Genomic DNA, 57671 nt, shown 5'->3' on the forward strand with positions numbered 1-57671 from the left:
AGGTGATAGCCAATGATTAAAAGTGTTCATTCCAAATACCATTAAAGCTATAGTAAGGAAATGACAAGCACTTTGTTGTAGGAAAGACCATTTCTCAATATCGTAATAAAGACTAGCAAGTCCCATAAAGCCACTGAAAGCTAGGCAGGAAACAATATTAGATAGTGTCTGTGTTTCAACCCCACCAACAAGTAAAGTGAAACTGTAAATGATGCCTCCAATCCCAATTCCATATATGTACATATTAATCATTTTTTTCATTATCTTTACCTCACAATCCTAGTTTTTCTTCTAAATTTTTTAAATAACGACGGCTGATAATAATCTTTGTCTTATTGGTTAAAATGGCTAACATATTACCTGAGAAAGAAGCTTCCATCATTTGCAAGTGGTCCAGATTAATCAAACTTTGTTTGGATACTTGAACAAAATGATCACTTGGTAAACGGTCTTTCATTTTATACAGGCGTTCTCGCATGCGAAACGTTTTTTCTTTAGTCATCACAAGCAAATAATCCCCATCAACCTCTAAAGCGATGATCTCATCCATCTTCAGCAAGTAAATATGGTCATCAGATTTAACGGCAACCACATCTGTTTTCATGCTTTGAAAAGCTTCTAAATAGTCCACTAATTCCGAAACCTGCTTATCATAGTGTGCTTTCTCGATAGTCAACATTAAATCGTTCTGATTTTTATTTTCTTTAAATTGCCATTTCATCATTAAACCCCTTCGCTTATTTCTTAACCATATGATACCAAAAAATGGATGCTCTGAGTTCAAGAGGCCGCTAAGAGGTCCAAATGAGGTGGTAAGTGGTAATCCATTAGACCTGGTCTCTAGTAGCATTTATTTTTTCCACGACTTTTTATCTCAATAATTTGTGCTAACTTCACCTCCTCCGTACTTTTATCTTAGCAAAGGAGGAACAAAAAAAGACCACTTTCCCACCAAGTGGTCAATTTCAAGTTCCAAGTGGTTCTATGCTATACTTAAGCTATGGAAAAATATTTAGAAAAATTAGACGGTCACTACCTGTTACAGCTAACTTACACGATTTCTTCAGGTCCAGATCAGCTTTGGCAGCTCCTGACTAGCTCTAAAGGCTTGGCCCTTTGGTTCCCGCAACTGTCTCGGCAAGAGCATGAACTTGTTTTTAGTATGCCTGGCTTTAAGGAATGCTTGGCTATTCAACAAGAAATCAAAAACCAGCTCTTTAGTTTTGACTGGTTCGGTGCGGTCATAAGCTTCGCTTTTAGGGAAGAAAAGGGTAAAACCCTGGTTACTTTCACTGAAAAATCCCCAAACCACTTCCCCAACCTGGAAAGAGACCTGGCCGGTTGGGTCAACCAAAACCGACGACTAGAAAGTTATTTCAAGACCGGGAAGATGCCCGAGATTATGGACTCTTTAATGGACTGTCAGGAATGGGTAAGACAAGAAATTCAAAAAAACTGCTAAAGCATTAGGCTTAGCAGTTTTTCTTATTTATTAAGCTTGTAAACTTACGACAACATAACGGTTAGGGTCGTTTCCTTCTGAATAAGATTCAACGCCTTCGATGCCCGCAATGGTTTTATGGACGATCTTACGTTCACTATTGCTCATTGGATCCATGGTATAGTTGTCACCACTATCAAGAACGCGGTTAGCGACTTTTTGAGTGAAATCAATCAAGGTTTCCGTACGGTGCTCAACGTAATCATGAACATTAAGAGTTACAGAAAAGTTTTTTGAATAACGATCGTGTAAGAAGTTTTGAGCTAACAGCTGCAAGGATTTAAGAACCTTACCATGGTAGCCGATAACACGTCCAGCTTCCTGGGTATCAATCTGTAGGTTAATTTGGCGACGATTATGGCTCTTGTCAATTGTCGCTTCAATATCCATTTCATAGATGATTTTTGTGACATAATCAGCCACTTCATCGGCTGCTTTTTCAATATCTTTGCTGATGGCAGCTTCTGGAAATTCGCTGGCAATGAAAGCTTCAAAAGAATTATCTTCAGCTTTTTTATCTGAGATTTCAGACGGGGCAACTTGATTTTCTGCTTGGGCTTGGTTATCACTAGCTTCTTGGTCCGCCACTTGCACATCTGAAGTTTCTTGGCTAAAATCTTCGTGAAGCTCTTCTTCTTGAAGAGCTTCTTCTACTGAATCTGTTATTTCAGCCTTAGCTTTATCAACTGGAATGTCTTGCTCGTCTGTAGTTACTGTTTCGATCTCAGAACTGCCTGAGTCTGAGGCTTCCGGTTGATTCTCCGGACTCACAAATCCTTGTGGTTTGACAAGGGGTGCATTTTGACGGTTAATGTCGTCGGGAATCCCTTTGACAGCTTCTTGGTCTGCTTGATAGACGGTACCTTCATTAATACCTTCGATATCTACTTGCGCTAGCTTTTTCCCAAAGCCTAGAAAACCTTTTTTCTCTTTTGAAATAACACGAATATGGGCTTTTAAGCGCGAAATGTGTAAGTCTTGCAATCCTGCTTCAATTGCTTCTTCTACTGTTTTACCTGTATATAAGGCCATAAGATTACTCCTACTTTACTTTCTTTGTTTTAATGCTTTTTTACGGGCACGTCTTTCTCTGGCACGACGCTCTCTTTCTTCTTGTGCTTGACGATTTCTTTCAGCTACTATTTTGAATGGGTTATTCAATAACAACAACTGGAAGACTTGGAAAGCATTTGAGACAACCCAGTATAAAACTACCCCACTTGCCAGTCTGAATCCCATAAAAAAGATCATTAGTGGCATGGTGTAGGTCATAATGGTCATTACCATATTTTTTTCTTTTGCAGCCATATTGGTTAACCATGACGATAAGAAGGTAAAAATAGCTGCTAAAATTGGCAAAATAAAGAGTTGATCATGTTGAGCCAACTCCGTCCACAAGAAGGTTCCTGTTTTTAAGAAGGGTACGCGGGTAAGGGCTTGGAAGAGGGCAATCATGATTGGCATCTGAATAAACAATGGCAACATGCTAGCGTATGGGTTGACGCCATTTTCCTTATAGAGTGCCTGAGTCTCATCTGCTAAAGCCATACGGCTAACGGAATCTTTTTCTGGGTATTTAGCCTGAATTTTCTTTAATTCAGGTTGTAGATCTTGCATTTTTTGACTTGATTTAATTTGAATATTAAATAATGGCATTAACAAGATACGGATTAAGAGGGTAAAAAGGATAATCCCGACCCCAATTGATCCATTAAAGGACAACCACTGAATAGACTTGGCAAAAAAATAAACCAATTGATCCCATCCATTTGCAGAATTTGCGGATACTTGACCTCTTCCACAAGCAGCAAGAAGGATGACTATTGGTAGTAATCCTACAATTTTAATTTTCTTTTTCACTTTCAAAACCTTCCTCGAGCAATTTTGCCAGCTTTAAGACATGTTTTAAGTTCTGTCTCACTTGTTGGTAATCCAATTCTTCGACACCTTTTCTGGCAATGACGACAAAATCATCACTTTTGAGATGTTCTCCAAATTCCATTAGGACGTGTCTGATTTTTCGTTTGACTGCGTTTCTTGTCACGGCATTGCCAAGGCGTTTGCTTACAGAGATGCCAACTCTAAAATGATCTTGGTCTTTTTCTAAAAAATGTATGACAAATTTTCGATTAGCTGCACTTTTTCCAGCATCAAAAATGGCTTGAAAATCTTTTTCACGTTTTACCCGATAGGATTTCTTCAAAATCTAACTCCATTAATCTAAATTAGTTACATTATACCACAAGCCCTAAACCTATTCAAATCTTGGTTTCTAGCACTTTTTCTGCTTACAAGTTATGATCTAATCGCTCCTTGTTAAGTCAAGGAAAGGACATGTATCGATAAAATCCTGGAGAATACAAAAAAAACGGTGAGAGACCGGTTTTTTTAATATATCATATCCAAACAAAGACATTTGTTTTTGGACCTGTTTCCTAGAAGTTCTTCAAAATTTGTTATTTAGGTGAGAGAGAGAGAAACAATATTTTGATAAAATTGGGGAACGAACTCTAGTACTTGTCTCAAGTTTCCGTCTTTATTTTACAAATATAATTATAGCTGATAAAAACAGAATTTTTTGTCATCGCTTTTAGTCAAGTTAAATCAAAAATACTATTTGTGTTTTTTATGGAGAGAGAGAGAAAACAATATTTTGATATATTGGGGAATAACTTGTTTTAAGAGATAACTTAAGTCTTTATCTATAAACTTATTATAAATAAAAATACAAATAATGGTGATATTTTTCCTAAAATGTCAAAAAAACATCCTAAAATGTCAAAACTCTCATCAATTATGAATGGCTTCCCACTTTTCAATTAATGACTTCATTTTTAAGCGAGATACGAGACAAGAATCACCATTCTCGAAATAAAGAAGTTGATTCGGTTTATCGATACGAACCACATTATTTAAATTTACTAGAAAAGAGCGATGACAAAGAAATAATGAGGGGGCAATTTCTTGAATCTCAGCTAAATTTCCATAAAACTCTAACCGTTCTGTTTGGGTCCATAGACAGACTTTATGAGGAGTTGTAGAAGTTGCAAAGTAGAGGATATCTTTAAATGGCATTCTCAATCGTGTTTGAGGGGTTTCAAATAAAAACATTTCTTCTGTGACATAACTAGACATCATCTTAACAGTATAAAGAATACATTCCTGTATCTGTTCTTTAAATTGTTGATTATCAACAGCTTTATCAATAAAATCCAATGCTGACACTTTGTATTTGAAAGAAATCGGAGCAAATTCTGAATGAGTTGTTACAAAAACAATGACAGCATTTGGATCCATTTTGCGAATTTCTGAAGCAACTTCCAATCCCCGCTTTGTGGCATTCTTTATTTCAATATCTAGGAAAAAGAGTTGATGATTTCCTCTTTCAGGTATACTATCCAACAGTTTTTCTGGACTAGAAAAAGCTTCCATATATTTATAAGAAATCTTTCTCTCTTCCAATACTTCTTCAATGATTGACTCAATCCGATTCTGTTGAATAAAGTCATCTTCGAGGATAAAAATGTTCATTTTACTTTTCCATTTCTATAATTTGTCGCATTCTATAATAATCACTTTTGGTAGAGAAAATTACTTTGGGATGTGACTCTAGTATATCATTAAAACGCTTAGACATCCTTAATTGACATTGTGATTCCAGAGTATTGGATTTTTCAAACAAAGTCAATATGTTTACTCGCTTCACCTTAGTACTATTTTCAATAATAAAGTATTGCTTGTCATCTTCACTAAAAAAAGCAATTGATAAAAAAGCATTTCGACTATCTTTGGCCGTTTTAATGGCATTGTCCATCAAATAGGTTAATAATGTAATCAAATCCATTAACTTCAATCTACCTTCTTCAATGTCATCTGGAATTTCAATATAAACACGAATTCCTTGATGTTGGGCTTCAATCAATTTTGAATTTATGAGACTTCTAATAACTGATTCTTTGATATTCTCCAGTGACCCAAAAGTTCCTCCAACGCTTCGAATAGAATTCCCTGATTCTTTGACAACAGCTGTATAAACAGAATGAATAGTATCTATATCACCACTATCAATACTATCTTTTAAAGATATTAAAATATTTTCAGAATCGTGTTTGACCATTCGAATCTCACGATAGAGTTGTTCGATATAATCGTTATAACGCTTAAGGTTTTCAATTCTTTCTGTTTGAGCTTGGTAAAGTTTTTCCTGCAATTGATCTTTAGCGTAGCGATTCAAACGTAAAAAAAGCCAGGTTAGAAATAGTAAGTAGACAATAATCAACCCTAAGCGGTACTTATGGACATAAAACAACAGGGGAGACTCAAGGGGCATTATGTAATGGAAAAGAATATAGTAACACGCCATCATGGTATTTGTGAAATAGAGCCATTTCTTTAGGTGAACAACATTGATCAAACGAAAAATGGATAAATCAACTGAAAACATATAGAAGAGTAAATAAGTTGCTGGCAAGACCAAAGCATAGGCCATTTCAAGCGTTTGATAACTACTATTAAGTTGTTCAATACTAATCCCTAAAAAAATTGGGATAAAGAGGGATCCTAATAGACGGAAAATCATTTCAACAAGAACTGTTGAAAAGAAACCGTGAAAAATATGTTCTGACCACTTTCTTCCACGAGAGAAAAGAAAACTCATTAATATAAAGAAAAGTGGGTCAAACATGATGTTAACACTTATCAAAAAATTCAAAGCTGTAAATAATAAAAATAGAATAATACATCTATTCAGCGAAATTTTTATTCCTGAAGTATTTGAGAAGATAACCCAATAATCAATAAAAATGATAAGGGAAAGTATCAGACCATTTACGATGGACTCCATGACGACTCCTCTGTATCTAAAATTGTTAAAGTTTGAGTAAAACGATGTGAAACACTTTGGGTTTGTAAGGTAATATTATTATATTTTTGAAGAATTCGATTGACATTAGCTAAACCCAAGCCTCTACCCAAACCTTTTGATGTATATCCCTCTTCAAAAATAGGTTTTATGTCTACCTTTTCAGTATCAGTGGAATTAGCAATGATAAAAACAGTCTGTTTTTGGTGTGTGAAGCATGCGATAGTTAAAATTTTTTCATCAGAGAATAGCGCTGCTTCAATAGCATTATCGCAAAACACTGATAATAGTAAAATTAAATCATAACGAAACATCGGCACCTCATCAATAATATCGGGTATCTCTAAAGTTACTGAAATACCTTGTTTTTCTGCCTCTATAATTTTAGCAGATAACAAGCTTTTTACTGATGACATTGTAACATTACTTAGCTTCGAAATATTGTAATGATTCTTATCCCAAAATTCATTTGAATTCGATACTATACGATTATAAACTTGATGAACGTGGGCAACATCGCCTTGTTCAATACTATCTCCAATTTGATCCAGACGGTCAAGATAATCTTTTTGGAATAACTTAACTTTTCGGTAAAGGCCTTCTAAATTTTGACCATAATTTTCGAGATTATCAATATAGCTTTCTTGTTCTGCTTTAATCTTTTTCTCAAGGTAACCAGTTGAACGGCGATTAAAGTAGGATAACAGACAAATTAAGAAAACTGTAAAGATTAAAAAAATAATTTTATATGACTTAGGTATAATAAGATTCTTCTGATAACTTAAAAAAGGATCTGTAAAGCCCATAACAACAAAAATATCTAAATAATAAGCTAAAATAAATGCTAAAAAAATGCTAAAAAATTGATTTGACTTCAATGCTTTTTCATCATTAATGAAGAGCTTATATTCCTTACCAACAAGGTAATTAAGGAGATCTAAACTTAAAAATACCATACAATATGACAATAAATTCATCCAAACACTATTATAAGACTCACTCTGAATGGAAAATAAATAGGGAAGTATAGAAGTTGCAAAAAAACGGGAAATTAAGTCTACAAAGACAGTTGGTGCCAGCGCTAAAAAGAAAAGTTTTGTATCCCATTTTCTCTGTCCATGCAACCATAACACTACCAGCAGAATAACTGGATCAATTAACATTGGAGAGAGAAGTTTGAATTGATTCATAAAAAGGAAAAGTGAGATAATAAAAGCTCGCTCCCAGATAAATAACTTAATACTTGATAAAAAGGAAAAAATACTTAATTCTACCAAATAATAAACAATAATGGACAAGGCAAGTCCAATTAAAATGGTTACTGACATTTCACTCCTTTTAGTTTGTAATTGGTAACTGTTCAAGTTTACCATTTCAGACGATGTTTAAATCAATTTTCTCTATAAATCCTAATTTTTCCTATCTATTTTAGGAACACTAATTGTCAAAAAGTTTAGGATTTCATTTAGTCATTTGCCTGGTTCAAAATTGTTAATTGTTGGGTAACAACAAACTCTCTGCTTTTTGTTGATAGGGTACAAAATGGATAACGATTGAGAATTTTCATAACGTTTGCCAATCCTAATCCACGGCCACTACCTTTAGTAGAGAAACCATCTAAATATATTTTATTGAGATTTATCTTTTCTTCCTTACTCGTATTCTCTACAAGTAAGACCAAATCATCTCCATTAAAGAACAGAGCAACTTTTATCTGCTTATTGAGAGAATCTATTGCTGCTTCAATAGCGTTATCAATAAAAATTGATAGAATGATGACAAAATCAAGTTCTTTAATTGGTATTGACGTGATAATATCAGGAATTTCAATTTCAGTCGTTAAGCCTAATTTTTGTGCTTGAAATATTTTGGCGGATAATAAACTCTTAACTGTTGCCACCTTAATATTGACCAATTTATCCATATTATATTTTTGGTCGTTGAAAGGACTTCCGTTCGCTAATATATAGTCTTGATAGTCTTTCTTAATGCGTTTTTGATCACCACTTTTCACGCTATCTTCTAGTGCTAATAAACCTTCCTTGTCTTGTCTCTAAAGTCACTCGTCTCATGATAAAGTGACTCCAAGTAATGGTTATAATTTGCCAAATTATAATAATGTTTTTTTCGTTCATCATCAATTTCAAGTGCAACCATCCTTGAAGAAACTTGATTAAGATTTAATATTCCCCATAAGAAGATTAAAATATAGACATATATAATCAGGTATCGATGATAATCAGGTAAGAAAGTATACTGTGGAAAATTATATTCTAAAAAGGTCGATAGTTGTACCACACCATAAAATATAATCATTGAAATATTCATCAAACGATAAGTCTTGGAAACAATCTCTCTATTTGCTCGCTGTATAATTTGGTAATCAATATGAAGAACATAATGGATAAAGGCGTAAGTGGGAAGAACTAACGAATAGGCTAATAAAAGGTACCAAAAATGTGTACTTAAATAAGCTGAAGTTTGATGAAATAAAGTTGGAAGAATCACATATCCAATGATACGAGATATAAAATCAGAAATCGTACAAGCTGCAAAACTATAAAATAGGTGATTAGCAATTGGCAATTCCCGATTCAAAAAATAGCTAAATATCACAAAATATAAGGGATCTAGAATTAATGAAAAATGATCCAATCCGTAGGTAACAACAATTGAACTTAAAAAAAAATAGTATAAGTTTCCAGAATCTTAGGTGATGCTTCGAAATTAGAAAGAAAAGAACAAGATTATTACTAAAAATAACCAGATAAAATAATACATCTAACAATAGTTCCAAATATTTCTCATCTACCTTTCTTTTTGATTATTGTCGAAATGCAAGGATTGCGAATATTTATTGTCTATAATTTTAGAACGATAAGTCATTTGAGGATATTTCTCCAAGTAGGCATCCAAAATGAGGTTAGACCGCTCAATTAAATCCAAAAGTGCCATATTCTTTAGCTCACTCCGCAAATCTGTATTTGATATCACTTGAAAACTCTGATGCTTATCAATTGTTCGGTAACTAAAACTTAAATAAGGATCATTTGTTCTCTCTGATCTCTCAATTGCTAATTTCACAATGGTTGAAATAATAACAATCATATTTGAGGGATCTGTAATCTCAGATTTTAGTGGCTGATCAATTTTGACAGCAGTATCAATACCCTTTTGATTTGCTTCATAAAAACGCAGTGCTAAAAGAGTTTTTAAATCAAAAGCTTGAACTTTATCAAAGCGTTCCAAATTAATTGAAAGGGGTCTCTCAACACTTGTCTCCATCTGATCAACAATACTGTAGAAAGCTTTTTCTATCGTTTCCATATCTTGACTATCAATACTCGCAGTTAAAGTAATCAGCATATTATCATAATCATGCTTGAAGGATTTTATGGATTTATAAAGTTCTTCAATGTAGTCATTGTACTTTTCCAATAATTCAATGTGCTGTACTTTTTCTTCTTCAATTTGTGATACGGCTAATTGTCTTGCATAGGTAGAGAGATGGGACATGACAAATAAGAAAATACAGAAAAAGAGCAAGACGATCATTCGTTTCAGCCAATTCCCTTCATTACTACTCCCGTTGAGGAAGGGAATTAATAATAGATATGAGATAGTACCAATATCACTGAATATTAAAAAACGGTTGATCTTTTTCGAATAATGGCGAATAAAGGAAAAAGTTTGTATATTAAAAACTTTCAATAGGAAAATAAAACTCGGTAACGATAGTACTACCGATATAAAAATGTATATCAGATTCGACGTTACGCTCTTATCAGGAAGATTTAATAAAAACGGAAGGATAAACAACAATATCAACCTCGAAAGGAGATTCAAGATGGCAAAAGGAAAAAAGGAATAGAGGACATGATGTTTGAGTTGGTAATTCTTATGATAATAATAATGATAAAAAAACATTGTACACATTGCAACAAGATGAAATGGTACTGGGAGTACTGTCACTATAATCATTCCCAGAATAATCATTCCTACATTCGTCTCCATTGTATTTTTTCATTACATAACATAAAGAAAATAATCCATCCAATTATAAATCTCATGAAATGAATAGCTAGCATCATATTGAAATCTGTCATCATTACCTCCGATTAAACTATTTTACCATACTATCAAATGATTTTGATTGTAATTTTGTTAAGTGTTTTCATCTAATCTTATAGTTAGTAGACTATTTTAATTCATAAAAAGCATTGATAAAGCAGTCCTCTAACCAGGTCTTTGTTATTTTACTTTAGATTTCAGAATGACTAGCAGTCTCTAATAAAAGACATCAAGTAATTTAATTGGGAAAGGTTTTAATAAACAAGTATCGATAATTTTTGAGATAATTTATAATTAGCACTCTTTGTCGTTAAACTACAAAATGGATAGTCATCTAATATTTTAAGAACATTTGATAAACCTATGCCTCTATTAGAACCCTTGCTTGAAAAACCTTCTTGGAAAATTTGGTTAATATTGATTTGCACATCCCTTGTACTATTCTCGATATAAAAATTTAACTGTTTATCTTCCGTGAAAAAGACCACCGAAATTTTTTTCTCATGTGATTCTTTCGCTTCTTCAATCGCATTATCAAAGAAAATTGAGAGGAGGATAATAAAATCTAACAAATTCATTTTTATCTCAGAAATAACATCTGGAATTTCAACAGCAACTTCTATTCCTTGATTTTGAGCTTCAAATAATTTTGCAGCTAGGAAACTCTTAACAGTAGCCACTTCCAAATTGGTTAAAAGATCCAAGTCATATTTCTGATTACGGAAAGGATTATCTTCATTAGCAAAAAGCTCCTGGTAGGACTTTTCGATTTCCTTAAAGTCCCCTTTTTTAAGATTTTTCCAAATCGATGCATGGCAGAATTGGTTTCATTTTTAAAAAAATTTACTTCTGTAAATAAGGATTCTAAATAGTTATTATATTGTTTAAGGTTGTTATATTGTTGTAATCGCTCACGATTCATTTTTTGCGTCAAGAGCTCAAGTGAATGTTGGTTCAAACGATAAAGGCCATAGAAGAAAATGAGTACGTAAATAGCAATTAAGATATAGCGAAATTGTTCAGTATATCTTGGAAATCCATTAATATTGTATTGACAAAAAACGAAGGTTTGTAAAACAATGAAAAAGGCAACCATACTAATGTTCAACGGCTTAAACATCTTTGTTGGCTGACTGCCACCGGCAGCTGGTTCTTGAAAATTACGATAATCAATATGTAAAATAGATTTAAAAAAGAGATGAAAAGGTATGACCAAAGCATAAGTTAAGAGAATTAAGAGAGCACTGTTATTAATATGATCAATACTGGTATTAAGGAGCGTGGGTAAGATTAAATAACCAATTAATCTTGAAAAGAGGTCCTGATTAGTAAATGTATAAAAGCTATAGAATATGTGATAGGTTAAGGGCTGTTCTCTTTTTGCTAAATAAGAAAAGGGTAACAAATAGAGAGAGTCCAAGGTTAGGGAATAGTGATCCATCCAAAAAGATAGGGCCATATTAACAAGAGCAAAGATTAGAATCTCATACCATCTATTCTTTCGACCACTTACCATAACAAATAAACAGTATGTATTGAGAAAAATAATAAGGTAGAAGATAAATAAGAACAGACTATTCATTTTTCTCCTCCTCTAAGTTCATAGGTCCTCGATAATCCATTGATTGTAGTAATAGAAATTCGGTTTTATCACGGTTATATGCCAAACCTGGCAATTGTCTTAAGTAATAGTCTAGAATCAAAGTCGTTTTTTCAATGGCATCCTGATTCAGATTAGTGGTCTGTCCATCCTGATTTTGATAAGACGATTCAATTAAAAGCGATAGATTTTGAACCTCATCTTTTTTCAAGAAGAGTCTAATAAAGCTGTTTTGAGTATCTGCTAAATTGGCCTCAGCTAAGTCTAAACTGGTTGATAAGATTATCAAAAAATCGAAAACATCCATTGGTAATTCTGTCATAGTCGAAGTGCAAACAACTTCAAAAGCTGTCCCTTTTTCTACCAATTCCTGTTTTTTTAAAGTTAAAAAAGATTTCTAAATCAGCATTTTTTATTGATAAAAAACTCTGTCTATCGAAAACACTAGTATTTTTACTGGTAGCTGTCATCCGCTCAAGCGTTTCCTCATAGACCAAACCAACAGCCTCCAAATTTCCTTGAGCAATGCTCCCTCCGAGACTTATAAGGATATTGTCATAATCATGACGAAAAGACCTTACGCCTTTATACAAGTTTTCGATGTAAGAGTTGTATTGTTCTAACATGCTCAAATGACGCTTTTCACTCTCGAAAATCTGCTCCTGAACAATTGTTCTGGAATATTGATTGAGATAGGATGACAGATAAAAAAAGATAAAGAGGAAAATTAAGATCAAGATTTTTGATACCCAAAACAATTGGTCCCCATTGGCGTTCTTGGTTTCAAAAACGTAAAAACCTAAAAAGTAAATGACTAAGGCAATATCCGTTATCCATAAATATCTTTTGAAAACTTTAAGGTGATGGTAAGTAAATTTAAAGTTCTCGATGGCAAATATCCGTTCTATAAAAGTCAGTATAGGAGTGACACAAAGATAAGAAATGATTTCATATTCCGAACTCTGCCAAATTGTTTCTAGACTGATTCGGGTAACAAAGGGAAAAATAAAAAAGATGAGAAAACTTGAAATTAAACTGGTTAGTACAATTGGAAAAAGAGTGTAATAGGTCCGTAAAAGGAGGGTATCTTTCTGATAAAAGATGAGACGATAGGATAACATCAGTAATGGTTCAAGGACAACAAATGAAACCTTAAAATGATGTACGATAAAAACTTCGCAAATGGTTATCGAAACAGCCTTTAATAATTTATTTGTTTCTTCACTATTCATAAAGAAAATGGTCCAACTGGTTAAAAATCTAGTGAATAAAACAAGCACTGTTAGTGATAAAATAAAACCTTCCCCCTCTTCTCTAGCTCCTTTAATCATACTACATCGGGATAAATATTACAATTTCTATAAATTTTCATTGATTAATAAAAATACATCTTAAACGCTTCGCTATACCCAGGACTGACCAACAAATGGGGCTCACCTTCGATAATCCACTTCAACCAAAAAAAGCTATCCCTCAACTAGTCGAGGGATAGCTTTTGCTTTTATAACATATTTGCAATATGTTGGATTGATTTTTCACGACCTAGTAAATAGATTGTATTTGGTAATTCTGGACCATGCATTTCACCTGAAACAGCAATACGGATTGGCATAAAGAGATTTTTCCCTTTGATTCCTGTTTCTTTTTGAACAGCTTTAATTTGTGGGAAGATGTTTTCGGGTTTAAAATCTTCATCAGTCATAGCTTCTAATTTTTCTTTAAAAGCTTTCAGTACTATTGGTACAGTTTCCCCTGCCATGACTTCTTTTTCAGCTTCGCTTAATTCTGGGAATTCGCTAAAGAAGAGGTCTGTTAGGGGGATGATTTCATCAGCTGATTTCAATTGTGGTTGGTAAAGTTCAACTAATTTTTCCGCTTTTTCAGTTAAGCGTCCGGCTTCTTCTAAGAAGGGTTTGCAAAGCTCAAAAACTTTGGCAAAATCAGCATTCTTAAGATATTCATTACTCATCCAGTCCATTTTCTTTTGGTCAAAGGCAGCTGGTGATTTACTGAGGCGGTTCTCATCAAAGAGCTCTATAAGTTGTTCTCTACTGAAAATTTCATCTTCGCCACCAGGATTCCAACCTAATAGAGCGATGAAGTTAAAGACTGCTTCTGGAAGATAGCCTTTTTTACGGTAATCTTCGATAAATTGTAGGGTGTTGGTATCTCGTTTTGATAACTTTTTACCTGTTTCTGAATTAATGATCAAGGTCATGTGGCCAAATTCAGGTGCTTCCCATCCAAGTGCTTCGTATACCATCAATTGTTTTGGTGTATTGGCAATGTGGTCATCGCCACGAATAACATGGGAAATTTGCATATCATGGTCATCAATAACAACTGCGAAGTTATAAGTTGGGTAACCATCTTTTTTCTGAATAACCCAATCGCCACCAATGTTGCCACCTTCAAATTCAATGTCACCTTTAACCATGTCTGTCCACTTGTAGATACCAGTCTCGTTAACCTTTAAGCGAACTGTTGGAATAATGCCTTGCGCTTGGCGTTCAGCGATATAAGCTGATTTTTCCGCTTCAGACATGCCAATAAACTCATTGACGTAACGAGGCGTTTCGCTAGCAGCTTCTTGGCGTTCCCGTTCAGCAGCTAGTTCTTCTTCCGTAACATATGATTTGTAGGCTAAGCCTTTTTCCAAAAGCTCATCAATGTATTTTTGGTAAAGCTCAAGACGTTCAGATTGACGGTAATTTTCATGGGTTTCAGGGCTTTCGTCCCAATCCATTCCCAACCACTTGAGGTTTTCAAGCTGTGAGCGCTCTCCATCTTCAACGTGTCGTTTACGGTCTGTATCTTCAATACGAATAATAAAAGTACCACCATGATGACGAGCGTAAAGGTAGTTAAAGAGTGCTGTACGGGCATTACCGATATGCAATAAGCCTGTTGGACTTGGTGCGTAACGCACACGAATTGGTTTAGACATTCTATTTCTCCTATTCCTATAAAAAAGCATTTTAGTCAGCTAAAAACAAGCAACAATGAATCTTGAGCTTGTTCTCTTTTGTCATCTCACTAACTCTTAATGTTTTAAATCTTTACTATTATAGCACATTTTCGAGCTAGGAGTGCAAAAAATCAGCCTTGAAAGGGCTGATTTCCTTGATTTTTTAGTTGCTACTTGTTGTGATATATCTTTGTAGTGATGCAGCAAATTGTTGAAGGTTTAAGGTTTGCACATAGATTTCACCAACACCACGGAAAGTGTTGACAACACCTTCGCCAGTTCCAATGGATTGCATAAAGCCATTTTCTAAGTGGATGTCATAATCAAGTTCTTTACTCCAAGCCACCACATGAGCATTATCGATAGTCATTTCACCACCGTTTAAATCAATTTTCTTAATTGATCCAAATGAGTTGGCTAATAATGTCCCTTGACCATTAGTTGTCATAACAAAGAGCCCACCTTGACCACCAAATAGAGCTTTGCCAATACTTTGACGTTCCATAGTGTACTGTGCTGACCCGTCTAATGCCAAGAAAGCACCATCATTTAATCGGTATTGTTTGGCACCCAGTTCCAGTGCAATAACTTGTCCTGGTGTATTTGGCGCAAGGGCCAATTTACCATTATCACTTGTAGAGTGAGCTTGCGTAATAAATACGGATTCACCGGAGACCATTGAACGGCCAATAGCACCGACAAGTTTACCCAAACCAGAACCTTTACCATTTAGTTTTGTTGTCAATTGTACTTCAGGGTTATGATAAACCATACTGCCGTGTTGTAAGAAGATAGATTCGCCATTTTCCAAATCAATCTCAACCAAAGGAAACTGCATGTTTGAATCAATTGTGAACTTCATCCGATTGTCTGCCATTAGGATTCTCCTTTAAATCTCCAATAATGTTGTTATCTTAACACCCTCAGTATAGCCCATTATGACAGCATTTGTCCAATATTTACACAAGAAAATTAAGAAAAAAGAGAAATAACTTTAATCTAATTGAAATATCATTATTGGTACTTGTTAGCTATCAAAAAAGCCTGGGAAGACCCAGACTCAATTAATAATATGTTATAAGATTACTTGTGTCATCTTACCAGTATCAACATCATAAACAGCCCCATTGATAACAACATCATCTGGAATCAGCGGCGAATCAAGCAAAATTTGCATATCTTCTCTTACTGATTCTTCCACATCTTGGAAAGGCAAGAAATCTTGACCTGAAACATCCACACCGAGTTCTTGATGGATATGGTCAGCAAAACTCTCATTTGTAAAAGTTTGTGCCCCACAATCAGTATGGTGGAGAACAACGATTTCGCGTGTACCCATCTGTTGTTGCGAAATCACCAATGAACGAATCATATCATCTGTTGCACGGCCACCTGCATTTCTCAATATATGAGCATCCCCTAGGGCTAAGCCTAAAGCTTGGGCAACGTGTAAACGAGAATCCATACAGGTTACTATCGCAACCCGTGTTTTAGGTTTGAGGGGCAGATGGGCTGTCCCATGAAGATCAACATATGCACTATTGGCTTGTATGAAACTTTCGAAATATGACATGATTTCTCCTCCGATTCAAAAAAACTGAAAACTTTCTTTTTGACATCATATCACTTTATAGTCAAAAACTCTAAAATTTTAACTTTTTCAAGAGAATTGTTCGCACTTATACTTTGATAAGTAAAATAACCAAATAAAATTCCAGTAATTTCCTAACTTTTATTTGAAAAGACAGCTTTCAAGACTTGACCAACTGTTGTGACACCAACCACTTGAATTGTTTTCGGAATATCTAAGCCTTGTAAGGCATTTTTGGGAACATAAATTTTTGTAAAGCCTAATTTTGCAGCCTCGTTTATTCTTTGTTCAATGCGAGTCACTCGGCGAATCTCACCGGTCAATCCGATTTCACCCAGAAAGGCTTCTTGAGGATTGGTTGGCATTTCTTTATAACTCGAAGCAATCGCCACAGCAACCGCCAAGTCAATAGCTGCTCATCCAACTTAACGCCACCTGCTGCCTTTAAATAGGCATCCTGATTCTGCAAGAGCAAGCCACAGCGTTTTTCCAAAACAGCCATAATCAAGCTCACTCGGTTGAAGTCTAAGCCTGTTGTTGTCCTCCGGGCATTCCCAAAAACAGTCGGAGTAACTAGGGATTGAATCTCGGCCAGAATTGGTCGACTACCTTCCATAGTAACGACGATAGCCGAACCAGTGGCTCCATCTAACCGTTCCTCGAGGAAGACTTGGCTGGGATTGGTAACCTCCACCAAACCGGCAGACTGCATCTCAAAGATGCCAATTTCATTGGTTGATCCAAAACGGTTTTTAACAGCCCTTAAAATCCTAAAGGTATGATGTCTTTCCCCTTCAAAATAGAGAACAGTATCCACCATATGTTCCAACATTCTAGGTCCAGCAATGGTCCCTTCCTTGGTCACATGTCCAACAATGAAAGTTGCAATGTTATTGGTTTTAGCCAATTGCATAAGTTCAGCAGTCACCTCACGAACCTGACTGACAGAACCTTGAACACCTGATATTTCCGGGCTCATAATGGTTTGGATGGAGTCAATAATCAGAAAGTCTGGTTGAATCTTTTCAATTTCAGCTCTGACATTTTGCATATTGGTTTCGGCATAAAGATAAAATTCATTATCAATATCGCCTAAACGCTCACTTCGCAATTTAATTTGTTCGGCAGATTCCTCACCTGAAACATAAAGAACCGTACCTTTATTTGCCAATTGTGTCGATACTTGTAAAAGCAAGGTTGACTTCCCAATACCTGGGTCGCCACCAATCAAGATTAAGCTTCCAGGGACGACACCCCCACCTAATACACGGTTAAACTCATCCATATCCGTTTTGGTGCGAGCATAATTAATGTTATCAACATCTTTGAGTTTAACCGGTCTACTTCTTTCTCCCGTTAGACTAACACGCGCATTTTTAACTTCTTGCACTTCTACTTCTTCCACAAATGAGGACCAAGCCGAACAGTTAGGACAACGTCCTAAATATTTGGGTGAATGGTAACCACATTCTTGGCAGACAAAAGTTGCTTTTTTCTTTGCCATAAAATTTCTTTTCCTTTATCAGGATTTTAATGCCCAGTAGAGCCAAAACCACCTGTACGAACACCTTCTGCTTGATCACCATCAACTAAAAGATAAGGTGCGAAAACAGCTTGAACAATCCGTTCACCAACTTCTAAGGTGACCGGTTGGTCAGTAATATTTTGCATTTGCGCAAAAATATGACCCTCATTAGCCTCGTTGTTATAGTAGTCCCCATCAATAACCCCTACTGAGTTAATCAAAACAAGACCCTTTTTACGAGGATTAGAAGAGCGATCATAAAGGTAGAGCACTTCTCCATCTTGCATGTAGGCTTTCAAACCAGTTGGTACCAACTTGATTTGACCAGGAGCAATTTCCATAGCCTCTGCCACCTTTAAATCATAACCAGCAGCATGTTTCGTTTCTCTTTTGGGTAATAGCTGAGCAGCATCAGCATATTGTGAAATTAACTCAAATCCACGAATTTTCATTATGTTTTACTTCCTTTTCTCTACAAAATTCATTCTCCCTATTATAAATGATTCGCAAAAGAATAGCAAAAAGCACTGTTTTTTGGCAAAAAAAAATTGATAGAAAAAGAGCATATAGCTTTGCGAGTTGTTCGCTTATTAAAAATCTACTAATAGTAGCTGAAACTAGTCAGAACCACTACATCTAGTCCTACTATATTAAAAAACTATAGCCTGATTATTTTGTTGACATGAGAATATGAGAAGACTATAATAATCTCAATTTCATTAAAGAAAGCGTGATTTTATGCCAAATGAATGGCCCCTATATCTTTTCTATTTCCTTATCCTCCTAGTTTTTTACGTGACTAGACGTGCTCGACGTCGGACTAGAGAAAGCATTTCTGCTCCTAGAATTATTCGATTTACCAATGATGGTCCCCCATTTCTTTAACAGATTATCCACAACTATTAAAGAAAATTAAGATAGTCCACCATTTTCAAAATGACAATGCATTTAGTATTCAAACAAATTTGGATAATGATAATCTCATACAACGGCTTAGCAAGAGCTTCAATTGGATCCTAAGGACATTAGCATTCAACATTCACAATACCTCAGCATGGGCCCAGCAGTCCATTAATATAGAAAGGTCTTACCACCATGGAATTATTAGCACAAATACTTATTTTTATCACATTTATCGCAATCATGTACTTTATGGTTTCTTCCGCTTACAAAGGTATGGCAAAAGCCACTAAAATTTCTGGATATAGTTATGTCATTAAACTTAAAACCGAAAAAACTGTAGACTTAGAAAATAATAAAGAGTTATTAAAAAATGTCAAAATTATATCTCACGCACCTGGTTCAGATACTTATGCTGTTAAATCAAAAATCAATGATAAAGCTTTAAGAGAAAACATCAAAAAATCATATAACTTAAATAATCAAGAAGTTACAGTTACCTCATTGCAAATTTCTGGGAGCTTGGGAGCTGTTTAAAAAGACCCTACTTACCCATAGCTCTAAAATTTATACTAAGCATTTTTTAGAAAGACAAAAGTATGTTACAAACATTCTTATTTATTAAAAACGACCCTTATATTATAGTTGGTGAAATTACTGTTCTCATTTTAGTTATTGGCTTTTTCTATATCCAAAAAGGTTTAAAAACATCTGATAGTGAGCCTTATCTGTATAGCACTTTAATCGTTTTTAAAGACACAAATACAAAACCAGCGGATTATCCGCAACTTGACAAATTAAGCACTTGGACCTATCGTGAAAACCTAGGTGGTTATTATGGTCAAACCAAGCAGAATCCAAATGATATTCGCAAAATAATTTACGAAAGTTATCAGCTGGATAAAAGTCAAGTTGATATCCGTAACATACGCTACAATTGGTTTTCCCTTAACTCTTAAAATAAACAAGAGTCACATATAAATATGTGACTCTTGTTATTGTGGTAAAAGTTGAAATTTAGGCTAATATTCCCTATTTAATTGGACCTCTCAAAATGTAGGAATCAATAAAATTTAATAATTGATTTTTTGGCAGTTTTGTTAAATTCTCCATTTCTTCTTTTGTAAAGGATTTATTCACTATAAAATCTGTTAACAAATCTAATAGCTCTTTCGGAGCATTTCTTTCAATTAAATAATCTTTTAAATCAATAACTTTTCCATTATTTTCCAACGTTTTTCCTCCAAAATATATATAAATGAATTTCTCTTATTATTTGCTATTCATCTTCAATAAGTATCTCTGAAGGAATCGCAAATAGTTTTGTTAAAACAAAACATAAGGCCATACTGATTAACGAAACAATAAAGTAAATTAATACTTGATAGGTATCGTATATATACATTAGATAAGATGGTAGCACCGCTAATCCATAGGAATTAGATTGTATATGGAAAAGGGATAACAAGGCAGCACCAAATCCTGATGAAATCAACATCATATAGAGTGGTTTCAGATTGTAACGAAGATGTAGACCAAAGAGCACTGGTTCGCTAACCCCAAACAATTGAGACATAAAAGCTCCCATGACAGTCTGCTTTACACGATCACTTTTAGCAGAAGTGTAGAATGCTAAACAGGCACCTAGATTGGCAAAACCATACATGGCACAGAGGGTAATTAACTGATTATATCCAGTATTCGCTAATAAAGAAGTCTCTATAACAACATACATATGATGTAGTCCTGTAATTACGGCTAAGGGATAAGTTGCCCCAACAAAGAATCCTCCCAGACCGAATGGTAAGTTCATCAATCCTTGTGTTAGAGCGATTAAACCTTTTTCTAACCAATGAACGATTGGAGCAAATCCCATTAAAGCAACCACTATCATCACAAGCATGGTGACAAAAGGTGTTAATATTAAGTCAAGAGAATTTGGCATTATTTGACGTAATTTTCTTTCGAGTTTTGCTCCTAAAAATCCCGTCAAAATAGCTGTTACAACCGACCCTTGCGCACCCATTACTGGAAGAAATCCAGCTACCATAATAGCTTTTGCATCCCCTGATGCTACACCATATGCATTAGGAAGAATAGGGGATACAAGCATCAATCCAATAACTAATCCAATCATTGGGGTACCACCAAAAACTCTAAATGCAGACATTGTAATCAAAGCAGGAAGGAATGCAAATGCCGTATCAGTTAAGACGCTAACTAATTGGTTTAGGTAAGAGGGAAAAATTTCTGTTGAAAGACCTAGTAATCCTAAAATATTATCATTAAAAACGACACCCTTTAGTCCCAAAAAGAGACCTGTTGCTGCAATTACTGGAACAATAGGAACAAAAATATCACCTAAAGTACGCATTAAAGCTTTAACACCTTTTTCTTGTGATTTGATATAAGCATCTTGTTCTTTTTTGCTTGCCGTCGAGATGTTTAATTGTTCGACTTCGGCAAATACTTTATTGACAATGCCAGTGCCCAAAATAATTTGGTATTGGCCACTATTATAAAAAGTCCCTTTGACTTCATCTATCTTTTCAACTGCTTTACTATCAATTTTTTCACGATCCTTAACAATTAATCGTAAACGTGTTGCACAATGAGTTGCAGATAGGATATTATCTGAGCCAACAAATTCAATAATTTCTTCTGCAATTTTCTTATATTTTTCTTGTGACATTTATTTTTCCTCCAAAATAACTGCTGCAAATGGTTCTAATGTCAATTCTCTATGACTTAGACTAATATGAGCTAAATTATGAAATAATATTTTCTTAATAGGCTGTTCCATTTTCACACTTTTCAATTGATTACTTAGATTTACAACAATTAAAAGTGATTTGTCATTTAATGTCCGTCTGTATTGAAAGACAACATCTTCACTTGATTCTGGAAATGATATATCTCCAAAAGTTAAAAGCTCGCACCATTCTCCTTTAGAGAAAGCAATCATTTCTTTATAAAATGACAAAATAGAACGACTATCATTTTCCTGAACTTCAACTGTTAATTCCATTGAATTTCCAGCCATAGCAAGCCATGGTTTTGAATCTGAAAAACCACTATTCAATGACTGCGACCATTGCATTGGTGTCCTTGAATTATCACGACTGCGTTTATTAATAACTGCTAAAGCTTCTTTTTCGGTCAAACCTTCTTGCATCCCACGATAGTATTGATCAATAGAAGAGATATCATTAAACTCTGATATTGATTCCCTGTGGAAATTAACCATACCTATTTCTTGGCCTTGATAGATGAATGAAGTCCCCCTCAAGAAGAAGTATAGTATTGCCAAAGCCTTCACAGCTTCAGGATTTTCAGCATGCTCTCTGAGGTACTTACTAGTGGCACGCGGTTGATCATGGTTCTCAATAAATGGTGCACCCCAACCAACTTTTTGAATAGCTAATTGTGACTTTTTCAGATAATCAAATAAGTCAGATGGTTGCCAATCTATTGGTTTAAACCACTCACTACCACTTGCTACATCTAAATCAGCATGTTTAAAATCAAATATCATTGAAAAGTACCCATCTGAACCAATAAATTCTTCTAATTGATTATAAGATACTCCTGGCGCTTCAGCGACAGTAACTGCCTTATGCGGCTTAAAGCATTTTTCATTCAATTCCTTTAAAAACAAATCGATACCTGGTTGATTCCGACTAACTTTTGTACATTTGGCCAAACCATCGACACCATCTGCTTCAATACTTTGGAAGCTAAGATCCTTTTTGATAAACGTAATTGCATCAACTCTAAATCCAGCAATGCCTAAATCTAACCACCAATTTATCATGTCATAGATTTCTTGACGCATTTGGGGATTTTCCCAATTTAAATCAGGCTGTTTCTTATGGAAGGTGTGATAATAATAACAGTTTTCATTTTTAACTTTTTCCCAAACAGATCCACCGAAAATAGATCTCCAATTATTAGGAATCTTCTTACCAGTTTTAAAAATATAATAGTCTCTGTATTTACTATTCGGATCTGATATGGCTTTTTGAAACCATTCATGCTCATCAGAAGTATGGTTCACAACTAAATCTAAAATAATTTTGATGTTTTTTTCCTTAGCACGAAAAATTAGTTCTTTGACATCTTCTAAATTTCCAAATTCTTTTTGTATTTCAAAATAGTTTGAAATATCATAACCATTGTCAGCCATTGGTGATTTATAAATGGGACAAATCCAAATACAAGTGATTCCTAAATTAGATAGATAGTCTAATCTATTGATAATCCCTCTTATATCTCCAATTCCGTCATTATTAGAGTCTTGAAAACTTTTTGGGTATATTTGATAAATAATCTCGGATTTCCACCAGTCTGTCATAATCTTCCTCCTGTTTACGCTTACAAACCCATAATAACGTAAAAAAAAACCTTAAACAAGATTATCTAAGGCTTTTGGAAAATTGTTCAAAGCCGAGACGCTTTTACCTAAAAAGTAAAATTGTTCACTCTAATTGAAGTTTTAAATATAAGATTTCAACAGCAAGGCTAAAAGGCGTAATATGCCCTTTAGGAATACTCTGCTTTTGTGAAAGATTTGGTATAAATAGTATTTCATCAGCCAATATTTGAGCTTCCTGAAAATCACTCATTAAAACTGTAAATATTGACTTCATCCAAAAAGGAGACTGCATTTCTATAGGAAATTCTTCTTGAGAATCTAGCTGAAAAATCCATAGCATCTGACCATCCAAGCCTTTTTTATGACTTAACAGTGCTTGGTTATTTGGCAAAATAACCAAGGGTTTCTCTAATGGAAAAAAAATCCTTTGAAAATCTTTTGCTAGGCGCAATTCTGAATCTGTGCGAGCAAGTAAAAATATTTTATCAGCTTTTTTGATTGCTTCGAGAATTTTATTAGTATCATACAGAGCAATATAATTTACCACTTGATGATAGGTTTCTTTAAAATCACTACGGACAATACTCTCTTGATTGTAATCAGAATATTTAAGCATAGCTTTTAATTCTGAGAAACCTGCTAAACCTAGCTTCTTGCAAAAACGAAAAACGGTGGTTGTTGATACATGACATATTTCAGCCAATTCTTGAATAGTTATATCTTTAGTATTCTTGGTCGTAGTCAAAAAATGATAAAGTTCCCATTCAGTGCTGATAGATTACTCTTTTGACTTTCGATTAACTCTTTTAATGTCATATTATTTCTCCATTATTTTACAATAATCAAAAAATAGCTGATCAATGATAAAATAAAAAGTTGTTGAAATTTCATAAGTTCGTTTTGTTGGAGTCTTTATGGATTCTGTAGGAACGTACAATTGATAATCTGCTAACTTAGCCATACTATTGTTACTGGTCTGGGTCATAACAAGTGATTTTATCGGAAGATATTGCAAATCTTGAAGAATCGCTAACGCTTCTGCAGATTCTCCTTTAAAAGATAATAATAATATCAAATCATTTTGAGAAAAATTTGCTTTCACATAGTCATATTCACCTTTGTCGAAAAATACAATCACCTCTTTACCTACAGAAGAAAATAGTTGACGTAATGACTCAACCTCCATTTTTTGGGCATTCCCAGTTCCGTAAACAAAAAGTTTATCAGTCTGTGCTAGTAGAGTAACTAACTGGTGTAAATCCTGTTTTTCAAAGATTTGATCGATATACCTATGATACCTTTTTAGAAGTCGATTAAAATCTGTTTCTTCCGTTTGATTTACTTTTTCTTTTTGAGATAGTAAAAATTTTAATTCAGCAAAACTATCAATTTCTAATTTCCTCAGTAAGCGAGAGATACTGGATCTAGATACAAAACACCTATCTGCTAATTCTTGTGATGTCATATTTGGGATCGTTTTACGATTGTTTTCAATAAAACTTATTATCATCAAATCTTGATCTGTAAGTCGCTTACTAAATGAATTTATTCTACTAACCCAGTTCATATTTCACCTATTTCTCCGGTACAAATCTAAATAAAACAAATGACATAATGCTTGTCATGGTGAAAAAGAGAATTTTCATCCAAATAAAGGGAGCAAAGATAATAGAAATTCCCATTAAAATCCAAACCTGAATTAAAATTTGTTTTTTCCGTTCACGTTTAATAATTCGTGTTTCCAGATAGTCGCCGACATAATATTTGTAGACTTTGGTTCCACGCAACCAATTGTTAAAACGGTCTGAACTCCGTGAAAAACAAAATCCGGCTAATAGTAGTAATGGTGTTGTTGGTAATATTGGTAAGGGAATACCAATAATGGCTAAGGCAAAGCTGACACAGCCAGCAATAATATATAGAGTTTTTTTCATATAAATCCTTTTATTTATTTTTTCAATATAACATTATAACAAAATCTTGCTCACACCGCTTGTGCAATTACTTATGATAATATTCGAAGAAAATGAATATTTCAGAAAATAATTGATATTCTTGCAGTAAAGCGTTATCATTAAAGTGAGAGGAAATACTCTTGAAAATTAAGAAAAAGAGGATATACTATGAAACTTATTGGTCTTGTTGGTACAAATTCAAGTCGTTCCACTAACCGTCAGCTTCTCCAATACATGTCAAATCATTTTGCAGATAAGGCAGAAATTGAACTTATTGAAATTAAGGACTTACCCGTTTTCAATAAACCTGCTAATAAGGAATTACCTGAAAGGGTGATGGAAATGGCCGCAAAAATTCAAGAGGCTGATGGCGTTATCATTGGTACTCCTGAATATGACCATTCTATTCCAGCTTCACTTATGAATGCCTTAGCCTGGTTGTCTTACGGTATTTACCCATTACTTGGTAAACCTGTGATGATTACTGGTGCTTCATACGGTACTTTAGGCTCCTCTCGCGCTCAGTTGCAATTGCGTCAAATTTTAAACGCACCTGAATTGAAAGCGACAGTTCTTCCTGATGAATTCTTACTTTCTCACTCCTTACAAGCATTTGATGCTAATGGTAACCTTTTTGACTTGGAAACCATTCAAAAATTAGATGCCATCTTCGATGATTTCCGAATTTTTGTTAAAATTGCTGGAAAATTATCAAATGCTCAAGAACTTTTGCGTAAAGAAGCTGAAGATTTTGACTGGGAAAACTTGTAATAAGAAAGGATTTTACCTATGAAATTTGTTGGTATCGTTGGCTCAAATGCAGATCAATCTTACAACCGCATGTTGTTAGAATTCATGAGACGCCAATTTAAATTAAAATGTGAACTTGAAGTATTAGAAATTAAAGATATTCCAATGTTTAACCAAGACGAAGATCAATCTGATTCTTTCGCTGTTAAATACCTTTATAATAAAATCACTCGTGCTGATGGTGTCATCATTGCAACTCCTGAACATAACCACACCATTACTCCTGCTCTTAAGAGTACCCTTGAGTGGTTATCTTTTAACCTCCACCCACTTGAAAATAAACCGGTGATGATTGTTGGTGCCTCTTATTATGACCAAGGAACATCACGTGCCCAAGTCCATCTTCGTAAAATTTTGGAAGCGCCAGGTGTTAATGCCTTTACTCTTCCAGGAAATGAATTCTTACTCGGGAAAGCTAAAGAAGCTTTTGATAACCAGGGCAATATTATTAATGAGGGTACAGTGAAATTCTTAGAAACTTGTTTAGATAACTTCATCAAATACGTTAAAGTGGTTTCAGCTTTACGTCAACCAAAAGCAATTGAAAAAGAAGATTTAGACTGTAATAATCCTATTGCTACAACAATCACTGGTGTAGACCCTGATGATCCTGATTGGGTTGACAAAGCTGCCAAGTTAGTGAATGCTGTAGAAGGGGACACCTATGTCAAGCTTGATCACGGGGTCCTAACTGTTGATCAAATCAACATGTTCTTGAAAGCTATGCCATTTGAATTAACCTACTCAGATGACAATAACCAATTCCTATACTACAACAATGCCCATCAAGATCCAGAAACAATGTTTGCTAAACGCCTTCCTGAACAAGTCGGAAACCGGTTATCAACTGTTCACGGTTCACTACCAGCTGGACGCATGAAAAATGTTGAATGGGTTGTTGGTTCTCTCCGTAATGGTAACGAAGAATATGTTCGGACGATCGTTCCTGGCGGACCAGCTGAAGTTATTAATACCCATAACTACCAAGCCATGTACTATCCAGATGGTTCCTTCTCAGGTATCAACGAGATTGTCTTCAACTTTAAACCATGGTTGGATTGGTATTTGAAAGAAACTGGTCAGCATCTGGCTGGTGGAAAAGCTAACGCAATGCCAGCAGGACATGGAAGTGTTGATGCAACATCTGGCGCATCAGACACAGGATCAGCTGCCGCTACTCCAGTAGTCGCTGAAGCAGATGCCACATCTGGGGCCTCTGAACATTAATTAAGGTCTTTCACCTAAAATAAGTTATTTTCAACGAGAGATTAACTTCTCTCGTTTTTTATCATTATCGAGGTAAACGTCATGTCCCCTTTTCAAGAAAAAATTGAAGCAGCCTGTGCTAAAAAAGAATCTCTCTTTGATGAAAGCTTGGCTCGCTATGGTGTCCGTTCTATGTTTGCAGGTGCTTACCTGACGATGTCAACAGCTGTTGGTATCTTAGCTGCTGATATGATTACCACTCAATTTCCATCACTAGGTCGGTTCACTTTTACAGCTATCTTTGCTATTGGTCTCTTTTATGTCCTCATTTTTAACGGTGAATTAGCCACCTCAAACATGATGTATTTGAGTGCTGGCGCCTACTATAAAAAAATAAAATGGTCAAAGGTTACCTTAATTTTACTTTACTGTACTATTATGAATTTAGTTGGTGCTATTTTCTTAGCCTGGCTCTTTAATCAATCTTTTACTTATCACCAATTAACAGACAAGAGTTTTGTCATCAATGCTGTTCAACTTAAATTAGCAAAAACTGATTGGATGAACTTTATCGAAGGTATTACTGCTAATATGTTCGTTAATATTGCTGTTTTAGGTTATATGTTACTAAAAGAAGAATCTGCAAAAATCTTTGTTGTCGTGACTGCCATCTTTATGTTTGTCTTCCTAGTCAATGAACATTTAATTGCTAACTTCGCCTCATTTATGTTAGCAGGATTTAGTCCCGTAGAACACATCAAGGGTTTTACAGTTATGAACATCCTACGCCAGTGGACAGTGGTCTTCTTCGGAAACTGGGTTGGAGGCGGCCTCTTCATGGGAATCGCTTATGCCTGGTTAAACCAAACCAAAACCAAACACATTGAAAGTTAATCATTAAGATTTAGTAAAGCACAAACAGCCGAGAACTGATCTCGGCTGTTTTCTTGTTAAAAAATAAAATGGAAACCTTATTTTGGAGATTAAAAATTACGCAATGTTATTTTTTAATTAAATTAAATTTTTTTGTGTTTTTTGTGATAAAATAAGTTTAAATATGATTGAGCAAACTTTGCTAACTACACTTAGGTCAAAAAAGAAGGAGGTTCGATGAAAAAACTTATTTTAAAACTATTGTCTATAACCATTACACTATCATACTATTCACAAGTCTCTCCCCTTCATTAATATTCGCATATACTAATTCAAATTATCATTCTCAGACTGATACCATTCCTTACAGTGAAGATGACTATACAGAAGCAATTCAATTTATCATGAACGAAGCTGCTATATTTGATAGTTACGGAAAATTGATCGATATTGATTTCAACAAACTTTATGAAAAATTTGGCTATAGTCAAGAACTCACTAAAGTTGAAAGTCTGGTAAAGAACGATAGTAAAAAGCAATTAATTTCCACACCTTCTACATTAAGAGCAAACGCAGGAAATTGTGCAATTGTTGCAGTTCAAGATACTTTAGGGGTAGCGAGTGTCTCTGCATTATTAAGTGGTGGTATTGTTGGTCTACTTCAAAAAAAGGCCGCAGGTGAAATTGCTAAACTAATTCTCAAAGTAGGTGTGAAAAACGTTGCTCCAGCTGCCGCTGCTGCATCACTAATTTGGAGTTTTGGAAGATGTATGTGGTTTTAAAAAATGAATAAAAAATTATTCGTCTCACTATTACTCTCTCTTGTATTATTGTTTTCTCGCTTAATATGGTTTCACATAAAATATCAACGTTTAAGTTATGATTGGATTGGAACAATTTTTTTATCACTTTTAGTATTTATTATTAGCTATTTTTCTTTAAAAAATCACATTAACTAAAAATGTCATAAGCCGAATTTAGCAGGATACTCAAATTTGATTTTTTATTTAGTAGAAATATCAAAAGGAGCTGCCATTTGACAACTCCTTTTGTAATTGACTTATTCAAAGACAAATTGGTTATGGTAAAGTTCAGAATAGAACCTTTTTGGCGTAATAATTCATGGTGATTACCTTGTTCAATGACTTTGCCATCTTTAAGGACGATGATTTCGTCTGCGTTGAGGATGGTCTTCAAGCGGTGGGCGATAACGAAGCTGGTTCTACCTGCTACGATGGCTTCCATTGCTTTTTGGATTTTACTTTCAGTTACGGTGTCAACATTGGAAGTTGCTTCGTCTAAAATTAAAACTTGTGGGTCGGTCAGTAGGGTTCTGGCAATTGAAATCAATTGTTTTTGCCCAGTTGAGAACACATTCTCGTCGTCTGAGACCATGGTTTGATAGCCTTCGGGCAGGGACTTGATAAATTCGTGAATATGGGTCGCACGCGCAGCGATTTCCACCATCTCCTGAGAAATAGAAGCATCGCCAAAACGGATATTATCCGCAATTGTCCCTGAGAAGAGAACAGATTCCTGCAAGACGATACCGACATTTTTACGAAGGCTGTCGAGATCATAGTCACGGATGTCAATGCCGTCAAAGGTAATGGAACCACTGTCAACATCGTAGAAACGGTTGATCAAGTTCATGATAGTCGTCTTACCTGAACCGGTTGGCCCAACAACAGCCACCATTTTACCTTTAGGCGCACTAATCGTTACATCTGAGAGGACTTTTTGACCCGGTTTGTAACCAAAGTCAACATGGTTAATAGCAACACCTTCTTTTAATTGGGTGAATAGCGGAGCATTCTGAGGACGAACTTCTTCTTCCTCATCAAACATTTCTTGGATGCGGCTAGCGCCTGTGAAAGCTAACTGAAGCTCGCCCCATGAAGCGGCAACCTGCATAATTGGTTGGTAGTATTGTTGTGAAAACTGAACAAAGGTAACCACCAATCCAAGACCTACTGCCATCGAAATTGATTTATCATTGAGGACAATACTCGAACCAAGGAAAATAACAATGGCCGTATTTAAAAGACTCATCCCGTTCATAACTGGGAAGAGAAGTCCAGCGAAAAGACGACCTTTAAAGGTTGCGGCTCTTACTTTTTCATTGTGCTCTAAGAAACCATCAATGGTTTCTGCTTGTACACCTTGTACGATAATAGCTTTTTGACCAGAAATCTTTTCGTCCATATAGGCGTTAAGGGCTGAAACTTCTTTTTGTTGGATATCAGTGTATTTACGAGCCAGACGAATAATGATGACTAAGATAATAATCGCTACCGGTGTTGTTGCCATTGTCAAAAGAGCTAAACGGGTATCTTGACGGAACATCATCCAAACCAAACCGATATAAAGGGCAATATTAGTAACAACCTGCACTAAGGATTGGTTGAGCGAGTTTTGAATGTTATCCAAGTCACTGGTAAAGCGTGACAAGATGGCACCATCTTTGTGGCTATCAAAGAAAGAAACCGTTAAGCGTTCTAATTTGCCAAAGAGACCTTTACGCATGCGGTTTGTCGATTGAGCTACGATTCGAGTGAAGAGTAAACTGTAGACAAAATTAGCTAGTGCTGTAAAGAGGTAAGCCAACAATAATTTAGTCATAACAGCCATGAAGTCAGAAGTGTCTGGCTTAAATCCTGTTTGACCAGCCATTTTAGCCATATAGTATTTTTGACCAATTTTACCAAGTTCCGTCAAGGCTTCCCCTAAGAAAACGGGAGCTTTCACTTGCAGGTAAGTGGCAAGAATAATAGCTAATCCAATAAAGAAAAATGAGATTTTATAGCGTTTAAAATAAAACCAGAAAAAACGGGCTGTTTTCATTATTCTTCCTCCTTACCTTTCTGTGTTTCGTAAATCTCACGGTAGACCTCATTCGAAGCGATCAATTCCGCATGTTTACCTTGGCCAATCAAGCGACCATTGTCTAAAACTAAAATCGTATCTGCTTTAACCACCGATGATATTTTCTGAGCGATAATAACAGTTGTTGTCTCTTTCAAATCGTGGTTCAAAGCTTCCTGCACTAGTTTTTCCGATTTAGCATCTAATGCCGACGTTGAATCATCTAAAACTAAAATTTTCGGATTGTTAATAACACCACGAGCAATAGACATTCTTTGTTTCTGTCCACCTGAGAAGTTATTCCCACGTTCCTCAACCAGACTATCATAGCCTTGATCCATACGGTCAATGAACTCACGAGCCTGAGCAATCGATGCTGCTTTTTGCATGGTTTCAAAGTCAGCTCGATAATTTCCTTGCCGTAAATTATCGGCAATGGTTCCAGAAAAGAGAATAGCTTTTTGAAGAACAATCGAAATATTCTCTTTCAGCGTTTTCTGGCTGAGGCTCTTAAGGTCTTTACCACCCACTAAAATCCGACCTTCTTGCGGATCGAATAAGCGTGGAATCAGCTGTGCTAATGTCGATTTACCAGCACCAGTAGCACCAACGACACCAACCATTTGACCTGAAGCAATTGAGAAAGAAATATCTTTCAAAGTTGCTTCTTCCTCATTTGGGTAAGTAAAGCTAACATGTTCAAATACAATGTCACCAGAAATATCTCCTGCTTGATCACTGTTAACATAAGTCATGGCAGGTTCAGTATCTAAAACTTCCTTGATCCGACCAATGGAAATGAAAGAACGACTGGCTTGCATTCCCATAAACCCTACCATAATGATAGAGAACATGATTTGCATCATATAAGTCATAAAGGAAGCAATACTACCAATAACGGTTGGTTCTGTTTTAACCATCCCTGAGACAACTAAAATAGAAACATAAACGGCTAAATAAGAGACCAACATCAAAGCCGGTTGCATCATTGAGAAACCGTAACCAATAAAGAGGTTAAGACCTAATAATTCATTTGAGGTTTCTTTAAATTTAGCATACTGTTCTCGTTCTTGAACGAATGATTTAACCACACGAACACCACGTAAATTTTCTTTAGCAATCCGGTTGATTTTATCCATTAAGGATTGGAATTTCCCAAAACGAGGACCCATTTGACTCATGACCAAAGCCATGATAATAGCAATTAAAACAACCATTAAGACTAAGACCCACCATAATTTTGGTAAGGTTTGAACAGCCATGTAGAAGGCTCCAATGAAAAGAATTGGCAAGCGGAATAATACTTGGAAGAGCATCATGACTAAGTTTTGAATTTGGTTGACGTCATTGGTCATTCGCACAACTAAGTTACCCGCATTAAATTCTTCTACATTTGCATAAGAAAAACTTTGAATTTTGCGGAAAGTTTCTTCCCGAATATCCGCTGATACCCCTTGGGCAATCTTAGCTGAAAGAACTGTATTAATCGTTCCGGCAACTAGACCAATACCCGCAATAATCAAAAGCAAAACACCCACTTGGGCAATTTTGTCTTTATCGTTTTTAATGACTGCTTCTAAAACATCTTTTAGATAATGGGGTTGAAGTAAAGTACTTGCAACAACCGCAATAATCATCAAGAATGACCCTAGAGCATACCATTTGTAATTTAGAATGGCTTTTTTAAGCATCATCTTCTCCTTTTTTATAATCAAGCATATTCTGTTTCAATTGATCAATCACTTTTCGAACCACTTGAAACTCTTCCCTAGTGATTTCTTTAAAAAAATAATTCTCAATATCTTGGCGACACTCTTGTAAAAGCGGCAGCTTATCTTCCCCTTTTTGCGTCATAATCACTTGCTTGTAGCGTTTGTCTGTCTGCGAAGGAATGACTTCAATAAAACCATTCTTCTCCATTCGCTTAACAAGATTACTAGCAACTGATTTTGAGATTCCAAGTTGTGTTTCAATATCTTTAACAAAGATTTCGCGCTCTTTATTTTTTTGTAAATAAACCAAAACATGACCTTGCGGACCCGCAAGGTGGTCAATAGCATATTTTTTAGCAATTTCTTCACTGATTTGTTCAATCTGATGGGTCAATTCCCTCAGATCAGCAATAATTCGTGACATGATTTTCTCCTTAGTTCTCGTGCTAACTATTTTAGTTCTCTTAGGAACTATTGTCAAGGGAAATGATTTTTTCTGTAAATTTTAAGTATGTTTTTCAAAAATTTTCATAATTGCTCAGAATGCCGTTTATAATAGAGTATTAAAGGGTCTTGTGATATAATGAGATGATGACTCTTAAAGGAGATTAGAAATGACAAAAGAAAAAATAGCAATTTTAGGCCCTGGTTCATGGGGAACGGCACTTGCCCAAGTCTTAAACGACAACGGCCATGAGGTTTGCCTTTGGGGAGACTCACAAGAACAAATCGATGAAATTAATAGCAAACATACCAACACACGCTATTTTAAAGACATTGTAATTGATGAACAGATCAAAGCAACAACTAACTTAAAAGATGCCCTTGATGGGGCCAATGCTGTTCTTTTTGTTGTTCCAACAAAAGTAACACGATTGGTTGCAAAACAAGTTGCTGAGACTTTAGATCATAAAGTTATCATGATGCATGCTTCAAAAGGTCTAGAACCTGGAACACATGAACGCTTATCTACTGTAATTTCAGAAGAAGTCCCTGCAAACTTACGTAGTGACATCGTTGTTGTCTCAGGACCAAGTCATGCTGAAGAAACTATTGTTCGTGATATCACTCTAATTACAGCAGCGTCAAATGATTTAGAAGCTGCCAAATATGTTCAATCCCTCTTTAGCAACAGCTACTTCCGTCTCTATACTAATAGCGACGTTATCGGAGTTGAAACTGCTGGTGCCCTTAAGAATATTATCGCTGTTGGTGCTGGTGCTCTTCATGGTCTTGGCTATGGCGATAATGCTAAAGCTGCCGTTATCACGCGTGGCTTAGCTGAAATTACTCGTCTTGGTGTGAAACTTGGTGCTGATCCACTAACATACAGTGGCTTATCGGGTGTTGGTGATTTGATTGTTACCGGGACCTCTGTCCATTCTCGTAACTGGCGTGCCGGAGATGCTCTTGGTCGCGGAGAAAAATTAGAAGATATTGAACGCAATATGGGAATGGTTATAGAAGGAATTTCGACAACAAAAGTTGCCTATGAAATTGCTCAAGAACTTGGAGTCTACATGCCAATTACAACTGCCATTTATAAATCAATTTATGAAGGCGCAGGCGTTAAAGAAAGCATCTTAGGCATGATGTCTAACGAATTTAAATCTGAAAATGAATGGCATTAATGTCATTGCTATTAGGAGAATCAAATGACTAAAGTAAGAAAAGCTATTATCCCAGCAGCTGGTCTTGGAACTCGTTTCTTACCAGCAACAAAAGCACTTGCCAAAGAAATGTTGCCTATTGTTGATAAACCAACCATTCAATTTATCGTTGAAGAAGCTTTAAAATCAGGTATTGAAGAAATATTAATCGTTACCGGAAAAGCTAAACGGTCTATTGAAGACCACTTTGATTCAAACTTTGAATTGGAATATAACCTGCAACAAAAAGGTAAAACTGAATTATTGAAGTTAGTTGACGAAACCACTTCAATCAATTTGCACTTTATCCGTCAAAGCCACCCACGTGGTCTTGGAGACGCTGTTTTACAAGCAAAAGCATTTGTTGGTAATGAACCATTTATCGTCATGTTAGGTGATGATTTGATGGATATTACAGACAGCTCCGCTACCCCACTAACAAAACAGCTCATGGATGATTACGAGACAACCCATGCATCAACGATTGCTGTCATGAAGGTTCCTCATTCTGAAGTTTCTAATTATGGGGTAATTGCTCCTCATGGTAAAGCTGTAAATGGCTTGTATAGTGTAGATACTTTCGTCGAGAAACCAAAACCAGAAGATGCTCCAAGTGATTTAGCAATTATAGGACGCTATCTCCTAACACCTGAAATTTTTGACTTACTCGAGAATCAAGCACCAGGAGCTGGCAATGAGGTTCAATTAACAGACGCCATCGATACCCTCAACAAAACCCAACGCGTGTTTGCTCGTGAATTTACTGGTAATCGCTATGACGTGGGCGATAAATTTGGTTTTATGAAAACCTCTATCGACTATGCCCTCAAGCATGAACAAGTTAAAGATGACCTCAAAGACTATATCATTAAACTTGGTCAAGCCCTAGCAGCCGAAAACAAAGAAGAAACAAAATCAACAAAATAAACAATAAAGCGCACTACTGAAAAAGTAAGTGCGCTTATTCTATTCTTAAATAAAAGCTATAAATAAAATGACAAGACTAATAGTAGCGAAAAGCAGACCAGCTACTTGTCTTTTTCTTTGGGAAAATAAGGCCTGATCAACTTGATTAGGTAGAAATGCTGCTGCCAGCCCACCACCAAGAACACCCCCAGGTGCCCTACTAAACTCACATTAGGCATAATGACAGTCATGACCAAGTTGAGAATAATCAAGGTCTGGTAGGTCTTGCCAAAGGCCTTCAAATGATGGTTCTTACTAAAGATTCCCAGGACAACAATAGCCGCAAAGATTCCAAATAAGGATGTCGACGCGCCCGCGGCAACCACTCCTGGCGTCACAAGCAAGGTTAATAAGTTGCCCATAAAACCGGATAACAAATAGAGAAAGAAGAAATTTTTTGACCCCCAAACTTTCTCAGCCAATTGACCCACATAAAAAAGAGTCAGGGCATTAACGAAAAAGTGTTGCCAGCCAATGTGAACAAATATGGGAGTAATCAGACGCCAGGCCTGACTAGGCGCAGCTTTCACCACCAAACCAAGCATGCCTCCAAAGTTAAAAACTGCCTGGGGAGAGCTTGCAGCCGATCCATAATAAACTTGCATTGCCAGGAAAACCAGGACCGTAATGGCTAGGAAAAAGAAGGTGACGGGACTTTTCTTAAGGTTGTAGGTCATTTAATCAAGACCTCCTGAACCGCCACATCATGAGCTTCTTCTTGGAACTCAGCCTTTTGACAGTCGTAAATGGTAGAGACTGTTGCTCCTTGAAAGTCTGCTAGGTAACGATCATAGTAACCAGCCCCATAACCAATACGGAAACCGGCCTCGTTAAAAGCAACCCCTGGAACATGAATCATGTCAATTTGATTTTTGACCACCTCAAGGTCACTCTTAGGCTCTAATAGTCCAAAGTTCGTCCGCTCAAGATTTTTAGGCTCATAAGCCACAAAAATCATTTTGCCTTTAGGATAGGTTTTAGGAATCAAGACCTGCTTGCCATCTGTTAAAGCCTGCTTGATTAGAAGACCTGTTTTGTATTCATGGGGCATAGCCAAATAAGTCGCTATCACCTTGGCACTTTGATAAGCCTGACTTGCTCGTAATTCCTCTAGTAGGGCTAAATCTTTTTCAGCTTTTTCTGTTTTATCCAGAGATTTCATCTCTTGAATCATTTGGTTTCGAATTTCTTTTTTTAACATTAGCCTATTTTAACACATTTTTTCCTTTTCTATATGCTTCTAATCTGTATTGAAATTTAAGAAAACAAAAGGTAGAATGGAAAGGTAACTGAATTCACGGAGAAAAACATGCAAAATTTAACCAAAGGAAATCCCCTAACTGTCATTTTAGCTTTTACCATTCCTCTCATAATTGGGAGTTTTTTTCAGCTCACATATAACTTTGCCGACAGCATTATCGTTGGACATACCTTAGGGCAGAATGCCTTTGCCAGTGTTGGGGCAACCGGAAGTTTGACCTTCCTGATTATCGGTTTTGCTATGGGCTTGACCTCAGGTTTAACCATTGTCACTTCACAATTATACGGTGCAGAGGATTTTGAAGGGGTTAAAAAAAGTTTTGTCCATGGCCTTTTCTATTCTATTGTAGTCAGCCTTGTTCTAAGTGTCATCTCCCTGATCTTTTTACGGCAACTCTTAGTATTGATGCAGACGCCCGAGCACTTAATCCAAGATGCCTACGATTTCTTACTCGCTATTTTCGGTGGCCTGGTCTTCACCATCCTCTTCAATTACCTTTCCAGTGCCATCCGTAGTTTAGGGAATTCCAAAACACCCCTAGTTGCCCTCATTATTGCTAGCATCCTCAATATCCTCTTGGAATTTTTCTTTATCCTTTACTTAAAAATGGGGGTTTTAGGAGCCGGCATTGCGACCATCATCGCCCAAGCCTTTTCCGTCCTTTACTTAGTGGTTTATATTCAAAAGTACATCCCATATTTCCACATCGGTCGTAAAGATTTACAATTAGATTCAAGCCATCTGCGTAACCATGCCCGCCTAGGATTTCCCATGGGCTTCCAGGCTAGCATAATCGCCATTGGAGCCATCACCCTCCAAATTACCATTAATAAGTTAGGAACAGATGCTATCGCAGCACAGGCTATTGCTAGTAAAACCGATCAACTAGCAATGCTACCCATGATTAACCTGGGCTTAGCCATCTCAACCTTTACTGCCCAGAATTATGGAGCTAAAGAATATGCTAGAATTCGTCAAGGTCTCAAAGGTTCCCTCTTAATCTGTATTGCATGGTCCATTCTTTTCGCCATCTTGTTAGTCAGCTGTCACCGTTTCTTCTCAGGATTATTTATCGCTGATGCTAATCCTGAAGTCTTCCGATTAGCCCTTATTTATTACATGATTAATGGTGGCTGTTACTGGATTTTGGCCAACCTCTTCATCCTTCGTTCCTTTATTCAAGGATTAGGCTACGGCTTTGTCCCAACCTTAGCAGGTATTATGGAGTTAGTCCTTAGAGCAGGAGTCGCTATTATCGGACTCATTTATTTCGGCTTCGTTGGAATTGCTTGGGCAAGCCCAGCAGCATGGATTGGAGCTGTCATCATCTTAATCCCTTCAAGCCTGATTTTACTCAAAAAATTGAACCAACAAGAAAAAATGGAAGCTCAATTAAGAAATCTTTAAGCTAGAACCTCTATAATAAAACTATCCTAAATAACGGTCTCCTAAACCGTTGGGATAGATAGGTTTTCTTATTTATCCTTTTCATAAATCTCTTTGGTAGCTCCCTTTGGAGCTACCTTTTTTTATCAAAACAAAAAGACCAGTTGGTCTTTTTAATGGAGCCGACTTGCCAAAAATGCAGCAATTTCTTTCGGTGCAAAGGCTAGAACTCTTTCATCAGGACTCATTTGCGGGTGGTGGAGAGGAAAAGCTGCCTCCACTCCTAACCAAAACATGACACCGGGAATTTGATGAAGTAGAAAACCAAAATCTTCCCCAGTCATAGCCGGCTGACAATCTATCAGTTCTACCTCATCTCTATCAGTAAAGAAGGCCATCAGCTCACCCGCTAAGGAAGGATTATTTTCAACAGGTAAATAACCTCCTTGTTTAAGTCGCAAATCAACTTCCAAATCAAAACTAGCTGCGATTCCTTCAGCGATACTCTTCAAGCGCTTTTGGGTTAGCAGGTTCATCTCTTGTGATAAAGTTCTAATAGTCCCATGCAACTTGGCCTCAGATGCAATCACATTATTCGTTGTTCCCGCATGTAAAGAACCAAAAGTGACAACAGCACCCTCAATGGGGTCGACATTACGAGAAACGATGGTTTGCACCTGCGTAATGAAATAAGCTGCAGCCACAAGAGCATCGTTAGACTGATGAGGAAAGGCAGCATGCCCACCTTTACCCTTAAAGGTCAAAAGAACCTCACAGGTTCCAGCAAAAAGTGTGCTCCTATTGGTAGCAATCGTACCAACAGGCAAATCAGGACGCACATGACAAGCATAAACTTCAACAATCTGATACTCATCCAAAGCACCATCTTGATACATGAGCATGCCACCCGCTTCATTCTCCTCAGCTGGCTGAAAAATAAAAAGCAAATTGTTCTTTCGCTCAAGCTTTAATGCCTCTTCCAAGAGACCAAGTGCAAGAGTCATATGCATATCATGACCACAAGCATGCATAAAGCCTTTATGGCTACTGGAAAATGGCAAGCCAGTTTCTTCCAAAATCGGCAGACCATCAATATCCGTCCGCCAAGCAATGGTTTTCTCCGGGGCAGAGCCTTTCAAGAAGACTAAAATCCCAGTCCGCCAAGTTTTAATACTGATGCATTCATCCCCTTGGCAGAGCTCCTGAATGCGTTCTAAAAGATAAGCCTGAGTCTTAAATTCCTGCAAGCCGATTTCCGGTATTTGATGAAGTTCTCTTCTAATCTGTACAAGGTCTAACATAACATCTCCTTAATAGAAAATCCCGTGCTAAGCACGGGATTAATCACCGATTCCAAAAATTAGATTAAACGCAAGGCTTCTTCCAAGGCCGTTTTTTGTTGTGTTTGGGCATCAATTTCTTTAATAATACGCGCTGGCACACCACCAACCACAACATTTTCAGGAACATTTTGCGTTACAATTGCCCCTGCAGCAACAACTGAACCATTGCCAACCTGAACGCCTTCAATGACAACAGCGTTAGCACCGATTAACACGTTATCGCCAATTCTAACAGGTTCTGCACTTGCTGGTTCAATAACACCAGCTAGGACAGCGCCAGCCCCGATGTGACTATTTTTACCAACCGTAGCACGACCCCCAAGGATAGCTCCCATATCGATCATTGTCCCAGAGCCAACTTCAGCACCAATATTGAGAATAGCCCCCATCATAATAACGGCATTATCACCAATGCTGACTTGGTCACGAATAATTGCACCAGGCTCAATCCGAGCATTTAATTCACGTTTGTCCAAAAGCGGAACAGCCGAATTACGACCATCTTGCTCGACCACATAATCAGTGTTTTCTTCTAAACCGACTAGCAAAGGCGCAATATCTTTCCAGTCACCAAAGAGAACATTGCCCAGCTTAAGCACAGAATTAGGAACCCATTCAGCCAACTGACCTTGATAGGTGACCTTTACAGGTGTTTTCTTTTCCGCATTTCCAATAAACGCAATAATTTCTTGTGCTGACATTTTTTCTGCTGTCATAGTGATTCTCCTCTGGATTTTTTTCTATTATAACAAATTTTCAGAAAATTGGCTAAGTTTTAGAATTATTTTTTGACACAAAAAAGGCCCCATTGGGGCTTTAAATAGATTAGGAGGTAAATACTAAATGGTAACATTACATTTTATTTCCAAAAAGAAACAATACTACCTACACTAATAACAGGTCCTCTATTGCCATCAACATGTAAGGTCCCCGGTAAAGAAGCTTGACTTGAACCATCAAAAGATATAGTGATGTGACCTAGGTTACTCAAGTTTGTGTTGACAAGATTTCCAACAGCAGTTATTGTGAATTCTAAATCATCAATTTTTAAACGCCCACCACTTGTAATGTCATCATTAAGATTTTTATTATCAATTGTAAAACAATATTCTGCTAAATCAGCTGGTGCTCCTTGTCCGAAAAGAATTAGCATATTTGCACCATTGATCATTTCTTCTGCTTCCGGTCCAACATCGACAATTTTAGTTTCAAATATTTTTACCATTTATAAAACCCCTATTTCTAAATTTTTCCTTATTGATATAATCCGATACTTGCAATCCAGGCAACAATAACTCTAGGTACCCCATTCAAAAAACGTGAATAAAGAACTGATGGTACTCCAACTTCAACTGTTTCTGATTTTGCTTCTGATAAACCAAGTGCTACTGGTATAAAATCACAACCATTTTGCGTATTGATGGCAAAAAGGGCTGGTAATGCCATTTGTGGAGGAATTGTACCTTTGCCAATTTCAACCCCAATCAAGGTTCCAATGATTTGTGAGATAACTGCTCCTGGTCCTAACAATGGAGATAAGAATGGTAATGAACAGATGAAACCAATAATAACCAATCCCCAAATATTTCCAGCTAATGGAACCATTAATTTAGCCAACCAATTTCCAACACCAGATCCTTGAATAAAGCCAATTAATAACGATACAAAAGCCATAAAAGGCAAGATAGTGTTAAGCAAAGTTTGAATAGCTTCACGAGCTGCCTGATTAAAGGTCGCAACCACTTTACCAGCTCCCATACCAATACGAGCAATAAAGCTAGATTGTGCACGTTGCTCTGTAATTTTCTTACTTGTATCATAACTTGTTACTTTTGGTTGGTCAATATTACTTTGGATACCTAAAGCTGATTCATCGGTAGCTTCAATTTGATTAAGCCAACTGCTGATACATAAATATCTTCTGTAATATATTGCGCAAGAGGCCCACTTTTACCAGTAGGAACTACATTAATTGTTGGAATACCTTTTTTAGGATAAATTCCACAGCGTAATGTTCCACCACAGTCAACAATTGCTAAAGCAATTTCTTCATCTGGAATTGAAGTTTTGAAGCCATTAACGGCTTCCATACCAGTCAAAGCTGAGATTTTATCGACAATTTCAGGTTTTTCTCCACCACCTGTGATATAAATAAATTTATGTTTTTCTTCTGTTGGTGTAATAACGAGAGGTCCACCAAAACCACCACTACCTTTTACAACTTTTATACTTTGATATGTCATCTTCATTCTCACTTTCTATCTTTTATCAATTAATCTAATGTCTTGCTTAAGGTAACACCTTGTTGTTTTGAAACGTAAGCTGTTGTAAAATCAGTTACCCAGCCACTGACAAAATTCATAATTAAACCAACTAACATATAACGGATAGCAAGGTCCATTTGGCTAAGTCCAAGTGTTTTTATTCCTGATGCAATACCCATCCAAACAAAAAGTTCACCTGGGTTGATATGTGGAAAGACTCCATTTGAAGTATGACAAAATTGCATTTGAGAAGCAACATAACTTGGTTTATAGTACTCCGGCATAAATCGACCCATACTAATGGCCATCGGATTTCCCAGCATAAATGCTGAAATAAATGGAAGAATCATATAACGGCTAACTGGGTTTTTTGCTGAGATTTGAGCTAATTTATTAACTTTATCTTCACCAAGCAGTGCAATAAGAGCATTCATTGCTACTAATAACATTAAGACTACTGGTACAATTCCAGTCATCCAACTAACGAAGGTCTCTCCCCCTAATTGGAAGAGTTTCATAAAGCCTTCAGCAAATTTAGTGATGTATTCCATAATGTTTAACTCCTTTTAAAATTTGTTTTTTTGAATTTTAAATCTTGAAACTAAGTTTTTAACGTGAAAATCAATATCAAAAGCGGATGCGTATTTTGTTACTTCTTGATAAGAACCTGCTTCAGTTCTAACAAATAAATCTCTTGCATCTTCAATTGCGATTTGAAGAAGTTTATTTTCTTTACGAACCAAAGAATTGTAAGAGTCTAGATAGTGTATGTCTTGATCTATAAATTGTGGCATTTGCTGGAATTTTGCAGCTACTGTTACACCTTGCATCTTTTGAGCATCTAAGACTAAACCTTTCTCATCGATCGCAAACATAACAATAGTACCTGATTTGATTTTCCCTGACCTTCTACCAATAGCCACTCTTCCTTTTTTTCTCATATCTGAATAGACCTGATTGAAGTGTTTCAGTTGGCGCAAACCTAAAAGAATTTGAACGAGATATGCGATAATAATAATTATTGCAAAAATAATAACTCTATCCATTAAAATATTCCTTTTTCTTTCGTTAGTTCTATAAAATCTTCTTCGTCGATTACCTTACGGATAGCTTCTTTTAACTCATCATTACTTGCGACACGAAAAATGTCATCATATAACTCAATGAGATCAGCTTCCATTTGACTCTCCACTCGATTTGGAATAGCAACCATGAAGATAAATTCAACCTGATTATCATCCTCTTGATGGACTTTTTCTAAAAGACCTAAAAGTAAAATTGTTTTTGTATCTATTTGATTAATGGTATGAGGAAAAGCAATGCGATTACCGAAGATTGTTGATTGTTGCTTTTCGCGACTAATGATGCGTTGCTCAAAACCCTCATCAACCAGTTTCTTTTCTGAAAGATAGTTAGTCATCTCTAGAAGATAATCTTGATAATTTTCCTTTGGAGACAATCTAACAAAATGTAATGCTGTTAATACTAAATTCTTTTGATGGTAGAATTGTAATTTTTGCCATTCATTTTGTAACCATTGATCATCAAATAAATTTGTTATTTGAACAACAGGAGATTTTAGTTGTCCAAATTTTAGTGGGATTGTTGTGAAAATAGCAAAATAATGGTCATTTTGTTCAGGACAAAATTGCTCTTCTGAAAATTGTTCAATTTCAATATCTCTACCAAGAACGCTCATTAAGCGCCGGCATATCATATTTGCTGTCCCTCTCCCAGTTGTACAAACAACCGCAATTTTTTTCGAACCAATTTCTGTTTGTGCTTCTTTATCCCGCATCATCATTTCAAAATATAATGCTAAATAACTCTTTTCTGAAGGCTGAACAGAATAACCAAAAATTTCTGATAAGACTTCTGTTGCCACATTTGCCATTTCAAATGCTAGAGGGTATTTGTTTTTTATCTCCCCATGAAAAATATCGTTAGCTTGAATATGAAATATAAGTCTATTTACTAAAAACTTAAAATGTGTTTCAAGCTCTTGATATAATTGGTCTTTCTCAAAGTTTACAAGTAATGTTTCTTTAACTCTAGAAATCATCTGAAGATAAATATCATAAAGTTTTTCATCTTTTATACTTTCATATTCCAGACCATCAATGTACTGGATATTCAAGGGAAAGGCAATAAACTGGCGTTCAAAAAAACTTAGCGAGATATGATAGGTTAGTTCTATGTGATAGACAAGCTCCTCAATAAAAGAAGTCATTTGAACTTCGTGGCTGTAATAAATAATTGGATAATCCACATAATTACCTTTACTTACTCTAGCAATTGTAATAGCTAAGGTTTTTGAAAGTAATTCCTGTATTTTATGAGGAAGCTTTAAGTCTTTATAAAGCTTGTCCAAAAATACAATTGTTTCATATTTTAAGGTGTTCCCATCGAAGTAATTAAATACTTGATGAATATAAAGCAACCTTAAATTATGTTCATCTCCATTTATTTCAATGCCATGATTTGGTTTTCCAACAACAGCGACAGAATAATCTTGAGCTATTCTTTTAACAAGTTTTAAATCTTTATTTAAAGTCCCCCTACTAACGCCAACTTCCTCAGCAAGTTCATCAATCGTTAATGAGTTTTTGCAATTTATTAGTCTTTTGATTAAATAGGCAACGCGCTTACTGGACGAATTAAAGTCACTCTGTTTTCTTAAACTACCAGAAAGTACTGTCTCTAATCTTGTATAATCAAAGACTTGCATTTGAAGTTTATTTTGTTTCTGAATGATTCTAATGTCGTCATCTAACAAATCGTTTAATTGGTCGATACTCTTCATCAACGTTTGATTGCTAATATTAAGAGCATTTTTCAAAGTATCAATGTCCACTTCGTGTTGTGCAACTAAAGGCTCTATTATTTGATACCATCGATTTACTAACGTCACTATTCACTTCCTTATCTATTACTATCCTCTAGTCTTACCACCTGCCACATTTGTTGTAATTCCAGTAATATAGCTTGAACGATCTGAAATATAATAGGCTACCAGATCAGCAACTTCACTTAGTTTTCCACTTCTACCCAATGGTGTTGTACTGGTTGATGAATAACCTTCTCTAATTTGTTCAACAGTTTTATTTCTAGTATAGCCTAATGCTTTCTCATATGCCAATGTGCGCAAACCTGTCGCTTCCATAATACCAGGTGCAATACCAACGACACGAACCCCATGTTTACCAAGTTCTTTAGCCCAAGAACGCGTGTAGCTATATACAGCAGCCTTTGTTGCCGCATAAGCACTTTGTCCTTCTGAACCTTCCAATCCTGCTTCAGACGCCATGTTAATAATGACACCAGATTGTTTTTCAACTAGAATTCTTCCTACTGATTGACTAACTAAATACAGACCTTTTTGATTAATCATGGTAATTTTTTCAAAAGTTGCATCATCAAGTTCATACTTCCCATGAGGATCCTTTGGATCAATTAGCAAACGAGGAACATTAATACCTGCATTATTAACTAATGCATCAATAGTTCCAAATCGTTCAACTACCTGACATACCGCAGCCTCAACTTGTTCACGGTAAGTTACATCTACCTGAACAAAAAGTAAATTGTCATGTTTTAAGCCATTATCTTGAATGTCAAAGTTAGCAACTTTAACATCCAGTTCTAAAAGTTCTTCTACGATAGCTTTACCTATCCCAGATGAGGCACCCGTAACGACTACGGTTTTTCCTGATATGTTTAACCAGTCTGTCATAATAACTCTCCTTAAAATTATTTTGTGACTTTATTATAAAACGCTTACAACTAATAATTAAGACAGTCATTTTTCTAGATTTTAAAAAAATACTATACTAATAAAAAAAAAAGCCCTCAATAAGGGCTAATTGTTTTGACCAAGTGTTTTTTACCAGCTTATGACAAACTTGATAATATTAATCTCTCAACTATTGAATATAGAACTTGCGAGTGAAGCATGACAAACCGATACTTTACGCTGTAGCAAAAATGCCAGAAACTATTAGTTCCTGGCATTCGGAAATCTTAAGACCCTAGGCTTAAGATTTAGGTATGGAATTCCGGAGGAAGTCGCTACCGTCCTAACTTCCTAAGTAAAGTATCGGAAAAAATATTTTTTCCTTTAGTCTAAAAGCTAGTTTAAAAAGCTCTTAAATATCAACATTATAAACGTGCGTTTAATTCTGCACCTAATTCTTCAAATCCTGGTTTACCTAAAAGGGCAAACATGTTTTTCTTGTATGCTTCAACTCCTGGTTGGTCAAATGGATTAACACCATTTAAGTAACCTGATAAAGCAATAGCAATTTCGAAGAAGTAGATTGTGTATCCAAGAGTGAACTCATCTTGGCTAGGAATAGTCAAGTAAGTATTTGGAACACCTCCATCTGTATGGGCAAGAAGCACACCGTCAGTTGCTTTTTTGTTGACGAAGTCAACATCTTTTCCTTGTAAATAACCTAAGCCATCAAGATCAGCCTCTTCAGTAGGAATTGTGATGTTTTGACGTGGTTTATCAACACGGATAACTGTTTCGAAGAGGTTACGGTAACCTTCTTGAATAAATTGTCCTAATGAGTGTAAGTCTGTTGAGAAGTTAGCTGAAGTTGGGTAAATACCTTTTTGATCTTTACCTTCTGATTCACCAGCTAATTGTTTCCACCACTCACTGAAGTATTGAAGAGATGGTTCGTAGTTGGCAAAGACTTCAGTAACATAACCTTTACGGTAAAGAATGTTACGGATTACAGCATATTGGTATGCTTCATTTTCAGCAATTTTATCTGAAGTGTAAGTTTGACGAGCTGCGTTTGCGCCTTCCATCAATTTAGTGATGTCAGCACCTGAAGCAGCAATTGGAAGTAATCCAACTGGTGTTAATACGGTGAAACGGCCACCAACGCTATCTGGAACAACGAAAGTTTCCCAACCATTTGCGTCAGCTTCAACTTTAACAGCTCCTTTAGCTTTATCAGTAGTTGCATAAATGCGTTTATTTGCTTCGTCTTTACCATATTTTTTAACAAGTAATTCTTTGAAAACACGGAAAGCAATTGCAGGTTCAGTAGTTGTACCTGATTTTGAAATCACGTTTACTGAGAAATCTTTATCAGCAACGTAGTCTACTAAGTCAGCAAGGTAGTTTGATGAAATAGAATTTCCAGCATAAAGAATTTGTGGAGCTTTACGTTCTTCAGCTGTTTGTAAATTAACGAATGAATTGTTTAAGAAATCAATTGCTGCGCGGGCACCTAAGTATGAACCGCCGATACCGATAACGACAAGCACTTGGCTATCAGATTGGATTTTAGCTGCTGCTTTTTGAATACGAGCAAATTCTTCTTTATCGTAATCTTCAGGAAGGTTTAACCAACCAGTCATTTCAGCACCTGGGCCAGTACCTTGACGTAAAGCTGCGTCAGCTGCGGAAACATGCATTTGCATGTAGTCCAATTCATGTGGTGCAACGAATTGTCCTAGTACTTTTGAATAATCAAATTTAATATGTGACATAAATGTACCCCTTATAATTTTTGCGTTCACTACTATATTAACTCTTTGTTTCTATTTTTTCAATCATTTTGAAGATATTTTCACAATATCTGAAAGTTATTTTCTTTTCAAGAAAATTATTGAAAATTGACCATTTTTTGACAAAAAAATAGAGCACACACCTGAAATCGCTTAGGGCTGCTGGATTCCTCCCCTGACCCACTTCACGCACAAGTGTTGCTCCAGTTAATATTCTACCATAAAATCATGAATTTGCAAGGTTCTGACTTGCTTCTTCTTTGGCTAGGCGCTTAGCCTCCTTCTTTTGCAAGCGTCCCTGACGGAAAAATTCTTGCATGATTTGAGCACATTCGGCTTCTAAAATCCCAGTTTCCAGGTCAACCCGATGATTGAGCCGTTCATCTGTCAGAATCTGATAGAGACTTCCCGCTCCACCAAATTTTTGATTGGCGGCGCCAAAGATGACCTGAGGTATTCTAGCTAAACCAATGGCACCACTACACATGACACAAGGTTCAATGGTCACAAATAAAGTGCTATCCAAAAGACGCCAGTTCCCGACAGTGGCATTAGCCTCATTGATAGCCATGATTTCCGCATGCATAACGGCTTGATTCAGCTCCTCACGCGCATTATGGCCACGACCAATAATTTCCATATCTTTGACAATAACACAGCCAATTGGAATCTCCGCCTTAGCTAAAGATTTTTCCGCCTCCAACAAGGCCTGCTTCATAAAGTATTCTTTTTCTTCCTGACTAAATTCCATTACTCCAAACTTCCTAAGTCCCAAGATAGCTGAGGAAAGGCTAATTCAACCGGAATGTGACCTGCATACTTTTGGGTTTCTTCTTTTAAAATTTCCAAATGACGGTTTGGGTCAATCCCTTGCGGAGGGACAGGGGGCATGTGGGTCAAAACAAGTTTCTTAACTCCAGCAGCCTGAGCCATTAGCCCTGCTTCTTTAGAGGTTAAATGGGCAAAATGATTTTCATTACCCTCATAAAGATAGACGTCTGCTAAAAAGAGATCCGCATCTTGCGCAAAAGTGGTCATATCCTCAAAATAGCCCGTATCCGCAGTAAAGACAAAGACTTGACCAGTCTTCCTCTCAACAATCCGAAAAGCATAACAAATAACCGGATGAACAGTTTTGATAAAAGCAATATCAAAAGGACCAATCGATTGAGACCCATGGACATCATAGGCCACACCAACTGAGACATCTGGTAAGCTTAATTTAGCAAACTCACTGGGATCTTCATCATGAGCATAAATAGGTAGTACTTTAGCATCCCATAAATGCTTTGGATAGAGCTGGCGGTAATGGCGTAAGACACCTAAATCAGCAACATGATCAGGGTGATAATGACTAATCAAAACCGCATCTAAGTCCAAGGGACTGATAACTTTTTCCAACTCATTTAAGGCACGACTGCCACAATCCATTAACAGTTGAAAACCATCATGCCCTGTTAAGAGATAGGAGGTTGTTCCCTGATCTTGAAAAGGGTAACCTCCCCAAGAACCTAAAGTTGTAATTTTCATAAGCCTTTACCTACTTTCTTCCTTTCTCTTATTATATCAGAAATCAAAGGAAGTGACTTTTTAGGAAAATGTCAATTTGCCTAAAAATAAAAAGCCAGGCCCAATTTCCTAGCTTCTTACTTAAAAGACTGATGTCTTAATGTTACTCACGATTGAAAATATGACAGACCAATGCAGACTAGCCTGCATTGATATAAGATTCTCTCAGCTTATATGCAATGAGAGTTGCTAGACCGGCCTTAATGGTATCTCCTGGAATAAAGACAAGATTAGATACTAAAGCTGCCCCGATAGGCATGCCGGTGTGAATTGACATCCAAACTGCGCCAATCACATCAACTAAAAGAACGCCAGCTAACCAAATTAAAGCAAAAAGAATGACTTTATTTTGTGACTTTAATGCTTTAAATAAACCTGCAAAAACTAGTGGTACTAGTAACCAGGCAAAAACATAGCCCGCTGTTGGCCCCATAAAAACTGGTAAAGTTGTGGCCTTGCCTGAGAATACTGGAACAATAAAGCCAATAAGCATAAAGAGGATAACAGAAAGACTTCCTCGTCTTCCTCCAAGAATTAAGGCGGCTAACATAATCCCCATATTTTGGAGAACAATTGGGACCGGAATAAAGCCCAAGGGAATGGCTGGGATAAAGCATAAAATAATGATAAGAGTTGTCATCATGGCCATATAGGTTAGATCTTTGGTTTTGAACATGGTTACTCCTTTTTAAAATAAATATCTTTGTGAAGAGCACATTTAGGATTAAAGGCTTTTTGACAATAGGGGCAAAACCCTTTCTGATAAGAAGCCAGGCTAAGCTGATTCTTACAGGCGCCACAAACTACTGGATAAACTTCCTCTTTACCGCTGGGCTCAAAGAGATGGTCTTCTAGTAAGTCATGGCACTGATAACAGGCATAATATTTCTGACAGGCTTGGCATTTTAAAGTAGCAATATCCAAGTCACTATGATAATGTCGGCAACGTGATTCCTGATCTAAGTCAATTCCAAAATATTCCATATGAACTCTTTTCTGTAACTTAGTTTAAGCTAATTCCGAGAACTTGTCAACCTAATTTTTATTATAGGGTAACAAAAAGACAATTTAAAAACAGAGATCAACTCTGTTTTTAGAAATTACGGCTTGAAGTCTTGTAACCATAGCGTTCAAGGAAATCTTCGCGGAATTCCAAGAGGTTGTCATCCATAATAGCCTGACGTACTTTTTTCATAAGATTTACCAAGAAGTAAAGGTTATGATAACTGGTTAAACGGATACCAAAGGTTTCATCAGCTTTCAATAAATGACGAATGTAAGCTCTGGTGTAGTTTTGACAAGTGTAGCAATCACACTCATGGTCAAGTGGTGTAAAGTCTTCCGCAAACTTAGCATTTTTCACCACTAAACGACCTTCACTAGTCATACAAGTTCCATTTCGAGCGATTCTCGTTGGAAGAACACAGTCAAACATATCAATTCCACGGATAACACCGTCAATTAAACTATCTGGTGCCCCAACTCCCATCAAGTAACGGGGTTTGTTTTCTGGTAATAAAGGTGTGGTAAAATCAAGGACAGCATTCATTTCTTCGTGAGTTTCGCCTACGGCCAGACCACCAACAGAATAGCCTGCAAAGTCCATACCTACGAGATCTGCTGCTGATTGGCGACGTAAGTCTTCAAAACCAGCACCCTGAACGATACCAAAGAGACCTTGGTCATGTGGTCGACGATGGGCATTGAGTCCACGCTCAGCCCAACGACTTGTCCGTTCAATAGAATTTTTGACATAGTCATAGGGTTGATAGAATTGTGGACATTCATCAAAACTCATCATGATATCTGAACCAAGATTATTTTGAATAGAGATAGCCTTCTCAGGTGATAAGAACATTTTTGAACCGTTCAGATGATTTTTAAAGGTCACCCCTTCTTCAGTGATGTTCCGTGAGTCTGCTAGTGAATAAACTTGGAAACCACCTGAATCGGTTAAAATCGGTTGATCCCAATTCATAAACTTATGAAGGCCACCAGCTCTAGCAATTAATTCATCACCAGGACGTAACCAAAGATGATAAGTATTAGATAGAATAATTCCAGAACCCATTGATTTGAGTTCTTCTGGAGATTGCGTTTTTACCGTCGCTTGTGTTCCGACTGGCATAAACATAGGTGTTGGAAAGGTCCCATGTGGTGTAATGATTTCACCAAGACGAGCTCCTGTGTGCTTTTCTTTTTTGATCAGACGGTATTTAATAGGATGATCAGTCATTTTTTCCTCGCTTTCAAGAATAACAGTCTTGCGCTTTATTTGGCTTGTAGAAGCAATTCCCCTTGTTCTTCAGCTTTATTATTCTAACAGATTTTTGAAGGTTTGTCATGGCATTTCACTAGCGAATTAGTATGAAAAGACAGAGGCCTTATGCTATAATAAAGACTAGACTAAAGGAGTCCCAATGAAATCATCAGACTATAAAAAACAGGCAAAAGGCCTACTCAAAAACTTGCCTGGCAAACAACAACTTTTTTTTATTCCCATTATCTTTATCATTGCACTTATCGCTGTTCAAATCCACCAAAATGCTATTATTGATTCGGGAGTCCAAACATCTGTTTTTGCTGAATTATTTCCAACTTTACTTAATATTTTAGCCAGTTTCTTTGGACTATCAGCCACTTTTACCATGCTAAAAGTCATCCAAAATAAACAAAGAGAAGTCTCTTTCAATGACTTGCCTCTTTCCTTTTCAGCAAACCTATTTTGGAAAATTATCATTGTCAGTTTTATTAAATGGCTATTACTAATCGTTTGGTCCCTCCTCTTCTTACTAGGACTAGCTCTAGTAGGTTTGGGAATCTATATGGGGCAAAGTAATGGCTGGAGTACAGCTTTATGGGTACTCATTTTCGGAATGATTATCAGCCTTGTTGGTGGTACTATCTCTATCAACCGGCAATACGCCTATTCCAAAGTCAACCCTATTCTTTTTGAATTAGTTGAGAGCGGTCAATACATTGGACCTGCCGATGTTATTGACCGGAGTGTTGCTTTAACCAAAGGTTATAAGTGGAAAAATTTCCTCCTTCACCTTACCTTTTTTGGTTGGTTGATTCTGATTATCTTTTCTTTTGGACTTTTACTTTTCCATGTTTATCCTTATTTCCTTACCAGCGACCTCTATTTCTATGAACACTTAAAAAAGTTGAAATCTGACTCCCTTCCACATTAAATTATGTGAAGACAATATAAAATAGCCTTCTCAAAAGAGATGGCTATTTTTGTTAGATTAATAGAGACGTTTGGTTTTCTTTTGGCATTCAGGACAAATCCCGTAAGCAATAATTGGAATACGCGTAATCCGATAGCCTGTTTGCTCATGGGCCTCTTTGGCAACATCCATGACATCAACATCCATAAAGTCAGCAATTTTACCACAGTCTTCACAAACAACATTGACGTGTTGGTGTCCCATAAAATCATAATATGTCGTTAAATCATTAGAAATTTTAATTTCTGAAACAAAACCCTCGTCAACAAGAACCTTTAAGTTATTGTAGACAGTCGCTAAACTCATATTAGGAAAATCATCTTTCAAGTCCCGATAAATTTTGTCAGCACTTGGATGTTCTTGCGACAGAACCATATATGAAATAATAGCTTTACGAGTTTCCGTAATTCTAATATGTTTTTCACGTAGATGCTCTAAAACATTTTCAAAGGCATCTAAAGCTTGTTGGTTATGTGAATGAACATCCATAAACAATCTCCTTATTTTTCTAGCGGGTATTTATATTCTCAATTATAACATGAAGTTCGGTAATCAATTTTTAGGCAACGATTCATGACAATATCTTCTTTTCCGGCCGCCCTTAAAATCGCTTCAGCTTCCTGATTTTCCAAGCCAAGTTGTGCCCAAAAAACCTTTGCATCTGTTTCTAAAAATTCTTGAGCCACTTGTGGAAGGGCCTCACTACGTCTGAAGACATCCACAATATCAATAGCTTCTGGTATGTCTTTTAGGCTAGCATAGACTTTTTCATCTAAGATTTCATGCCCAGCTAATTTGGGATTGACTGGAATAATCCGATAACCCATAGCCTGCATAAATTTCGCTACGCCATAGGCTGCTGTTTCTGTCCTATCTGACAAACCAACGACAGCAATTCTTTTAGCTTCTTGCAAATAAGCTTTTATAGTTTCATCAGAAGGGTTTTGAAAATGATAGGTCATTTGTGGTCCTCTTTTTCTACGTACTGAGATAAATCCAAAGAAAAGATATCAGGATAAAAGCTAGGTCAATCAGAATCATTAGGGCTGCTAGTTTCAAGATCTGTCTTCGTAACCATTCATCCTTGTGCAAAAACCTTCTTTTTCATCCCATTATAACACAAGTTAGAAAAATGAGAAATATATTCTAAAAGGTTACTTGGCTTCGTACCATGACTGACCTGAATTTTCGTCAGCCCGTAATGGAACCGCTAATTCTACCGCACTTTCCATGGTCTCTTTAACCAACTGTTTGACAGCGTCGAGCTCATCCTTGGGAACTTCTAAGACGATTTCATCGTGTACTTGTAGTAACATTTGAGCTTTAAAGGCACCATTTTCCAAAGCCTTATCCAGGTTAATCATGGCGATTTTGAGAATATCGGCTGCGCTTCCTTGAATTGGCGAGTTAATGGCTGTCCGCTCCGCAAAGGATCGCACGTTGAAATTGCGAGAGTTGATATCCGGTAATTCACGACGTCGTTTAAAGAGGGTTTCCACATAGCCTTTATCTTTAGCTTCGCGTACTATAGAATCCATGTAGTTTTTAATACCAGGGTAACGTTCAAAATAAGTATCAATGTATTCACGCGCCTGTTTGCGACTAATGCCCAGGTTGTTAGACAAGCCAAAATCGGAAATACCATAGACGATTCCAAAGTTTACTGCTTTAGCATTTCGACGGTCATTAGCAGTTACATCTTCTTCCTTGTCGATACCAAAGACACGCATAGCTGTTGACGTATGGATGTCCGCATTTTCATTGAAGGCAGCAATTAAGTGGTCGTCACCTGAAATATGAGCCAAGACCCTTAATTCAATCTGTGAATAGTCTGAACTTAAAAGAAGAGAATCTTGTGTTGACGCAGTGAAAGCTTTACGGATTAGGCGTCCCTGCTCCATCCGGATAGGGATATTTTGCAAGTTAGGGTCAATACTAGACAGACGACCCGTTTGGGTTAAATCTTGAACATAACGGGTATGGATCTTACCGTCTTCCATAATGTAGTCTTGTAGACCAATTAAATAAGTCGACTGTAATTTTGTGATTTGACGGTAGTCTAATATTTTTGCAACAACCGGTGCAATCGGCGCCAAGCGTTCCAAAACATCAACAGCGGTTGAATAGCCTGTTTTGGTTTTCTTAGTCATTTCAAGAGGTAATTGCATCTTCTCAAAGAGAATGACACCCAATTGTTTAGGCGAGTTAATATTGAATTCTTCACCCGCAAGCTCATAAATTTCTTGCGTCAAGGTTTCAATAATTTTCTTATTTTGCTCAGCCATCTCAACTAAGGTTTCTTTATTAACCTTAATCCCACGAATCTCCATCTTAGCAAGGACATTGGCTAGAGGTAACTCAATGTTTTGGTAGAGATCTTCTTGTTCATTAGCAGCCAGTTTTTCTAACATGACTGGTTGACTTTCCACCAATACAGCCACTTTACGAGCTAAATGCGCAAAAAGAAGATCTTTTTCTGGGTAGCCACGTTTAACCCCTTTACCATAAACCAGATCATCAGCTTCTAAAGGAATAGTGGTGTGCTGACGAGCAATCGTTGACAATTGGTTATCATCGACGTTTGACAAGAGGTAGTTGGCCAAACGAGCATCATAAGCCACCTGCCCTAAGTCAATGTCCATATGACTCAAAAGGACCTTGACACGTTTAAAGTCGTAGGTTGCCATTGGTTTTTCCAAGACTTTTTTAAATAATGACTGGCGCAGCAAATCAGGATTTTGACTCACATAAATGGCGTCTTTATTCCCCCAAGCAAAGCTCGAAATGGCTTGGCGGTGATAATTATCATTTAAAATTTCAAAATAGAAAAGGTCTTGGTCAGAGAACATGTCTTCTGTTACCTGATCAGTCACTTCCTGGTAGCTGATTTCAGCAACCGGTTCACTTGGCATTTGCCCTGTCAAAGCTTCTCGGAATTGATTGAATTCCATTTCTTCATAGAATTTCGCAAGACTTTCAATTTGTGGACCATGGTAAACCAGGTCTTCTAGATCAATAGTGATTGGTGCCTGAGTGTTGATAGTCGCCAAAGTCTTAGACAGAAAAGCTTGTTCCTTATCGTTAATCAGGTTTTCTTTCATTTTTGAGGCCTTGAAGCTCTCAATATTGTCATAGATACCTTCTAAAGTGCCAAACTCATGCAACAATTTTAAACCTGTTTTTTCACCAATTTTGGTAACCCCTGGAATATTATCTGATTTATCTCCCATTAAGGCTTTGAGGTCAATAAATTGATCAGGGTCAAACCCATTTTTTCCATCAGGTAGACCGGAGTGAATTCTTCAAATTCCGCCACTCCCTTTTTGGAAATTTCGACACGGTGTTCTCGTCAGTCAATTGGATCAAGTCCTTATCACCACTAACAATGGTCACATCGAAAGGCACTTCTGTCCGCTCAGCCATTTTATCAAGAGTCCCAATAATATCATCAGCTTCATAATTGGCTAAGTCATAGTAGGGCACGCCTAGAGCTGTCAGCATTTCACGGATATAAGGGAATTGCTCACGGAATTCATCCGGAGTCTTTGCACGCCCTCCTTTGTAATCTGCGTACATCTCAGTTCGGAAAGTGGTTTTACCCGCATCAAAAGCCACCAGAATGTGAGTCGGTTGCACCCGCTTCATCATATGGTCCAACATCAAGTGGAAGCCATAGATAGCATTAGTGTGTAGGCCTGACTGATTCCGGAAACGATCAATTTGATTGTAGAGAGCGAAAAAGGCACGAAAGGCTACTGAAGAGCCGTCAATTAATAATAGTTTATTCTTGTTTTCCATAGCCTTATTATAACACAAGCCTTCTGGTTTCGATGCTTTTAAGTCATCGACAAAAAAGAGCCAAGACAATCGTCCTGGCTCTAATCATTTTAGGAGCTTATTTAGTATCAGTCCATTTCTTAACTTTATCCTTGTTGGCTTTAATCCATTTTTTAGCAGCATCTTCTGGTTTCATGCCATTATTCATGTCTAACATAACGGATTCCATATCTTCTGTTGTCCAGTAGAAATTGTCAACAATCTTATAAAGTTTAGGCATGTCTTTTTTCAAGCCCAAACGAGCAAGTGTTTGAATATTTTCCTCACCACCAAGGGTTTTCTTAGGGTCTTTCAAATATTTCAAATCATATTTTGAGAACATCCAGTGTGGTGACCAACCTGTCACAATAATTTCTTCTTTGTTCTTAATAGCTTGGTCTAATGATGTTGTCATTGCCCCTGTAGAGGAAAGCACTAATTCCCAATCAGACAAGTTAGGATAGGCTTTAATGGTTTTTTGCGTAGCCGTTGTAATCCCTGCACCCGGCTCAATACCAGTAATCTTCTTCTTAGCTTGATCCGATAAATCTTCAATGCTATTAACATCTTTCATGTATGTTGGAACAACCAGACCTAATTTAGTCCCTTTCAAGTTTGGTCCTAAATCATCAACTTGATCCTTGTATTTCTTCATGTGTTCCGCTTGCGTTACCGGTAACCAAGGACTTACTGTGAAATCAGCATTTCCGTTGGCAACTGTCTGCCACATAACGGCATTATCAAGTGGGGTCATCTCAACACGGTAGCCTTCTTGTTTTAGGACTTCCGCGATGACATTGGTTGAAGCAATTTCAGAATCCCATTGCATATAGGCAATTTTGACTTTTTCACCCTTTTCACCTGAGCCGCCAGCCATTGTTGTGAAAGAATGGCCAAGCGCCGCAAGTACAAAGAGTGCTAAGGCAGCCAAACCAACCACTTTATTGGTTTTACCAGCTGTTGCTTTATCTTCCTGTTTACTGTTGATTGTTTGCGTTGTCCGGTCTAAAATAATGGCTAAAATAACCAAGGCTAAACCAGAAACAAAACCAGTACCGATATCAGCATGTTGTAAGGCTGACAAGACTTCTCGTCCAAGTCCTGGAGCTCCGATCATTGACCCGGTAACCACCATTGAAAGGGCAAGCATCATAGTTTGGTTAATACCAGCCATAATAGTATTTTTAGCTAATGGTAACTCCACTTTTAAGAGTTTTTGTTGTGGTGTAGAACCAAAAGCGTCCGAAGCTTCGACTAACTCTGTCGAAATATTACGAATACCTAAATTGGTAAAACGAACCGTTGGAGGTAGGGCAAAGATTACGGATGCGAAGACTCCCGGAACCATCCCAATACCAAAGAAGGCAACAGCTGGAATTAAATAGACGAAGGCCGGCATGGTTTGCATAAAGTCTAATATCGGATTAATGATATGTCGAATCGTTGCACTTTTAGCCATCCAAATACCAAGAGGAACCCCAATAATGATGGAAATTAAACTTGCCACCAATACCAAAGTAAAGGTATTAATCAAATGTTCCCAGAGACCCTGATTGTAGATAAAGAGGAGTCCTAGGAAGGTAAAAATTGGTAGTGGCCATTTCTTCTTAGAGATGAAATAGACTGCCACTGTAACTAATAGAATAAATAATAATGGTGGGATAAAGAGGAGGACACTAGTCATCCAATCCATCAAGAAGCTACCAATGCTTTGTAGGATATCAAATAATCCAGAGAAGGTTTTGGTTAGCCATTCAGTAAGTGATTCTACCAGCTTGGCTACTGGTAATTTTGTTTCTAATATCTTATTCAAATTACTATCTCCCTCTACTCATTTTGCTCAGC

General features: G+C 36.6%; 55 protein-coding genes, 1 other RNA gene and 6 pseudogenes (2 of these 62 cut by a window edge). 11 read left to right on the forward strand and 51 right to left on the reverse strand.

Translation table 11 applies throughout. The features are described 5' to 3' along the window. Positions 1–261 carry the 5' portion of a DUF3021 domain-containing protein gene (locus AT575_RS08970; RefSeq protein WP_102778036.1) on the reverse strand. 126 nt of this gene lie to the left of the window's left edge, so 261 of the gene's 387 nt are visible here — the first part of the coding sequence; its start codon is at positions 259–261; its stop codon lies beyond the left edge, outside the window. Between the two features lie 10 nt (positions 262–271). Then, positions 272–724: a LytTR family DNA-binding domain-containing protein gene (locus tag AT575_RS08975; protein ID WP_245871534.1), complete on the reverse strand. Its 453-nt coding sequence runs from the start codon at positions 722–724 to the stop codon at positions 272–274. A gap of 276 nt (positions 725–1000) precedes the next feature. Here AT575_RS08975 and AT575_RS08980 point away from each other — a divergent pair, with 276 nt between their 5' ends. Beyond that, positions 1001–1462 (forward strand): SRPBCC family protein, encoded by a 462-nt coding sequence (locus AT575_RS08980; RefSeq protein WP_102778038.1) that lies wholly within the window; start codon positions 1001–1003, stop codon positions 1460–1462. 30 nt (positions 1463–1492) lie between these two features. Here AT575_RS08980 and jag read toward each other — a convergent pair whose 3' ends face one another. The 18 genes and pseudogenes from jag to AT575_RS09065 all read right to left on the reverse strand — a co-directional run bounded on the left by jag (position 1493) and on the right by AT575_RS09065 (position 18569). After that, positions 1493–2497, reverse strand: coding sequence for an RNA-binding cell elongation regulator Jag/EloR (gene jag / locus AT575_RS08985; RefSeq protein ID WP_415746774.1), 1005 nt, complete (start codon positions 2495–2497; stop codon positions 1493–1495). A gap of 51 nt (positions 2498–2548) precedes the next feature. Then, positions 2549–3361, reverse strand: coding sequence for a YidC/Oxa1 family membrane protein insertase (locus AT575_RS08990; protein WP_071794026.1), 813 nt, complete (start codon positions 3359–3361; stop codon positions 2549–2551). Next, complete coding sequence (rnpA, locus tag AT575_RS08995) at positions 3345–3704, reverse strand: ribonuclease P protein component (protein ID WP_102778040.1); 360 nt, start codon at positions 3702–3704, stop codon at positions 3345–3347. Before rnpA ends, AT575_RS08990 begins: the two co-directional genes overlap by 17 nt. 587 nt (positions 3705–4291) lie before the next feature. After that, positions 4292–5032 (reverse strand): response regulator transcription factor, encoded by a 741-nt coding sequence (locus tag AT575_RS09000; RefSeq protein ID WP_102778041.1) that lies wholly within the window; start codon positions 5030–5032, stop codon positions 4292–4294. A 1-nt stretch (position 5033) separates the two neighbouring features. Beyond that, positions 5034–6344 (reverse strand): sensor histidine kinase, encoded by a 1311-nt coding sequence (locus AT575_RS09005; protein WP_102778042.1) that lies wholly within the window; start codon positions 6342–6344, stop codon positions 5034–5036. Next, positions 6329–7690: a GHKL domain-containing protein gene (locus AT575_RS09010; protein WP_102778043.1), complete on the reverse strand. Its 1362-nt coding sequence runs from the start codon at positions 7688–7690 to the stop codon at positions 6329–6331. Before AT575_RS09010 ends, AT575_RS09005 begins: the two co-directional genes overlap by 16 nt. A 137-nt stretch (positions 7691–7827) precedes the next feature. Beyond that, complete coding sequence (locus tag AT575_RS09015; protein WP_102778044.1) at positions 7828–8376, reverse strand: ATP-binding protein; 549 nt, start codon at positions 8374–8376, stop codon at positions 7828–7830. A gap of 14 nt (positions 8377–8390) precedes the next feature. Continuing rightward, the gene (locus tag AT575_RS10560; RefSeq protein ID WP_129587074.1) at positions 8391–8960 is read right to left on the reverse strand and encodes a hypothetical protein; all 570 of its coding nucleotides are present in this window, start codon (positions 8958–8960) and stop codon (positions 8391–8393) included. A 210-nt stretch (positions 8961–9170) separates the two neighbouring features. After that, positions 9171–9917 carry a hypothetical protein gene (locus tag AT575_RS09020; protein ID WP_102778045.1) on the reverse strand — a complete coding sequence of 249 codons (747 nt, stop codon included), beginning with the start codon at positions 9915–9917 and terminating at the stop codon, positions 9171–9173. A gap of 770 nt (positions 9918–10687) precedes the next feature. Then, positions 10688–11113 (reverse strand): GHKL domain-containing protein, encoded by a 426-nt coding sequence (locus tag AT575_RS09025; RefSeq protein WP_245871537.1) that lies wholly within the window; start codon positions 11111–11113, stop codon positions 10688–10690. Between the two features lie 11 nt (positions 11114–11124). After that, the gene (locus AT575_RS09030; RefSeq protein WP_102778047.1) at positions 11125–12015 is read right to left on the reverse strand and encodes a hypothetical protein; all 891 of its coding nucleotides are present in this window, start codon (positions 12013–12015) and stop codon (positions 11125–11127) included. Continuing rightward, positions 12008–12355, reverse strand: a complete 348-nt coding sequence (locus AT575_RS09035; protein WP_102778048.1) for an ATP-binding protein — start codon at positions 12353–12355, stop codon at positions 12008–12010. Before AT575_RS09035 ends, AT575_RS09030 begins: the two co-directional genes overlap by 8 nt. Positions 12356–12374: 19 nt before the next feature. Next, positions 12375–13265, reverse strand: a complete 891-nt coding sequence (locus tag AT575_RS09040; protein WP_129587075.1) for a hypothetical protein — start codon at positions 13263–13265, stop codon at positions 12375–12377. A gap of 269 nt (positions 13266–13534) precedes the next feature. Continuing rightward, positions 13535–14980, reverse strand: coding sequence for a glutamate--tRNA ligase (gene gltX / locus AT575_RS09045; RefSeq protein ID WP_102778050.1), 1446 nt, complete (start codon positions 14978–14980; stop codon positions 13535–13537). 184 nt (positions 14981–15164) lie between these two features. Beyond that, on the reverse strand, positions 15165–15878 hold the full coding sequence (locus AT575_RS09050) for a TIGR00266 family protein (protein WP_165778666.1): 714 nt from the start codon (positions 15876–15878) through the stop codon (positions 15165–15167). Positions 15879–16076: 198 nt separating this feature from the next. Then, positions 16077–16574: a beta-class carbonic anhydrase gene (locus tag AT575_RS09055; protein WP_102778051.1), complete on the reverse strand. Its 498-nt coding sequence runs from the start codon at positions 16572–16574 to the stop codon at positions 16077–16079. Between the two features lie 152 nt (positions 16575–16726). Next, positions 16727–18096 (reverse strand): annotated as a pseudogene (radA, locus tag AT575_RS09060) (DNA repair protein RadA). A gap of 26 nt (positions 18097–18122) precedes the next feature. After that, positions 18123–18569: a dUTP diphosphatase gene (locus AT575_RS09065; protein ID WP_102778052.1), complete on the reverse strand. Its 447-nt coding sequence runs from the start codon at positions 18567–18569 to the stop codon at positions 18123–18125. A 643-nt stretch (positions 18570–19212) separates the two neighbouring features. Here AT575_RS09065 and AT575_RS09070 point away from each other — a divergent pair. Continuing rightward, positions 19213–19554 carry a hypothetical protein gene (locus AT575_RS09070; RefSeq protein WP_102778053.1) on the forward strand — a complete coding sequence of 114 codons (342 nt, stop codon included), beginning with the start codon at positions 19213–19215 and terminating at the stop codon, positions 19552–19554. A gap of 62 nt (positions 19555–19616) precedes the next feature. Next, positions 19617–19976 carry an adenine glycosylase gene (locus AT575_RS09075; protein ID WP_102778054.1) on the forward strand — a complete coding sequence of 120 codons (360 nt, stop codon included), beginning with the start codon at positions 19617–19619 and terminating at the stop codon, positions 19974–19976. Between the two features lie 73 nt (positions 19977–20049). Here the strand turns inward: AT575_RS09075 and AT575_RS09080 are convergent, their stop codons facing one another. From AT575_RS09080 to AT575_RS09105, 6 genes are all read right to left on the reverse strand, one after another. Continuing rightward, complete coding sequence (locus AT575_RS09080) at positions 20050–20250, reverse strand: hypothetical protein (RefSeq protein WP_102778055.1); 201 nt, start codon at positions 20248–20250, stop codon at positions 20050–20052. A 46-nt stretch (positions 20251–20296) separates the two neighbouring features. After that, the gene (locus tag AT575_RS09085) at positions 20297–21709 is read right to left on the reverse strand and encodes a PTS transporter subunit EIIC (RefSeq protein WP_102778056.1); all 1413 of its coding nucleotides are present in this window, start codon (positions 21707–21709) and stop codon (positions 20297–20299) included. Then, complete coding sequence (locus AT575_RS09090) at positions 21710–23371, reverse strand: alpha-glucosidase (protein ID WP_102778057.1); 1662 nt, start codon at positions 23369–23371, stop codon at positions 21710–21712. Between the two features lie 124 nt (positions 23372–23495). Further along, the gene (locus AT575_RS09095; protein WP_245871535.1) at positions 23496–24137 is read right to left on the reverse strand and encodes a MurR/RpiR family transcriptional regulator; all 642 of its coding nucleotides are present in this window, start codon (positions 24135–24137) and stop codon (positions 23496–23498) included. A gap of 72 nt (positions 24138–24209) precedes the next feature. Next, the gene (locus AT575_RS09100; protein ID WP_102778058.1) at positions 24210–24959 is read right to left on the reverse strand and encodes a MurR/RpiR family transcriptional regulator; all 750 of its coding nucleotides are present in this window, start codon (positions 24957–24959) and stop codon (positions 24210–24212) included. Positions 24960–24966: 7 nt separating this feature from the next. Then, a complete protein-coding gene (locus AT575_RS09105) occupies positions 24967–25326 on the reverse strand; it encodes a YbaN family protein (RefSeq protein ID WP_102778059.1) in 360 nt (119 codons plus the stop codon). Positions 25327–25515: 189 nt separating this feature from the next. Here AT575_RS09105 and AT575_RS09110 point away from each other — a divergent pair, with 189 nt between their 5' ends. The 4 genes from AT575_RS09110 to AT575_RS09125 all read left to right on the forward strand — a co-directional run bounded on the left by AT575_RS09110 (position 25516) and on the right by AT575_RS09125 (position 29018). Continuing rightward, positions 25516–26118, forward strand: coding sequence for an NADPH-dependent FMN reductase (locus AT575_RS09110; RefSeq protein ID WP_102778060.1), 603 nt, complete (start codon positions 25516–25518; stop codon positions 26116–26118). Positions 26119–26136: 18 nt separating this feature from the next. Continuing rightward, positions 26137–27384 (forward strand): NAD(P)H-dependent oxidoreductase, encoded by a 1248-nt coding sequence (locus AT575_RS09115; protein WP_102778061.1) that lies wholly within the window; start codon positions 26137–26139, stop codon positions 27382–27384. An 81-nt stretch (positions 27385–27465) separates the two neighbouring features. Next, positions 27466–28257 (forward strand): formate/nitrite transporter family protein, encoded by a 792-nt coding sequence (locus AT575_RS09120; protein WP_102778062.1) that lies wholly within the window; start codon positions 27466–27468, stop codon positions 28255–28257. A gap of 383 nt (positions 28258–28640) precedes the next feature. Further along, positions 28641–29018, forward strand: coding sequence for a hypothetical protein (locus AT575_RS09125; RefSeq protein WP_245871536.1), 378 nt, complete (start codon positions 28641–28643; stop codon positions 29016–29018). 278 nt (positions 29019–29296) lie between these two features. Here the strand turns inward: AT575_RS09125 and AT575_RS09130 are convergent. From AT575_RS09130 to AT575_RS09140, 3 genes and pseudogenes are all read right to left on the reverse strand, one after another. Continuing rightward, positions 29297–31080 (reverse strand): annotated as a pseudogene (locus AT575_RS09130) (ABC transporter ATP-binding protein). After that, positions 31080–32792 (reverse strand): ABC transporter ATP-binding protein, encoded by a 1713-nt coding sequence (locus tag AT575_RS09135; protein WP_102778064.1) that lies wholly within the window; start codon positions 32790–32792, stop codon positions 31080–31082. Before AT575_RS09135 ends, AT575_RS09130 begins: the two are co-directional and overlap by 1 nt. Further along, entirely contained in the window at positions 32785–33237 is a 453-nt protein-coding gene (locus AT575_RS09140; protein WP_102778065.1) for a MarR family winged helix-turn-helix transcriptional regulator, read from the reverse strand. The genes AT575_RS09135 and AT575_RS09140 overlap by 8 nt, the downstream gene beginning before the upstream one ends. 190 nt (positions 33238–33427) lie before the next feature. Here AT575_RS09140 and AT575_RS09145 point away from each other — a divergent pair, with 190 nt between their 5' ends. Both AT575_RS09145 and galU read left to right on the forward strand, forming a co-directional pair. Continuing rightward, entirely contained in the window at positions 33428–34444 is a 1017-nt protein-coding gene (locus tag AT575_RS09145) for an NAD(P)H-dependent glycerol-3-phosphate dehydrogenase (protein WP_102778066.1), read from the forward strand. 24 nt (positions 34445–34468) lie between these two features. Beyond that, positions 34469–35389: a UTP--glucose-1-phosphate uridylyltransferase GalU gene (gene galU, locus AT575_RS09150; RefSeq protein WP_102778067.1), complete on the forward strand. Its 921-nt coding sequence runs from the start codon at positions 34469–34471 to the stop codon at positions 35387–35389. A 45-nt stretch (positions 35390–35434) separates the two neighbouring features. Here galU and AT575_RS09155 read toward each other — a convergent pair. Next, positions 35435–36105 (reverse strand): annotated as a pseudogene (locus AT575_RS09155) (rhomboid family intramembrane serine protease). Beyond that, on the reverse strand, positions 36102–36629 hold the full coding sequence (locus tag AT575_RS09160) for a 5-formyltetrahydrofolate cyclo-ligase (RefSeq protein WP_102778069.1): 528 nt from the start codon (positions 36627–36629) through the stop codon (positions 36102–36104). Before AT575_RS09160 ends, AT575_RS09155 begins: the two are co-directional and overlap by 4 nt. 108 nt (positions 36630–36737) lie before the next feature. Here AT575_RS09160 and AT575_RS09165 point away from each other — a divergent pair, with 108 nt between their 5' ends. Continuing rightward, positions 36738–38096, forward strand: coding sequence for an MATE family efflux transporter (locus AT575_RS09165; RefSeq protein WP_102778070.1), 1359 nt, complete (start codon positions 36738–36740; stop codon positions 38094–38096). Between the two features lie 152 nt (positions 38097–38248). Here AT575_RS09165 and AT575_RS09170 read toward each other — a convergent pair whose 3' ends face one another. The 15 genes and pseudogenes from AT575_RS09170 to tgt all read right to left on the reverse strand — a co-directional run bounded on the left by AT575_RS09170 (position 38249) and on the right by tgt (position 51013). Next, on the reverse strand, positions 38249–39376 hold the full coding sequence (locus AT575_RS09170) for an N-acetyldiaminopimelate deacetylase (protein ID WP_102778071.1): 1128 nt from the start codon (positions 39374–39376) through the stop codon (positions 38249–38251). A gap of 59 nt (positions 39377–39435) precedes the next feature. Next, on the reverse strand, positions 39436–40134 hold the full coding sequence (gene dapD, locus AT575_RS09175) for a 2,3,4,5-tetrahydropyridine-2,6-dicarboxylate N-acetyltransferase (RefSeq protein ID WP_102778072.1): 699 nt from the start codon (positions 40132–40134) through the stop codon (positions 39436–39438). A gap of 143 nt (positions 40135–40277) precedes the next feature. After that, positions 40278–40643, reverse strand: coding sequence for a PTS glucitol/sorbitol transporter subunit IIA (locus AT575_RS09180; protein WP_102778073.1), 366 nt, complete (start codon positions 40641–40643; stop codon positions 40278–40280). A gap of 29 nt (positions 40644–40672) precedes the next feature. Then, a pseudogene (srlE, locus tag AT575_RS09185) lies at positions 40673–41661 on the reverse strand (PTS glucitol/sorbitol transporter subunit IIB). Positions 41662–41690: 29 nt separating this feature from the next. Then, positions 41691–42233 (reverse strand): PTS glucitol/sorbitol transporter subunit IIC, encoded by a 543-nt coding sequence (gene srlA, locus AT575_RS09190; protein WP_071794062.1) that lies wholly within the window; start codon positions 42231–42233, stop codon positions 41691–41693. A gap of 15 nt (positions 42234–42248) precedes the next feature. Then, positions 42249–42728 (reverse strand): transcriptional regulator GutM, encoded by a 480-nt coding sequence (locus AT575_RS09195; RefSeq protein WP_102778074.1) that lies wholly within the window; start codon positions 42726–42728, stop codon positions 42249–42251. After that, positions 42728–44593, reverse strand: coding sequence for a BglG family transcription antiterminator (locus tag AT575_RS09200; RefSeq protein ID WP_102778075.1), 1866 nt, complete (start codon positions 44591–44593; stop codon positions 42728–42730). Before AT575_RS09200 ends, AT575_RS09195 begins: the two co-directional genes overlap by 1 nt. A 21-nt stretch (positions 44594–44614) precedes the next feature. Continuing rightward, positions 44615–45415, reverse strand: coding sequence for an SDR family oxidoreductase (locus AT575_RS09205; RefSeq protein ID WP_102778076.1), 801 nt, complete (start codon positions 45413–45415; stop codon positions 44615–44617). A 425-nt stretch (positions 45416–45840) separates the two neighbouring features. Next, entirely contained in the window at positions 45841–47190 is a 1350-nt protein-coding gene (locus AT575_RS09210; RefSeq protein WP_102778077.1) for a glucose-6-phosphate isomerase, read from the reverse strand. A 142-nt stretch (positions 47191–47332) separates the two neighbouring features. Continuing rightward, positions 47333–47418: signal recognition particle sRNA small type (ffs, locus tag AT575_RS09215), an RNA gene on the reverse strand. 16 nt (positions 47419–47434) lie between these two features. Continuing rightward, a complete protein-coding gene (gene tadA / locus AT575_RS09220) occupies positions 47435–47959 on the reverse strand; it encodes a tRNA adenosine(34) deaminase TadA (RefSeq protein WP_102778078.1) in 525 nt (174 codons plus the stop codon). Beyond that, entirely contained in the window at positions 47959–48738 is a 780-nt protein-coding gene (locus AT575_RS09225; protein WP_102778079.1) for an MBL fold metallo-hydrolase, read from the reverse strand. The genes tadA and AT575_RS09225 overlap by 1 nt, the downstream gene beginning before the upstream one ends. A 178-nt stretch (positions 48739–48916) precedes the next feature. After that, positions 48917–49453 carry a biotin transporter BioY gene (locus AT575_RS09230; protein ID WP_102778080.1) on the reverse strand — a complete coding sequence of 179 codons (537 nt, stop codon included), beginning with the start codon at positions 49451–49453 and terminating at the stop codon, positions 48917–48919. A 2-nt stretch (positions 49454–49455) separates the two neighbouring features. After that, entirely contained in the window at positions 49456–49761 is a 306-nt protein-coding gene (locus AT575_RS09235) for a CHY zinc finger protein (RefSeq protein WP_102778081.1), read from the reverse strand. Positions 49762–49870: 109 nt separating this feature from the next. Next, entirely contained in the window at positions 49871–51013 is a 1143-nt protein-coding gene (gene tgt, locus AT575_RS09240) for a tRNA guanosine(34) transglycosylase Tgt (protein WP_102778082.1), read from the reverse strand. A gap of 184 nt (positions 51014–51197) precedes the next feature. On the opposite strand from tgt, the gene AT575_RS09245 reads away from it, so the two are divergent. Next, on the forward strand, positions 51198–51971 hold the full coding sequence (locus AT575_RS09245) for a DUF975 family protein (protein WP_102778083.1): 774 nt from the start codon (positions 51198–51200) through the stop codon (positions 51969–51971). A 57-nt stretch (positions 51972–52028) separates the two neighbouring features. Here the strand turns inward: AT575_RS09245 and perR are convergent, their stop codons facing one another. The 5 genes and pseudogenes from perR to AT575_RS09270 all read right to left on the reverse strand — a co-directional run. Then, positions 52029–52499 carry a peroxide-responsive transcriptional repressor PerR gene (gene perR, locus AT575_RS09250; protein WP_102778084.1) on the reverse strand — a complete coding sequence of 157 codons (471 nt, stop codon included), beginning with the start codon at positions 52497–52499 and terminating at the stop codon, positions 52029–52031. A gap of 38 nt (positions 52500–52537) precedes the next feature. Next, a complete protein-coding gene (locus tag AT575_RS09255) occupies positions 52538–52972 on the reverse strand; it encodes a CoA-binding protein (RefSeq protein ID WP_102778085.1) in 435 nt (144 codons plus the stop codon). 192 nt (positions 52973–53164) lie between these two features. Next, positions 53165–55808, reverse strand: a pseudogene (polA, locus tag AT575_RS09260) (DNA polymerase I). A 97-nt stretch (positions 55809–55905) separates the two neighbouring features. Continuing rightward, the gene (locus AT575_RS09265) at positions 55906–57639 is read right to left on the reverse strand and encodes an ABC transporter permease/substrate binding protein (RefSeq protein ID WP_102778086.1); all 1734 of its coding nucleotides are present in this window, start codon (positions 57637–57639) and stop codon (positions 55906–55908) included. A 14-nt stretch (positions 57640–57653) separates the two neighbouring features. After that, positions 57654–57671, reverse strand: a pseudogene (locus tag AT575_RS09270) (quaternary amine ABC transporter ATP-binding protein); it runs 1268 nt beyond the window's last position.

The sequence above is a fragment of the Streptococcus penaeicida genome (assembly GCF_002887775.1).
Lineage (GTDB): Bacteria > Bacillota > Bacilli > Lactobacillales > Streptococcaceae > Streptococcus > Streptococcus penaeicida.

What these genes read in the sequence shown, in the direction of transcription:
- AT575_RS08975 (WP_245871534.1), bottom strand. Translation starts at nt 724, where the DNA reads ATGATGAAATGGCAATTTAAAGAAAATAAAAATCAGAACGATTTAATG.
- AT575_RS08980 (WP_102778038.1), top strand. Translation starts at nt 1,001, where the DNA reads ATGGAAAAATATTTAGAAAAATTAGACGGTCACTACCTGTTACAGCTA.
- AT575_RS09000 (WP_102778041.1), bottom strand. Translation starts at nt 5,032, where the DNA reads ATGAACATTTTTATCCTCGAAGATGACTTTATTCAACAGAATCGGATT.
- AT575_RS09005 (WP_102778042.1), bottom strand. Translation starts at nt 6,344, where the DNA reads ATGGAGTCCATCGTAAATGGTCTGATACTTTCCCTTATCATTTTTATT.
- AT575_RS09010 (WP_102778043.1), bottom strand. Translation starts at nt 7,690, where the DNA reads ATGTCAGTAACCATTTTAATTGGACTTGCCTTGTCCATTATTGTTTAT.
- AT575_RS09020 (WP_102778045.1), bottom strand. Translation starts at nt 9,917, where the DNA reads ATGATCGTCTTGCTCTTTTTCTGTATTTTCTTATTTGTCATGTCCCAT.
- AT575_RS09030 (WP_102778047.1), bottom strand. Translation starts at nt 12,015, where the DNA reads ATGAATAGTCTGTTCTTATTTATCTTCTACCTTATTATTTTTCTCAAT.
- AT575_RS09035 (WP_102778048.1), bottom strand. Translation starts at nt 12,355, where the DNA reads ATGACAGAATTACCAATGGATGTTTTCGATTTTTTGATAATCTTATCA.
- AT575_RS09040 (WP_129587075.1), bottom strand. Translation starts at nt 13,265, where the DNA reads ATGAATAGTGAAGAAACAAATAAATTATTAAAGGCTGTTTCGATAACC.
- gltX (WP_102778050.1), bottom strand. Translation starts at nt 14,980, where the DNA reads ATGTCTAAACCAATTCGTGTGCGTTACGCACCAAGTCCAACAGGCTTA.
- AT575_RS09050 (WP_165778666.1), bottom strand. Translation starts at nt 15,878, where the DNA reads ATGGCAGACAATCGGATGAAGTTCACAATTGATTCAAACATGCAGTTT.
- AT575_RS09055 (WP_102778051.1), bottom strand. Translation starts at nt 16,574, where the DNA reads ATGTCATATTTCGAAAGTTTCATACAAGCCAATAGTGCATATGTTGAT.
- AT575_RS09065 (WP_102778052.1), bottom strand. Translation starts at nt 18,569, where the DNA reads ATGAAAATTCGTGGATTTGAGTTAATTTCACAATATGCTGATGCTGCT.
- AT575_RS09070 (WP_102778053.1), top strand. Translation starts at nt 19,213, where the DNA reads ATGGAATTATTAGCACAAATACTTATTTTTATCACATTTATCGCAATC.
- AT575_RS09075 (WP_102778054.1), top strand. Translation starts at nt 19,617, where the DNA reads ATGTTACAAACATTCTTATTTATTAAAAACGACCCTTATATTATAGTT.
- AT575_RS09085 (WP_102778056.1), bottom strand. Translation starts at nt 21,709, where the DNA reads ATGTCACAAGAAAAATATAAGAAAATTGCAGAAGAAATTATTGAATTT.
- AT575_RS09090 (WP_102778057.1), bottom strand. Translation starts at nt 23,371, where the DNA reads ATGACAGACTGGTGGAAATCCGAGATTATTTATCAAATATACCCAAAA.
- AT575_RS09100 (WP_102778058.1), bottom strand. Translation starts at nt 24,959, where the DNA reads ATGAACTGGGTTAGTAGAATAAATTCATTTAGTAAGCGACTTACAGAT.
- AT575_RS09105 (WP_102778059.1), bottom strand. Translation starts at nt 25,326, where the DNA reads ATGAAAAAAACTCTATATATTATTGCTGGCTGTGTCAGCTTTGCCTTA.
- AT575_RS09110 (WP_102778060.1), top strand. Translation starts at nt 25,516, where the DNA reads ATGAAACTTATTGGTCTTGTTGGTACAAATTCAAGTCGTTCCACTAAC.
- AT575_RS09115 (WP_102778061.1), top strand. Translation starts at nt 26,137, where the DNA reads ATGAAATTTGTTGGTATCGTTGGCTCAAATGCAGATCAATCTTACAAC.
- AT575_RS09120 (WP_102778062.1), top strand. Translation starts at nt 27,466, where the DNA reads ATGTCCCCTTTTCAAGAAAAAATTGAAGCAGCCTGTGCTAAAAAAGAA.
- AT575_RS09125 (WP_245871536.1), top strand. Translation starts at nt 28,641, where the DNA reads ATGAACGAAGCTGCTATATTTGATAGTTACGGAAAATTGATCGATATT.
- AT575_RS09135 (WP_102778064.1), bottom strand. Translation starts at nt 32,792, where the DNA reads ATGCTTAAAAAAGCCATTCTAAATTACAAATGGTATGCTCTAGGGTCA.
- AT575_RS09140 (WP_102778065.1), bottom strand. Translation starts at nt 33,237, where the DNA reads ATGTCACGAATTATTGCTGATCTGAGGGAATTGACCCATCAGATTGAA.
- AT575_RS09145 (WP_102778066.1), top strand. Translation starts at nt 33,428, where the DNA reads ATGACAAAAGAAAAAATAGCAATTTTAGGCCCTGGTTCATGGGGAACG.
- galU (WP_102778067.1), top strand. Translation starts at nt 34,469, where the DNA reads ATGACTAAAGTAAGAAAAGCTATTATCCCAGCAGCTGGTCTTGGAACT.
- AT575_RS09160 (WP_102778069.1), bottom strand. Translation starts at nt 36,629, where the DNA reads ATGTTAAAAAAAGAAATTCGAAACCAAATGATTCAAGAGATGAAATCT.
- AT575_RS09165 (WP_102778070.1), top strand. Translation starts at nt 36,738, where the DNA reads ATGCAAAATTTAACCAAAGGAAATCCCCTAACTGTCATTTTAGCTTTT.
- AT575_RS09170 (WP_102778071.1), bottom strand. Translation starts at nt 39,376, where the DNA reads ATGTTAGACCTTGTACAGATTAGAAGAGAACTTCATCAAATACCGGAA.
- dapD (WP_102778072.1), bottom strand. Translation starts at nt 40,134, where the DNA reads ATGACAGCAGAAAAAATGTCAGCACAAGAAATTATTGCGTTTATTGGA.
- AT575_RS09180 (WP_102778073.1), bottom strand. Translation starts at nt 40,643, where the DNA reads ATGGTAAAAATATTTGAAACTAAAATTGTCGATGTTGGACCGGAAGCA.
- srlA (WP_071794062.1), bottom strand. Translation starts at nt 42,233, where the DNA reads ATGGAATACATCACTAAATTTGCTGAAGGCTTTATGAAACTCTTCCAA.
- AT575_RS09195 (WP_102778074.1), bottom strand. Translation starts at nt 42,728, where the DNA reads ATGGATAGAGTTATTATTTTTGCAATAATTATTATTATCGCATATCTC.
- AT575_RS09205 (WP_102778076.1), bottom strand. Translation starts at nt 45,415, where the DNA reads ATGACAGACTGGTTAAACATATCAGGAAAAACCGTAGTCGTTACGGGT.
- AT575_RS09210 (WP_102778077.1), bottom strand. Translation starts at nt 47,190, where the DNA reads ATGTCACATATTAAATTTGATTATTCAAAAGTACTAGGACAATTCGTT.
- tadA (WP_102778078.1), bottom strand. Translation starts at nt 47,959, where the DNA reads ATGGAATTTAGTCAGGAAGAAAAAGAATACTTTATGAAGCAGGCCTTG.
- AT575_RS09225 (WP_102778079.1), bottom strand. Translation starts at nt 48,738, where the DNA reads ATGAAAATTACAACTTTAGGTTCTTGGGGAGGTTACCCTTTTCAAGAT.
- AT575_RS09230 (WP_102778080.1), bottom strand. Translation starts at nt 49,453, where the DNA reads ATGTTCAAAACCAAAGATCTAACCTATATGGCCATGATGACAACTCTT.
- AT575_RS09235 (WP_102778081.1), bottom strand. Translation starts at nt 49,761, where the DNA reads ATGGAATATTTTGGAATTGACTTAGATCAGGAATCACGTTGCCGACAT.
- tgt (WP_102778082.1), bottom strand. Translation starts at nt 51,013, where the DNA reads ATGACTGATCATCCTATTAAATACCGTCTGATCAAAAAAGAAAAGCAC.
- AT575_RS09245 (WP_102778083.1), top strand. Translation starts at nt 51,198, where the DNA reads ATGAAATCATCAGACTATAAAAAACAGGCAAAAGGCCTACTCAAAAAC.
- perR (WP_102778084.1), bottom strand. Translation starts at nt 52,499, where the DNA reads ATGGATGTTCATTCACATAACCAACAAGCTTTAGATGCCTTTGAAAAT.
- AT575_RS09255 (WP_102778085.1), bottom strand. Translation starts at nt 52,972, where the DNA reads ATGACCTATCATTTTCAAAACCCTTCTGATGAAACTATAAAAGCTTAT.